The sequence below is a fragment of the Pseudomonas mediterranea CFBP 5447 genome, assembly GCF_000774145.1.
GTDB lineage: Bacteria > Pseudomonadota > Gammaproteobacteria > Pseudomonadales > Pseudomonadaceae > Aquipseudomonas > Aquipseudomonas mediterranea.
In genome coordinates this window covers 114,957-172,627 of the sequence record NZ_KN322983.1, presented here as the reverse complement: position 1 = coordinate 172,627, position 57,671 = coordinate 114,957, and the positions used below count along the sequence as shown (strand labels likewise).

At 62.7% G+C, this 57,671-nt stretch carries 49 protein-coding genes, 1 tRNA gene and 1 riboswitch (2 of these 51 cut by a window edge); of the genes, 36 read left to right on the top strand and 14 right to left on the bottom strand.

Going from position 1 to position 57,671, the window contains the following annotated elements:
- From N005_RS06300 to N005_RS06285, 4 genes are all read right to left on the bottom strand, one after another.
- Positions 1 to 441, bottom strand: partial view of a hypothetical protein gene (locus N005_RS06300; protein WP_047700410.1) — the start only. It extends 525 nt beyond the left edge of the window; the window shows 441 of its 966 coding nt (coding positions 1–441); it begins with the start codon at positions 439 to 441; the stop codon falls past the left edge of the window.
- Between the two features lie 33 nt (positions 442 to 474).
- Positions 475 to 1,287 carry an aldo/keto reductase gene (locus N005_RS06295; protein ID WP_047700409.1) on the bottom strand — a complete coding sequence of 271 codons (813 nt, stop codon included), beginning with the start codon at positions 1,285 to 1,287 and terminating at the stop codon, positions 475 to 477.
- A complete protein-coding gene (locus N005_RS06290) occupies positions 1,284 to 2,459 on the bottom strand; it encodes an NAD(P)/FAD-dependent oxidoreductase (RefSeq protein ID WP_047700408.1) in 1,176 nt (391 codons plus the stop codon). Before N005_RS06290 ends, N005_RS06295 begins: the two co-directional genes overlap by 4 nt.
- 122 nt (positions 2,460 to 2,581) lie before the next feature.
- A complete protein-coding gene (locus tag N005_RS06285; protein WP_047700407.1) occupies positions 2,582 to 2,914 on the bottom strand; it encodes a DMT family transporter in 333 nt (110 codons plus the stop codon).
- Positions 2,915 to 3,017: 103 nt separating this feature from the next.
- Here N005_RS06285 and N005_RS06280 point away from each other — a divergent pair, with 103 nt between their 5' ends.
- Both N005_RS06280 and waaA read left to right on the top strand, forming a co-directional pair.
- A complete protein-coding gene (locus N005_RS06280; RefSeq protein WP_047700405.1) occupies positions 3,018 to 3,908 on the top strand; it encodes a LysR family transcriptional regulator in 891 nt (296 codons plus the stop codon).
- Between the two features lie 22 nt (positions 3,909 to 3,930).
- Complete coding sequence (gene waaA, locus N005_RS06275) at positions 3,931 to 5,205, top strand: lipid IV(A) 3-deoxy-D-manno-octulosonic acid transferase (RefSeq protein ID WP_047700403.1); 1,275 nt, start codon at positions 3,931 to 3,933, stop codon at positions 5,203 to 5,205.
- Between the two features lie 146 nt (positions 5,206 to 5,351).
- Here waaA and N005_RS06270 read toward each other — a convergent pair whose 3' ends face one another.
- A complete protein-coding gene (locus N005_RS06270) occupies positions 5,352 to 6,791 on the bottom strand; it encodes a TolC family outer membrane protein (RefSeq protein WP_047700402.1) in 1,440 nt (479 codons plus the stop codon).
- Positions 6,792 to 6,946: 155 nt separating this feature from the next.
- Positions 6,947 to 7,052, top strand: a riboswitch (TPP riboswitch).
- A 161-nt stretch (positions 7,053 to 7,213) separates the two neighbouring features.
- On the opposite strand from N005_RS06270, the gene thiC reads away from it, so the two are divergent.
- Together thiC and cytX are read left to right on the top strand one after the other, a co-directional pair.
- Positions 7,214 to 9,103 (top strand): phosphomethylpyrimidine synthase ThiC, encoded by a 1,890-nt coding sequence (gene thiC, locus N005_RS06265; protein ID WP_047700401.1) that lies wholly within the window; start codon positions 7,214 to 7,216, stop codon positions 9,101 to 9,103.
- A 169-nt stretch (positions 9,104 to 9,272) separates the two neighbouring features.
- Complete coding sequence (gene cytX / locus N005_RS06260) at positions 9,273 to 10,565, top strand: putative hydroxymethylpyrimidine transporter CytX (protein ID WP_047700399.1); 1,293 nt, start codon at positions 9,273 to 9,275, stop codon at positions 10,563 to 10,565.
- On the opposite strand, the gene N005_RS06255 is transcribed toward cytX, so the two are convergent.
- Entirely contained in the window at positions 10,534 to 11,280 is a 747-nt protein-coding gene (locus N005_RS06255; RefSeq protein ID WP_047700397.1) for a DUF3298 domain-containing protein, read from the bottom strand. The two genes, cytX and N005_RS06255, sit on opposite strands and share 32 nt — an antisense overlap.
- A 213-nt stretch (positions 11,281 to 11,493) precedes the next feature.
- Here N005_RS06255 and N005_RS06250 point away from each other — a divergent pair, with 213 nt between their 5' ends.
- The 9 genes from N005_RS06250 (at position 11,494) to N005_RS06210 (ending at position 21,849) form a co-directional block, all read left to right on the top strand.
- Positions 11,494 to 12,111: an NUDIX domain-containing protein gene (locus N005_RS06250; protein ID WP_047700395.1), complete on the top strand. Its 618-nt coding sequence runs from the start codon at positions 11,494 to 11,496 to the stop codon at positions 12,109 to 12,111.
- Positions 12,102 to 12,554 (top strand): DUF1249 domain-containing protein, encoded by a 453-nt coding sequence (locus tag N005_RS06245; protein WP_024781420.1) that lies wholly within the window; start codon positions 12,102 to 12,104, stop codon positions 12,552 to 12,554. The genes N005_RS06250 and N005_RS06245 overlap by 10 nt, the downstream gene beginning before the upstream one ends.
- A 112-nt stretch (positions 12,555 to 12,666) precedes the next feature.
- Positions 12,667 to 13,482, top strand: a complete 816-nt coding sequence (cpdA, locus tag N005_RS06240; RefSeq protein WP_047700392.1) for a 3',5'-cyclic-AMP phosphodiesterase — start codon at positions 12,667 to 12,669, stop codon at positions 13,480 to 13,482.
- Positions 13,483 to 14,282: 800 nt separating this feature from the next.
- Positions 14,283 to 14,639, top strand: a complete 357-nt coding sequence (locus tag N005_RS06235; protein WP_047700389.1) for a DUF6124 family protein — start codon at positions 14,283 to 14,285, stop codon at positions 14,637 to 14,639.
- Positions 14,640 to 15,068: 429 nt separating this feature from the next.
- Positions 15,069 to 15,677, top strand: coding sequence for a YqiA/YcfP family alpha/beta fold hydrolase (locus tag N005_RS06230; RefSeq protein WP_047700387.1), 609 nt, complete (start codon positions 15,069 to 15,071; stop codon positions 15,675 to 15,677).
- A 42-nt stretch (positions 15,678 to 15,719) separates the two neighbouring features.
- Complete coding sequence (parE, locus tag N005_RS06225) at positions 15,720 to 17,624, top strand: DNA topoisomerase IV subunit B (RefSeq protein ID WP_047700385.1); 1,905 nt, start codon at positions 15,720 to 15,722, stop codon at positions 17,622 to 17,624.
- Complete coding sequence (locus N005_RS06220; protein WP_047700384.1) at positions 17,624 to 18,610, top strand: esterase-like activity of phytase family protein; 987 nt, start codon at positions 17,624 to 17,626, stop codon at positions 18,608 to 18,610. The genes parE and N005_RS06220 overlap by 1 nt, the downstream gene beginning before the upstream one ends.
- A gap of 84 nt (positions 18,611 to 18,694) precedes the next feature.
- The gene (gene parC, locus N005_RS06215; RefSeq protein WP_047700382.1) at positions 18,695 to 20,959 is read left to right on the top strand and encodes a DNA topoisomerase IV subunit A; all 2,265 of its coding nucleotides are present in this window, start codon (positions 18,695 to 18,697) and stop codon (positions 20,957 to 20,959) included.
- A 179-nt stretch (positions 20,960 to 21,138) separates the two neighbouring features.
- The gene (locus N005_RS06210) at positions 21,139 to 21,849 is read left to right on the top strand and encodes a PqiC family protein (RefSeq protein ID WP_047700381.1); all 711 of its coding nucleotides are present in this window, start codon (positions 21,139 to 21,141) and stop codon (positions 21,847 to 21,849) included.
- 227 nt (positions 21,850 to 22,076) lie between these two features.
- Here the strand turns inward: N005_RS06210 and N005_RS06205 are convergent, their stop codons facing one another.
- Positions 22,077 to 23,591: an AhpA/YtjB family protein gene (locus N005_RS06205; protein ID WP_047700380.1), complete on the bottom strand. Its 1,515-nt coding sequence runs from the start codon at positions 23,589 to 23,591 to the stop codon at positions 22,077 to 22,079.
- Between the two features lie 133 nt (positions 23,592 to 23,724).
- Between N005_RS06205 and serB the strand changes: the two genes are divergently transcribed.
- Complete coding sequence (serB, locus tag N005_RS06200) at positions 23,725 to 24,939, top strand: phosphoserine phosphatase SerB (RefSeq protein ID WP_041022088.1); 1,215 nt, start codon at positions 23,725 to 23,727, stop codon at positions 24,937 to 24,939.
- Between the two features lie 210 nt (positions 24,940 to 25,149).
- Here the strand turns inward: serB and N005_RS06195 are convergent, their stop codons facing one another.
- The 4 genes from N005_RS06195 to N005_RS06180 form a co-directional block, all read right to left on the bottom strand.
- On the bottom strand, positions 25,150 to 26,910 hold the full coding sequence (locus tag N005_RS06195) for a hypothetical protein (RefSeq protein ID WP_047700379.1): 1,761 nt from the start codon (positions 26,908 to 26,910) through the stop codon (positions 25,150 to 25,152).
- A gap of 330 nt (positions 26,911 to 27,240) precedes the next feature.
- On the bottom strand, positions 27,241 to 28,101 hold the full coding sequence (asd, locus tag N005_RS06190; RefSeq protein ID WP_047700377.1) for an archaetidylserine decarboxylase: 861 nt from the start codon (positions 28,099 to 28,101) through the stop codon (positions 27,241 to 27,243).
- A gap of 19 nt (positions 28,102 to 28,120) precedes the next feature.
- On the bottom strand, positions 28,121 to 28,936 hold the full coding sequence (gene rhdA / locus N005_RS06185; RefSeq protein ID WP_047700375.1) for a thiosulfate sulfurtransferase: 816 nt from the start codon (positions 28,934 to 28,936) through the stop codon (positions 28,121 to 28,123).
- A gap of 42 nt (positions 28,937 to 28,978) precedes the next feature.
- Positions 28,979 to 30,517 (bottom strand): HDOD domain-containing protein, encoded by a 1,539-nt coding sequence (locus N005_RS06180; protein ID WP_047700373.1) that lies wholly within the window; start codon positions 30,515 to 30,517, stop codon positions 28,979 to 28,981.
- A gap of 154 nt (positions 30,518 to 30,671) precedes the next feature.
- Between N005_RS06180 and motA the strand changes: the two genes are divergently transcribed.
- On the top strand, positions 30,672 to 31,523 hold the full coding sequence (gene motA / locus N005_RS06175) for a flagellar motor stator protein MotA (RefSeq protein WP_024780812.1): 852 nt from the start codon (positions 30,672 to 30,674) through the stop codon (positions 31,521 to 31,523).
- A 3-nt stretch (positions 31,524 to 31,526) separates the two neighbouring features.
- Positions 31,527 to 32,567, top strand: a complete 1,041-nt coding sequence (gene motB, locus N005_RS06170; RefSeq protein WP_047700369.1) for a flagellar motor protein MotB — start codon at positions 31,527 to 31,529, stop codon at positions 32,565 to 32,567.
- 192 nt (positions 32,568 to 32,759) lie between these two features.
- On the opposite strand, the gene rsgA is transcribed toward motB, so the two are convergent.
- Positions 32,760 to 33,791 carry a small ribosomal subunit biogenesis GTPase RsgA gene (gene rsgA / locus N005_RS06165; protein WP_047700367.1) on the bottom strand — a complete coding sequence of 344 codons (1,032 nt, stop codon included), beginning with the start codon at positions 33,789 to 33,791 and terminating at the stop codon, positions 32,760 to 32,762.
- Between the two features lie 107 nt (positions 33,792 to 33,898).
- On the opposite strand from rsgA, the gene orn reads away from it, so the two are divergent.
- Positions 33,899 to 34,441: an oligoribonuclease gene (orn, locus tag N005_RS06160; RefSeq protein WP_047700365.1), complete on the top strand. Its 543-nt coding sequence runs from the start codon at positions 33,899 to 33,901 to the stop codon at positions 34,439 to 34,441.
- A gap of 211 nt (positions 34,442 to 34,652) precedes the next feature.
- The gene (locus N005_RS06155) at positions 34,653 to 35,267 is read left to right on the top strand and encodes a trimeric intracellular cation channel family protein (RefSeq protein WP_174245327.1); all 615 of its coding nucleotides are present in this window, start codon (positions 34,653 to 34,655) and stop codon (positions 35,265 to 35,267) included.
- Here the strand turns inward: N005_RS06155 and queG are convergent.
- On the bottom strand, positions 35,249 to 36,328 hold the full coding sequence (gene queG, locus N005_RS06150; protein ID WP_047700362.1) for a tRNA epoxyqueuosine(34) reductase QueG: 1,080 nt from the start codon (positions 36,326 to 36,328) through the stop codon (positions 35,249 to 35,251). The genes N005_RS06155 and queG overlap by 19 nt on opposite strands.
- 63 nt (positions 36,329 to 36,391) lie before the next feature.
- On the opposite strand from queG, the gene N005_RS06145 reads away from it, so the two are divergent.
- The 12 genes from N005_RS06145 to N005_RS06090 all read left to right on the top strand — a co-directional run bounded on the left by N005_RS06145 (position 36,392) and on the right by N005_RS06090 (position 51,538).
- A complete protein-coding gene (locus N005_RS06145) occupies positions 36,392 to 37,891 on the top strand; it encodes a bifunctional ADP-dependent NAD(P)H-hydrate dehydratase/NAD(P)H-hydrate epimerase (RefSeq protein ID WP_047700360.1) in 1,500 nt (499 codons plus the stop codon).
- On the top strand, positions 37,879 to 38,346 hold the full coding sequence (gene tsaE, locus N005_RS06140; protein ID WP_047700359.1) for a tRNA (adenosine(37)-N6)-threonylcarbamoyltransferase complex ATPase subunit type 1 TsaE: 468 nt from the start codon (positions 37,879 to 37,881) through the stop codon (positions 38,344 to 38,346). The genes N005_RS06145 and tsaE overlap by 13 nt, the downstream gene beginning before the upstream one ends.
- A 3-nt stretch (positions 38,347 to 38,349) precedes the next feature.
- Positions 38,350 to 39,780: an N-acetylmuramoyl-L-alanine amidase gene (locus tag N005_RS06135; RefSeq protein ID WP_047700357.1), complete on the top strand. Its 1,431-nt coding sequence runs from the start codon at positions 38,350 to 38,352 to the stop codon at positions 39,778 to 39,780.
- The gene (mutL, locus tag N005_RS06130) at positions 39,777 to 41,690 is read left to right on the top strand and encodes a DNA mismatch repair endonuclease MutL (protein WP_047700355.1); all 1,914 of its coding nucleotides are present in this window, start codon (positions 39,777 to 39,779) and stop codon (positions 41,688 to 41,690) included. The genes N005_RS06135 and mutL overlap by 4 nt, the downstream gene beginning before the upstream one ends.
- The gene (miaA, locus tag N005_RS06125; RefSeq protein WP_047700353.1) at positions 41,690 to 42,661 is read left to right on the top strand and encodes a tRNA (adenosine(37)-N6)-dimethylallyltransferase MiaA; all 972 of its coding nucleotides are present in this window, start codon (positions 41,690 to 41,692) and stop codon (positions 42,659 to 42,661) included. Before mutL ends, miaA begins: the two co-directional genes overlap by 1 nt.
- Before the next feature lie 91 nt (positions 42,662 to 42,752).
- Positions 42,753 to 43,013 (top strand): RNA chaperone Hfq, encoded by a 261-nt coding sequence (gene hfq, locus N005_RS06120; RefSeq protein ID WP_003186419.1) that lies wholly within the window; start codon positions 42,753 to 42,755, stop codon positions 43,011 to 43,013.
- Between the two features lie 12 nt (positions 43,014 to 43,025).
- Positions 43,026 to 44,327 (top strand): ribosome rescue GTPase HflX, encoded by a 1,302-nt coding sequence (gene hflX, locus N005_RS06115; RefSeq protein ID WP_047700351.1) that lies wholly within the window; start codon positions 43,026 to 43,028, stop codon positions 44,325 to 44,327.
- A gap of 85 nt (positions 44,328 to 44,412) precedes the next feature.
- Entirely contained in the window at positions 44,413 to 45,582 is a 1,170-nt protein-coding gene (gene hflK, locus N005_RS06110; protein WP_047700349.1) for an FtsH protease activity modulator HflK, read from the top strand.
- Positions 45,582 to 46,451, top strand: a complete 870-nt coding sequence (gene hflC, locus N005_RS06105) for a protease modulator HflC (protein WP_047700347.1) — start codon at positions 45,582 to 45,584, stop codon at positions 46,449 to 46,451. The genes hflK and hflC overlap by 1 nt, the downstream gene beginning before the upstream one ends.
- A 469-nt stretch (positions 46,452 to 46,920) precedes the next feature.
- A complete protein-coding gene (locus N005_RS06100; RefSeq protein WP_047700345.1) occupies positions 46,921 to 48,108 on the top strand; it encodes an ATP phosphoribosyltransferase regulatory subunit in 1,188 nt (395 codons plus the stop codon).
- Between the two features lie 54 nt (positions 48,109 to 48,162).
- Positions 48,163 to 49,455, top strand: coding sequence for an adenylosuccinate synthase (locus N005_RS06095; RefSeq protein ID WP_047700344.1), 1,293 nt, complete (start codon positions 48,163 to 48,165; stop codon positions 49,453 to 49,455).
- A gap of 148 nt (positions 49,456 to 49,603) precedes the next feature.
- Complete coding sequence (locus tag N005_RS06090) at positions 49,604 to 51,538, top strand: methyl-accepting chemotaxis protein (RefSeq protein WP_047701012.1); 1,935 nt, start codon at positions 49,604 to 49,606, stop codon at positions 51,536 to 51,538.
- 145 nt (positions 51,539 to 51,683) lie between these two features.
- Here N005_RS06090 and N005_RS06085 read toward each other — a convergent pair.
- Positions 51,684 to 51,770 (bottom strand) — tRNA-Leu (locus N005_RS06085).
- A gap of 227 nt (positions 51,771 to 51,997) precedes the next feature.
- On the opposite strand from N005_RS06085, the gene rnr reads away from it, so the two are divergent.
- The 6 genes from rnr to rplI all read left to right on the top strand — a co-directional run.
- A complete protein-coding gene (rnr, locus tag N005_RS06080) occupies positions 51,998 to 54,616 on the top strand; it encodes a ribonuclease R (protein WP_047700342.1) in 2,619 nt (872 codons plus the stop codon).
- Entirely contained in the window at positions 54,613 to 55,371 is a 759-nt protein-coding gene (gene rlmB / locus N005_RS06075; RefSeq protein ID WP_047700339.1) for a 23S rRNA (guanosine(2251)-2'-O)-methyltransferase RlmB, read from the top strand. The genes rnr and rlmB overlap by 4 nt, the downstream gene beginning before the upstream one ends.
- Positions 55,372 to 55,667: 296 nt before the next feature.
- Entirely contained in the window at positions 55,668 to 56,096 is a 429-nt protein-coding gene (gene rpsF / locus N005_RS06070; protein ID WP_003186395.1) for a 30S ribosomal protein S6, read from the top strand.
- A 28-nt stretch (positions 56,097 to 56,124) separates the two neighbouring features.
- Complete coding sequence (gene rpsR, locus N005_RS06065; protein ID WP_002551829.1) at positions 56,125 to 56,355, top strand: 30S ribosomal protein S18; 231 nt, start codon at positions 56,125 to 56,127, stop codon at positions 56,353 to 56,355.
- 36 nt (positions 56,356 to 56,391) lie between these two features.
- On the top strand, positions 56,392 to 57,285 hold the full coding sequence (locus N005_RS06060; protein WP_047700337.1) for a YybS family protein: 894 nt from the start codon (positions 56,392 to 56,394) through the stop codon (positions 57,283 to 57,285).
- An 18-nt stretch (positions 57,286 to 57,303) separates the two neighbouring features.
- Positions 57,304 to 57,671, top strand: partial view of a 50S ribosomal protein L9 gene (gene rplI, locus N005_RS06055; RefSeq protein WP_003186385.1) — the 5' portion only. Its footprint extends 79 nt past the window's final position; only the first 368 of its 447 coding nucleotides appear in the window; the start codon lies at positions 57,304 to 57,306; the stop codon falls past the right edge of the window.

Below are 57,671 nucleotides of genomic sequence, written 5' to 3'. Positions count from 1 at the left end.
CAAGGCTGTGGCATAAGGCGCTGGCAGCCAGGTGTCGTTGAAGCGTCCGCCGAGCCAGCCTTCAGGGGTTTCCAGCAGGCATTCTTCGGCAATTTCACTGATGGCGGTGAGTAACGGCAGGTTCAGTTCGTGGGCCGGGACATAACCGGAGATCAGCTTGAGCACCACGTCGCCGCGATCCTGCCGACGCTGGCGCACCAACACCCAATAGTCGCGGTTCTGCCACTGCAGGGTCAGGCGCACCGAGACCCCCAGGTTCGCCAGCTCCAGGGAAAAACGTTCGGCATCGGCCACCGTTACGGGGCGGCGGCGTTGCAAGGTCTGGGCGAAGTTCAGCGGCATCCCGACGCTCTGGTAAGTCAGGCCTTCGGGTGTCGCTTCGACGAACAGCGGCAGGGTCTTGAAGTTGCTCGGGTTCTTCCTGATGAGCGTGCGCGGCATATCGGCTCCTGCTAAAAACCGCGTGAAGCGGCGTCAGTTTTTACGTAGGACCTTGGCTACGGTCGCGACGTTATGGGCGAGGTGCAGCGGATTGATGGTGCCGACAATAGCACTGGCGATCCCTGGGTGCTCAAACAACAGTTCGAAGCTGGCCTGGACCGGATCGACCCCGGGACTCAGGCAGGCGTGTCCGCTGGCGAGGGCTTTTTTCACCAGGATGGCTTTGCCGTGCTCGGTAGCGTAGTCAATGACAGCGGTTTCGCTTCGTTCGTTCAGATTGTAGGTCACCATGGCGCAGTCGCCCTGTTCGAGGGCCTTCAGGCCACCCTCGACGGTCTTGCCGGAGAAGCCGAAGCCACCGATCTTGCCCTCGCGCTTGAGCGCCGCCAGGGTCGGGTAGACCTCGCTGTCGTTGAGAATCGCCAGGTCATTGCCGTCGGAATGCACCAGGACCAGGTCGATGTAGTCGGTCTCCAGGCGCTTGAGGCTGCGCTCCACCGAGAGGCGGGTATGGGCGGCACTGAAGTCGTGGCGCGACTGCCCGTTGCTGAATTCTTCGCCGACCTTGCTGACAATCACCCAGTCCCGGCGTTGACCGCGCAACAGCGGGCCGAGGCGTTCCTCGCTACGGCCATAGGCCGGCGCGGTGTCGATGAGGTTGATACCCAGGTCACGGGCCAGCTTGAGCAGCATGCGCGCTTCGTCGTCATCGGGAATGCGGAAACCGTTGGGGTACTTGACCCCCTGGTCGCGCCCGAGTTTGACGGTACCCAGGCCCAAGGGCGAAACCATCGGGCCGTGGCTGCCCAGGGGGCGATAGAAATCGTGCAGGGTCGGTTGGCTCATGGCAGCAGTTGCTCCCAGGCCGGTACGCCCATGGGCGGTTTCGGCAGATCCGGCAGCGGCGCCGCATGACTGGGAGTGATACCGCCCTGTTGCAGTGCGGTGATCACGCGGTCGGAAAAGTCCGGGGCCAGGGCCAGCTTGGTCGGCCAGCCCACCAGCAGCCGGTCCTGCTCGGCGAGGAAAGCGTTGTCCGGACGGGTCAGGCCCGATTGCAGGGGTTCGGCGCGATCGACCCGCAGGGTGGCCCATTGTGCGGTGGTGAGATCGACCCAAGGCAGCAACTGCCCGAGTTCCTTTTGCGCGGCAGCGATCTGCGCGGCAGGTTCGCGGGCCACGCCCTCGGCTTCGGCGATGTCGCCGCCCAGGTACCAGACCCATTGGCCATCGGCGGCCGGGTGAGTGGTGACGGTGATGCGCGGCTTCGGCCCGCCTCCGAGGCAATGGGCATACAGCGGCTTGAGGCTCGGTCCCTTGACCAGCACCATGTGCAGCGGTCGGCGCTGCATGGCCGGCTGGTCCAGGCCCAGGTTTGCGAGCAGGTCGGCGGTACCGGCCCCGGCACTGAGGACAATGCGCTGGGCGCGGATCTCGCGACCGTCAACCTTAAGCCCCACCAGTTCGCCGGCTTCGCGCAGCGGCTCGATGTGCTGGCCGGCGAGCAGGCTGTCGCCGGCCAGTTCCGCCAGGCGTGCGATCAGGCTGGGGACATCCACCACCAGTTCGGCCAGGCGATAGACCTTGCCTTTGAAACGTTTGTCCTGCAGGGCAGGTGGCAGTTGCTCGCCCTTGACCTGATCGACCCGTCCGCGCACGGCCTTGCTGGCGAAAAAACTGGTGAGATTGCCGGCCAGGGTGCCGGGAGACCACAGGTAATGGGCCTCGGACAGCAGGCGTACACCGGACAGGTCCAGCTCACCGTTGGCAGCGAGCGCTTCGCGCCAGCGGCGCGGCATGTCGGCGATGGCTTCCGAGGCGCCGGTCAGGGCGCCATGCAGCGCGTATTTGGCGCCGCCATGGATGATGCCCTGGGATTTTACGCTCTGCCCACCGCCGAGGCTGGCACTTTCCACCAGCACGGTCGAATAACCCTGGCGACGCAGGCGCGCATTCAGCCAGAGGCCGGCGACTCCGGCGCCGACAATCAGAACGTCGGTGGAAATAACGGATGGCATGCAGCGACCTCGGAGGAAATGAAGCTGCAAGTTTCAAGCTTCAAGCTTCAAGTTACAAGCGAGAGGCTGTCCCTGTCCCTGTCCCTGTCCCTGTCCCTGTCCCTGGCTTGCAGCTTGCAGCTTCAGTGCCCGGCAGTCTTGGAGAACAGCTGGATCACCACCACCCCCAGCACAATCAGCGCCATCCCCAGCATCGCCGGTATGTCCAGCTTCTGCCCGTAGATGAACAGCGCCGCGACGCTGACCATGACGATGCCCATTCCGGCCCAGACCGCGTACGCCACGCCCACCGGAACGCTGCGCACCACCAGGGTCAACATCCAGAAAGCGATGCCGTAGCCTGCGATCACCAATATCAGGGGCAGGGGTGTGCTCAGGCCTTTCACCGCTTTCATCGAAACGGTGGCGATCACTTCGGCACAGATGGCGATAGCGAGGTAGTAGTAGGCATTCATGGATGAGACCTCTTTGGCTGTTGCGTCTTTCGATGTCGCCATTCTAGTGCGCGGCTAGATGCGGTAAAGTCATTACCTATCTGTTAAAGAGATAGGTTGGGTCATGGACGTTGAGTGGAATCTTGAGCAATTGCGGCTGTTCGTGGGGGTCGCCGAAAAGCGTTCGTTTTCCGCCGTGGCCCGGGATCAGCGCAAGGCCCAATCAGCCGTCAGCAGCGCGATTGCGTTGCTGGAAGCCGACTTGGGCGTGAGCCTGTTCGAGCGCAGCAGCGGCCGCCAACCGCAGCTCACCGATGCTGGCGAGGCACTGCTGGAGGAAGCGCGGGAGGTGTTGCGCCAGTGTGAACGCCTCAATGGCCGGGCCCTGGCCTTGATGCGCGGCCAGGAAGCGTCGCTGCGCCTGGCTCAGGACGAGGCGATGCCCTATCAACCGGTCATTGACAGCCTGGTGGCGTTGGCCGAGCAGTTCCCTACCCTTGAGGTGCAACTGGCCAGTGCCGCCCAGGGCGATGTGGCGCGCAAACTGGTGGAGCGTCGCGCCGACCTGGGCTTGTTGTTCTACCACGACCAGATCCCCGAAGCGCTGGAGCGCCGAGTGTTGGGCAGCGTCGAGATGGTCACGGTGTGTAGCAAGGGGCATCCGCTGGCCAGCCACGACTACGTGTCCTGCCGGGAAATGGCCCGGCACCGGCAGTTGTTGATGGCGACCCAGTCCAGCGTCTACCCCGGCAGCGAGCAGGCCAGCCCGCAGGTCTGGCGCGCCGACAGTTTCTATGTCCTGGCCGAATGGCTGAGAAGTGGCCTGGGCTGGGCCTGGCTGCCGCGGCACGTGGTGCAGTATCCGGCGTACCTGGGCGACATGGTCGAACTCAACAGTGAATGGACCCCTCCGGCGCTGGTGGTGGAGCTGGTCTGGCGTCGCGACGAACCCCTGGGCCCGGCTGCGCGCTGGCTGGCGGAACGTTTTGCCGTGCAATTGCAGGCGATCGGCTGAAAAACCGATAAACTCCGCCGCCATGAACAGAACTCTCTATAGCGCATTGTTTTACCTGGGGCTGCCATTGGTAGCGATTCGGCTGTGGTTGCGGGCGCGCAAGGCGCCGGCGTATGCCCGGCGCATCGGCGAGCGGTTTTCCTGGGGCTTGCCGGTCATGGTCCAGGGCGGCATCTGGGTCCACGCGGTGTCGGTGGGCGAAAGCATCGCCGCCGCGCCGATGATTCGCGCCCTGTTGCAACGGTATCCACAGTTGCCGATCACGGTGACCTGCATGACGCCCACGGGTTCGGAGCGGATCCAGGCGTTATTCGCCAATGAGCCGCGCATCCAGCATTGTTACTTGCCTTACGACTTGCCCTGCGCCGCCAGGCGTTTTCTCGATCGGGTGCGACCGACCCTGGCGGTGATCATGGAAACCGAGCTGTGGCCCAACCACATCCATCAATGCGCCAGGCGCGGTATCCCCGTGGCCCTGGCGAATGCGCGTTTGTCGGAGCGTTCGGCCCGGGGCTATGCGCGTTTCCCCAAACTCACCCGGCCGATGCTGGCCGAGATGAGCCTGTTTGCCGTCCAGACCGAAGCCGAGGCCGAACGTTTCCGCCAGTTGGGCGCCCGGGCGGACACCGTCGAGGTGACCGGCTCGATCAAGTTCGACCTGACCATCGACCCACAACTGCTCGAAAGTGCCAGCGCCCTGCGCAGCCAATGGCAGGCGACGGATCGCCCGGTCTGGATTGCTGCGAGCACCCATGAAGGCGAAGATGAGGTGGTGCTGGCCGCGCACCGTCGGCTACTCGACAGTTACCCCGATGCGTTGCTGATCCTGGTGCCACGTCATCCCGAGCGTTTCGACACCGTGCACCAGCTGTGTGAAAGCGAAGGCTTTGCCACGGTCCGGCGTTCCAGTGCACAGCCAGTGACTGCACCCGCCTCGGTACTGCTGGGCGACACCATGGGCGAACTACTGTTTCTCTATGCGTTGGCCGACAGTGCGTTCGTGGGCGGCAGTCTGGTGCCCAACGGCGGCCACAATCTGCTGGAGCCGGCGGCGTTGTCGAAACCGGTGCTCAGCGGGCCACACCTGTTCAACTTCCTCGAAATCGCCGCGCAACTGCGCAGTGCCGGGGCGTTGCAGGAAGTCGAAGATGCCGAAAGCCTGGCCTGGGCGATACAGCGGCTGTTCGAACTACCCCGGGACGCACAGCGCATGGCCGAGGCGGGGTTGAAGGTGATGCGCACCAATCAGGGCGCGTTGCAGCGGTTGCTGACGGGGTTGGGGCGGTTGATCGGCTGAGCTCTACATCTGTGGCGGACGCTGTTGTGGCGAGAGAGCTTGCTCCCGCTGGAGCGCGAAGCGGTCCCCGTGTTGGTGGGCGCTTCGCACCCAAGCGGGAGCAAGCTCCCTCGCCACAACCGCTCTTTTGCCTTGAGGGCGGTGGATTACTGCGCGGGCCTTGAGCGCAACTGCTGCGACGCCGCCTGCGCCAGGTCCGGCGGCAGGAAGTCCTTGTCCGGGTTGTAATCGGGCTTGAGGTAGCGTGACAGGTCCTGCAGGTCGGCGGGGCTGAGGGTGCCGGCGGCCTGCTTGAGGCGCAGGTTGTCGAGGATGTAGTCGTAGCGGGCGTTATTGTAGTTGCGCACCGAGGTGTACAGCTGCCGTTGGGCATCCAGCACATCGACGATGTTGCGAGTCCCCACCTGATAACCGATCTCCGTGGCCTCCACCGCGCTCTGGTTGGAGATGATCGACTGGCGCCGGGCCTGGACCTGTTCCACGTCGGTGTTCACCGCGCGGTGCAGGTTGCGGGTGTTTTCCACCACCTGCCGGCGCAGGCCTTCACGTTGCTGTTCGGTCTGGGTGAGTTGCGAGTAGGACTCGCGCACCTGGGAGCTGGTCAGCCCGCCGCTGTAGATCGGGATACTCAATTGCAGGCCGATGGTGCGCTGCTCGGCGTCGCCACCGTAACGCTGGCCGGTCGGGCTCGGGTTGGTAAAGCCGAGGCCGTCGTTGTCGCCTTTCTTGTACTGGGCTATCGCGTCGAGCGTGGGCGCATGACCGGCCTTGCGTTGGCGCAGGGTGTCTTCGGCGGCGTCGACAGCGTAGTTGCTCGCCAGCAGGTTGAGGTTCTGCCTGGCTGCGGTGTCGACCCAGGCCTTGGCATCATTGGGCACCGGCGGCAGGATCGGCAGCGTGTGGACGATGCCCTGGATCGAGTTGTACTGGCGGTTGGTCAGGGTGACCAGTGCTTCAAACGCGTCCTCGACCTGGCGCTGGGCGAGGATCCGGTTGGCCCGGGCCGTGTCGTAGCTGGCCTGGGATTGCAGCACGTCGGTCTTGTCCGACAGGCCCACGTCGAAGCGTTCATTGGACTGGTCGAGCTGACGCTTGAAAGCCGCTTCCTCGGCCTTGGTCGAGGCCAGGTTGTCCTGGCTGCGCAGCACGTTGAAATAGCTCTCGGCACTTTGCAGGATCATGTTCTGCTCGGTGGCCGACAGTTGCAGTGACGCTTGTTCGTTGACCGATTTTGCCGCTTGCAACTGGAACCAGCGGTCGGCGCGGAACAGGGGCTGGGACAACGTGGCCTGGTAAACCGTAGCACTGCGGGTAGCGGTCATCGCCGGCTGGTCGAGCTCGGTACGGGTGTTGTTCAGGTCGGCACCGGCCGACAGGTTAGGCAACAACCCGGCGCGGGCCTGGGGTACCACTTCTTTCTGGGCACCGTACTGGGCGCGGGCGGCAGCCAGGTCGGCGTTGTTGTCCACCGCTTCCTGGTACACGCTCACCAGATCGGTCCGGGTGGATAAGGGCGCTTCGGCAGCCCAGGCCATTCCATTGGACGCACAAGACACGGCAAGGGCCAGTGAGAGTTTGCGCAGCATGAGGCGATCCCTATTTCACGGATGAGTAGCGCACAAGAGGCGCGGCGTAGCGAGTGTAGTTGCGCACGGGCATGGCAACAATCCTGTATATGCGCCATTCATCACGCCTTTTGCTGCGGTGATGGCGTTCTTTCGTGGTTGTGTCTAGACTGGCCGGGTTCTTGTCGGGGTGCCTTGCTATGAGGCTGAGATCGAATAATTTCGGATCCCGTTGAACCTGATCAGGTTAACGCCTGCGTAGGGAACAAGATTTCTCGTCACCCGGCGAGTCCTCTTGTGCTTCGTCCGGGATGTTGTTCGACCCTCGAACACACTCGTATATCAAGCACAGCGTCCGCACTGCCCGTGCAGGACTGCGTCCATTCGTACAGGTTCGCTCCGACAAAAATCCACTGCCTGGATGTGTGTCTGGAGAACCCGTGATGACGACAAAATCAAAAAACGCGATCAACCTCAGTGATTCGGCCCAGGTCGATCAGCAATCGGTTCAGCCTTTTACCCGCTCGCAAAAAATCTATGTCCAGGGCAGCCGCCCGGATATCCGCGTGCCGATGCGCGAAATCAGCCTCGACGTGACGCCGACCGACTTCGGCGGCGAGATCAACGCGCCGGTGACGGTGTATGACACCTCGGGCCCGTACACCGACCCGAACGTGGTCATCGACGTGCGCAAAGGCCTGGCCGACGTGCGTTCGCCGTGGATCGAGGCCCGTGGCGACACCGAGCGCCTGGCGGGCCTGAGTTCCAACTTCGGCCAGGAGCGCCTGGCCGACCCGGAGCTGACCAAGCTGCGCTTCGCCCACGTGAACAATCCACGCCGCGCCAAGCCCGGTGCCAACGTCAGCCAGATGCACTACGCGCGCAAAGGCATCATCACCGCCGAGATGGAATACGTCGCCATCCGCGAAAACATGAAGCTGGAAGTGGCCCGCGCCGCCGGCCTGCTGGACCAGCAACACGCCGGCCACAGCTTCGGCGCCAGTGTGCCGAAGATCATCACGCCGGAATTCGTCCGTGACGAGATCGCCCGTGGCCGCGCGATCATCCCGGCCAACATCAACCACACCGAACTGGAACCGATGATCATCGGCCGTAACTTCCTGGTGAAGATCAACGGCAACATCGGCAACAGTGCGCTGGGTTCGTCCATCGAAGAAGAAGTGGCAAAGCTGACCTGGGGCATTCGCTGGGGTTCGGACACGGTGATGGACCTGTCCACCGGCAAGCACATCCACGAAACCCGTGAGTGGATCATCCGCAACTCGCCGGTGCCCATCGGCACCGTGCCGATCTACCAGGCCCTGGAAAAAGTCGGCGGCGTGGCCGAAGACCTCACCTGGGAGTTGTTCCGCGATACGCTGATCGAACAGGCCGAGCAGGGTGTCGACTACTTCACCATCCACGCCGGCGTGCTGTTGCGCTATGTGCCGATGACCGCCAAGCGCGTCACCGGCATCGTCAGCCGTGGCGGTTCGATCATGGCCAAGTGGTGCCTGGCGCACCACAAGGAAAACTTCCTCTACACCCACTTCGAAGACATCTGCGAAATCATGAAGGCCTACGACGTCAGCTTCTCGCTGGGCGATGGTCTGCGTCCGGGCTCGATTGCCGATGCCAACGACGAAGCGCAGTTCGGTGAGCTGGAAACCCTTGGCGAGCTGACCAAGATCGCCTGGAAGCACGACGTGCAATGCATGATCGAAGGCCCGGGCCATGTGCCAATGCAGTTGATCAAGGAGAACATGGACAAGCAGCTGGAATGCTGCGACGAGGCGCCGTTCTACACCCTCGGCCCGCTGACCACCGACATCGCACCGGGCTACGACCACATCACCTCCGGCATCGGCGCGGCGATGATCGGCTGGTTCGGCTGCGCCATGCTCTGCTACGTGACCCCGAAAGAACACCTGGGGTTGCCGAACAAGGATGACGTGAAGACCGGGATCATCACCTACAAGATCGCCGCCCACGCGGCCGACCTTGCCAAAGGCCACCCGGGCGCGCAGATCCGCGACAACGCCCTGAGCAAGGCGCGCTTCGAGTTCCGCTGGGAAGACCAGTTCAACCTCGGCCTGGACCCGGACACCGCTCGCTCGTACCACGACGAAACCCTGCCGAAGGACTCGGCCAAGGTCGCGCATTTCTGCTCGATGTGCGGGCCGAAGTTCTGCTCGATGAAGATCACCCAGGAAGTTCGCGAGTATGCGGCCAACCAGCGCATCGAAGCGGTGGATGTGGACGTCGCCCAGGGGATGGCGGAGCAGGCTGAGCGGTTCAAGCAGGAAGGTAGTCAGCTTTACAAGAAAGTGTGATCCGAGCTGATGGTGGCGGTGTCTTCACCGCCGCCATCGCGAGCAGGCTCGCTCCCACAGTGGATCGCGGTGTGCACAAATCCTGTGTCCCCCCGCCGACCCCTTGTGGGAGCGAGCCTGCTCGCGATAGCGGTCGCTAAAACAATAGATATCCTCTGAGATAACCCCCTTGAACATCCAACCCAGCACCTACTCCCCCGACATCGCCGTCCCCACGGACAAGCGCGTCTTCGGCGCCTGCGATCTCTTCTCCCTGTGGTTCTCCCTCGGTATCGGCCTGATGGTCTTGCAGGTCGGTGCCTTGCTGGCGCCGGGCCTTGGCCTGAGCGGTTCGTTGCTGGCTATTTTTCTCGGCACGCTGGTGGGCGTCCTGCTGCTGGCGGCCGTCGGCGTGATCGGCAGTGACACCGGCCTGTCGGCCATGGCTGCCCTCAAGCTCAGCCTGGGCAGCAAAGGCGCGAGCGTGCCGGCGGTATTGAACCTGCTGCAGCTGATCGGCTGGGGCTCGTTCGAAATCATCGTCATGCGCGACGCCGCCAGCCTGCTGGGCGCCCGGGCCTTCAGCGAAGGCAGCCTCGGGGCGAGCCCGCTGCTGTGGACCTTGTTCTTCGGTGCCCTGGCCACCTTGCTCGCGGTGAGCGGGCCGTTGACCTTCGTGCGCAAAGTGCTGCGCAAGTGGGGCATCTGGTTGCTGCTGGCGGCGTGCACCTGGCTGACCTGGAACCTGTTCGCCAAGGCCGACCTGGCGGCGCTGTGGGCCCTGGCCGGCGACGGCTCGATGCCCTTGGCCGTGGGCTTCGATATTGCGATTGCCATGCCGTTGTCCTGGCTGCCGCTGATCGCCGATTACTCGCGCTTCGGCAAACGCGCCGCGAATGTCTTCGGCGGCACGGCGCTGGGTTTCTTCATCGGTAACTTCTGGCTGATGAGCCTGGGCGTGGCCTACACCCTGGCGTTCGCGCCGAGTGGTGAAGTCAACGCGCTGTTGCTGGCCCTGGCGGGTGCGGGACTGGGCATTCCATTGCTGCTGATTCTGTTGGACGAGTCGGAAAACGCGTTTGCCGATATCCATTCGGCGGCGGTGTCCAGCGGCATGTTGTCGGGGTTTAAGGTTGAGCACCTGGCGTTGGCGATTGGCGTCATCTGCACCCTGATCGCCTGCTTCGCGCCGTTGGCGCAGTACCAGAACTTCCTGTTGCTGATCGGCTCGGTGTTCGCGCCGCTGTTCGGCGTGGTGCTGGTGGACCACTTCATCCTGCGCAAACGCAGCAGCCAGGTGGTGTCAGCCGCGTTGCGCTGGCCGGCGCTGTTGGCCTGGCTGGGTGGGGTGAGCACTTATCACGTGCTGGCCAATTTCTACCCGGATGTTGGCGCAACCCTGCCGTCGCTGGTCCTGGCAGGGCTGCTGCAACTGTTGCTGGGCCGGGCTTTCAGCTACGGCCGGGAAACAGCTCGGGTTTGAGAATACCGTTGAGGCGCGGGTAAGCGATCTTCAGTTCGATGTGGCCCAGGGCGTAAGGCGCAATGGTGCTGGTTTCGTACTTGAGGATCACCCCGCCGTAGGTCAGCGCCACGTTCTGGGTTTTCTGGAAGTGCCATTGTTTCAGGAACTCCGGCTCCTGATCCAGCTTGGTGCTGATCAGCCAGCTGTTATGCGCCACCTGGGCCGCTTTCCAGAAGGCTTCTTCCTGGCCCGGCAACAGCATGTCCGACAGTGTCAGCACCTTGTGCTGCTGGCGCGAATAGTTGATGAACCCGCGCCCCGGCGTGCCATGGGCGCCGCCGGTGTCCAGGTAGCTGGACAACTCGATGATCACCAGGCCGTCATGTTGCTCACGTACCTTGGCCTGCAAATAGCTGCTGGTGCGCGACGGGGCACTGCGCAAAAACTGCTCGCGATAGGCTGCCAGCGTGGGCGCCACAGGGGCGTCGGGGGTGGTGCGGGTCATTTGCAGCAGGCGTTTTTCGACGATGCCGTCCAGGGCCGGTTCGGCAGGAAAGTGCACGGTGTCGATGTTCACCAGCGGGCAGTCGGCGCTGGCGCAGCCCGGTTGCAGTTGCTCCGAGGCATCGCGGGTGGTTTCCAGTGGCGTGCGGTAGTTGGGTTGGAACAGGCTTTGGCAAGCACCCAGTGTCAGGGCAATGGCGGCCAGCGAAGCAATTCTGAAAAGCGACATGGGCGTCCTTCATGAAACAGGGAAAGGCAAAAAGTTACCCGCTTCGACTGTCAGCAGGGCAATCAGTTCGCCACTAAGCTCATTAGAATTCTTTCACCTTCAGCCGTCCATCCCGATGAGAGGAAAGGGGCTGCATCAAAGGGTACCGGCGCGTTAGGATGGCGCGAAGCCGAGGTAGGAACCTCGCATCGATTGCTCCAGATGAGGACTGCCATGACTGATTTCGCCAACGCCACACCGACCACCGTGGACATCGTCAAACGCGACAGCTGCTACCAGGGTTTCTACAAACTCGATCGCGTCCAACTGCGCCATGAGTTGTTCGCCGGCGGTATGAGCCGTGTCATCAGTCGTGAATTGTTCGTGCGCCATGATGCAGTGTGCGTGTTGCCCTACGACCCGCAGCGCGATGAGGTGGTGCTGATCGAACAGTTTCGGGTCGGCGCCATGGGCAAGAGCCCCAATCCTTGGCTGGTGGAGCTGGTGGCGGGCCTGATCGACAAGGACGAACAACCGGAAGAAGTTGCTCATCGTGAAGCGCAGGAGGAAGCTGGGCTGGACTTCGCTGCGCTTTGGCCGATGACCAAGTATTTTCCATCGCCGGGCGGCAGCGACGAGTTTGTCCATCTTTACCTGGGGCGTTGCGACAGCGCGGGGGCCGGCGGCCTGCACGGGCTTGTAGAGGAAGCCGAAGACATTCGCGTGAAGGCCTGGGCTTTCGAGGATGCCTTGCAGGCGGTGCGCGACGGGCGTATCTGCAACGCGGCCAGCATCATTGCCTTGCAATGGCTGGCCTTGAATCGCGATGAAGTGAGGGGGCTATGGTCTTAAGCAAGCTGCGCGATCGCTATCGCGTCGATCTGGTCGGGCTGCAAGCCGCCTGCGAGGCCAACTACGCCCGCCTGATGCGCTTGTTGCCGGACATGCGCAACGACCCGGCGCCGCGCCGCATCGCCGTGACCCACGGCGACCAGATGCTCGGGGTGTTGGCGCTCGAAGTGCTGCAGACCTGTCCGTACACCACCACCTTGCAAGTGCGTCAGGAACACAGCCTGCCCTGGCTGCCGGTGCCGCAACTGGAAGTTCAGGTCTATCACGATGCGCGCATGGCCGAAGTGGTGAGCGCCGAGCATGCAAGACGCTTTCGTGGCATCTATCCTTACCCCAATGCCTCGATGCACCAGCCGGACGAAAAGGCCCAGTTGAATCTGTTCCTGGGTGAATGGCTGAGTCATTGCCTGGCGCTGGGTCACGAGTTCGAAGTGGTTCGCTAGTACGGTGCGCTGTCTGTGAACCGGTTCCGGTTCGCGGGTTTCCCCTTTCGATCATCCCCCAGCATAATTGCGACTTCATCCAATGGCGTGATCGCGCCTGGGAGCGAGCGATTTGCCGAGCGTATCCACCCTGACCACCGCCGACCCGGTGTTGCTGGTCCAACTGTCCGACAGCCACCTGTTCGCCGAGGCCGACGCCTCGTTGCTGGGCATGAACACCCGCGACAGCCTGCGGGCGGTCATTGACCTGGTCCTGAAGCAGCAGCCGAACATCGACCTGATGCTTGCCACCGGGGATCTGTCCCAGGACGGGACGTTGCAATCCTATGAAGCGTTCCGGCAGATGAGTGCGCGGATCGACGCGCCGGCGCGTTGGATTCCGGGTAACCATGATGAGCCCCAGGTGATGCTCCAGGCAGCGGTCCAGAGCACGTTGCTCGATCCGGTGGTGGATATCGGTAATTGGCGCATCACGCTGCTGGATTCTGCGGTGCCGGGTTCGGTGCCGGGGTTCCTGGCGGAGGAGCAGTTGATCCTGTTGGCCAATGCCTTGAGCGAGGCGCCGGAGCGGCATCATCTGGTGTGTCTGCATCATCATCCGGTGTCGATCGGGTGTGAGTGGATGGCGCCCATCGGGTTGCGTAATCCGGATGCTTTGTTTGCGGTGCTGGATCGGTTTCCGCAGGTGCGTGCGGTGCTTTGGGGGCATGTGCATCAGGAGGTCGATCAGGTGCGTGAGGGGGTGCGTTTGTTGGCTTCGCCTTCGACTTGTATTCAGTTTGAGCCTGGGGCTGTGGATTTTGCGGTGGGGGAGCAGATGCCGGGGTATCGGTGGTTGCGGCTTCTGCCGGATGGGCGGGTGGAGACGGGGGTTGAGCGGGTGGTTGGGTTTGAGTTTGTGGTTGATTATGGGGCTGAGGGGTATTGAGCTGTTGACTGGGTACATATCCATTGTTGCGGTAACGGCCACTTACGGTTCCGCCCTTACGGCGGGTTACTTTTGGCAAACGCCCCAAAAGTAACCAAAAAGGCTTGGCCCCACCACTCGGCACCTCGCCTAGGCGAGGTGTGCCCTCACTCCGGCATTGCTCCGTGGGCCCGCCGCGAAGGGCCATCCATGGCCCAGCGCGGCTAACCCGGCATCCATGCCGGGTTGCCCACTACGCAATACCTGCGTTCGGCCGTCGTGGTTAACGGGGCCCAAAGATCAAAAGCAAAAGCAAAAGCAACGGCGAGGCGAGGCGGCCTTGTGGCCGGCCTGTTCTTGCGGCTGACCTTGGTCCCCTGTGGGAGCGGGCTTGCCCGCGAAGGCGTCCTGAAGGCCGACCTGTCTCTTGGGCCATACCTCGTCCCACTGTGGGAGCGAGCCTGCTCGCGATAGCGGCTTTACTGCCGACCTAAATCTGTGGGAATGGTCGGACGTCCAGGCAGATTTTTCCGACGATCTCTGGCGGTTGCCGGGTGGGAAGGGGACTCGCTAACCTTTTCCGGTCGCTGCGATTCAGCGACCGGGCCTGGAAACCCGATAAGTGAGGATGCAACAGCGCGCCACATGAGATACTGCATCGCTTTTTTGCGTGTGCAGTTCTGCTTCATGGCGGCTGTGCGCGGGAGACTTTCGAGTCTGCCGGGTTTGCTCCGCACTCCGGTTTTCCAGCCCGCGCATAGCTGCCACCCTCTCGCCTGGAAACGGGAAATGGCGGTTCCACTACATAAGGGAGCCTCACCATGTTCAAAGTTACCCCCAATCCCCCAAAAACCGATCCCACCGCACCCCACACCGGCCTCGACACCAAAAAACTCGACGAAGCCGCCGAACGCGCCCTCAACTTCTACCTCGCCCCAGAACCCCAGACCAAAAAGAAACCATCCCCCGGTCAGCTATTCAGCGTCGTCGAAGACCTCGATAGCGAAACCCTCCTGGCCAACCTCAGCGAAACCCTGGCCTCGGCCAATGCGATGCTCAGCGACCTCGCCTTCAACCTCGAAGGCTCCAACCGGCATATAGCCTTCGGCGTCCAACAGATGGTCGAACTCAGTGAGCTGCTGGCAAACCGAGCCCTTGACGTCGTCGATCCCCGATAGGCCAGACAACCTTTGCTTTTGCTTTTGCTTTTGATCTTGAACGCCCCATTAACCACGCTGGCTGAACGCAGGCATTGCGTAGTGGGTAACCCGGCATGGATGCCGGGTTAGCCGCGCTGGGCCATGGATGGCCCTTCGCGGCGGGCCCACGGAGCAATGCCGGAGTGAGGGCACACCGAGCGTAGGCGAGGTGCCGAGTGGTGGGGCACAGACCTTTTGGTTACTTTTGGGGCGTTTGCCAAAAGTAACCCGCTGTAAGAGCGGAACCATAAGAGGCCGTTACCGCAGCAATGGATATGTACCCAGTAAGGCCGCCATCGCGAGCAGGCTCGCTCCCACAAAAGCTGAGATAAATCCCTCGCCAAGGAAAGCATGCCCCCCAATCTCCCTGTAAACTCCGGCCTTTGCCCCCAAACCCAGGGAGTTGGCATGTCAGCCTCGATCCTCTACATCCACGGCTTCAACAGCGCCCCAGCCTCAACCAAGGCCCGCCAGCTCATCGACGTGATGACCCGCCTGGGCCTGGGCGATCAGCTGCAAGTGCCAGCCCTGCACCACCACCCCCGCGAAGCCATGGCCCAACTCGAACAGGCAATTGCACAACTGGGGCGGCCGCTGCTGGTCGGCAGCTCGCTCGGCGGCTACTATGCGACTCACTTGGCCGAGCGCCACGGCCTCAAGGCGCTGTTGATCAACCCTGCGGTCAGCCCCCATCGGATGTTCGACGGCTACCTGGGCACGCAAAAGAATCTGTACACCGATGAAACCTGGGAATTGACCCACGACCACGTCACGGCCCTGGCCGCGTTGGAAGTGCCGGCGCCGCAGGATCCGCAGCGGTATCAGGTATGGTTGCAAACCGGTGACGAAACGCTGGATTATCGCCACGCCCAGCAGTACTACCGTGCTTGTGCCTTGCGCATCCAGGCCGGCGGCGACCACAGTTTCCAGGGGTTTGCCCAACAGTTGCCGGCGCTGTTGAGTTTTGCCGGCATTGGCGCCGATTTGTACCAGGCGATCGACTTCACCTCGCTGTGAGCCATCGCCCCTTTTTCATTCGAACACTGACGACGAGACCCCATGGCCACTCCCAGCGCTAGCTCTTATAACGCAGACGCCATCGAAGTCCTCTCGGGCCTCGACCCGGTGCGCAAGCGCCCCGGCATGTACACCGACACCAGTCGGCCGAACCACCTCGCCCAGGAAGTCATCGACAACAGTGTCGACGAAGCCTTGGCCGGGCACGCCAAATCGGTGCAGGTCATCCTGCATGCGGACCATTCGCTGGAGGTCAGCGATGACGGCCGTGGCATGCCGGTGGACATTCACCCCGAAGAGGGCGTGTCGGGCGTCGAGCTGATCCTCACCAAGCTCCACGCGGGCGGCAAGTTTTCCAACAAGAACTACCAGTTCTCCGGCGGTCTGCACGGGGTGGGTATTTCCGTGGTCAACGCCTTGTCGACCCAGGTCCGGGTGCGGGTCAAGCGTGACGGCAACGAATACCAGATGACGTTCGCCGACGGCTACAAGGCCACCGAGCTGGAAGTGGTCGGCAGCGTCGGCAAGCGCAACACCGGCACCAGCGTGTATTTCGCGCCGGATCCGAAGTATTTCGATTCGCCGAAGTTCTCCGTCAGCCGCCTCAAGCATGTGCTCAAGGCGAAGGCCGTGTTGTGCCCGGGGCTGTTGGTCAGTTTCGAGGACAAGGCCACTGGCGAGAAAGTCGAGTGGCATTACGAAGATGGTCTGCGCTCCTATCTGGTAGACGCGGTCAGTGGCTTTGAACGGCTGCCCGACGAACCGTTCTGCGGGAGCCTGGCGGGTAACAAGGAGGCGGTGGACTGGGCGCTGCTGTGGTTGCCCGAGGGGGGCGAGAGCGTCCAGGAAAGCTACGTCAACCTGATTCCCACGGCCCAGGGCGGTACCCACGTCAACGGGTTGCGCCAAGGCCTGCTCGATGCGATGCGTGAGTTCTGCGAATTCCGCAACCTGCTGCCCCGTGGGGTGAAGCTGGCGCCGGAGGACGTGTGGGAGCGCATTGCCTTCGTGCTGTCGATGAAGATGCAGGAACCGCAGTTCTCCGGGCAGACCAAGGAGCGCTTGTCGTCCCGTGAAGCGGCGGCGTTCGTGTCCGGTGTGGTCAAGGATGCGTTCAGCCTGTGGCTCAATGCCAACCCCGAAACCGGCCTGGCCCTGGCGGAATTGGCGATCAGCAACGCCGGCCGTCGTCTCAAGGCCAGCAAGAAGGTCGAGCGCAAGCGCATCACCCAGGGGCCGGCGTTGCCGGGCAAGCTCGCCGATTGCGCGGGGCAGGACCCTATGCGTTCCGAGCTGTTCCTGGTGGAAGGTGATTCTGCCGGTGGCTCGGCCAAGCAGGCTCGAGACAAGGAATTCCAGGCGATCCTGCCGTTGCGGGGCAAGATCCTCAACACTTGGGAAGTGGACGGCAGCGAAGTACTGGCCAGCCAGGAAGTGCACAATATCGCTGTGGCCATCGGGGTCGATCCGGGCGCCGAGGACATGAGCCAGTTGCGTTACGGCAAGATCTGCATCCTCGCCGACGCCGACTCCGACGGCCTGCACATCGCAACCTTGCTCTGCGCCTTGTTCGTCCAGCATTTCCGTCCGTTGGTGGACGCCGGTCATGTCTATGTCGCCATGCCGCCGCTGTACCGTATCGACCTGGGCAAGGACATTTACTACGCCCTGGACGAAGCCGAGCGTGACGGCATCCTCGACCGCCTGGTGGCCGAGAAGAAGCGCGGCAAGCCGCAGGTCACCCGATTCAAGGGCCTGGGCGAGATGAACCCGCCGCAGTTGCGCGAAACCACCATGGACCCGAACACCCGTCGCTTGGTGCAACTGACCCTGGACGATTTCGCCGCGACCTCGGAAATCATGGACATGCTGCTGGCGAAGAAACGTGCCGGTGATCGCAAGTCCTGGCTCGAATCCAAGGGTGACCTGGCCGAGGTGTTGGCCTGATGCGCAACGGTTTCGCCCTGGCGTTGTTGCTGTGGGCGGGGGCGATCTTCGCGGGACCTGCACCGGAATTGAAGTTGCTGTCCGAGCACGCTGTCCATGGCATGCGCGGCGGCAATCTGTCCGGGCTGGCCCTTTGCGGCGATGAGATGTGGACGGTGTCGGATCGCGACGATGACCGCATTTATCACCTGAACGTCTCCGATGACGAGGTCTGGCTTGCGCAATCGTTGATCATCGACGTGCCGCCGGCGCCGGACAGCGGTTTGCCCTGGGGGCTGCGATCGCGTACCTGGGCGGCGTCGTTCCTGCGCGGTGGCGAGCTGGATTTCGAAGGCATCAGTTGCGACAGCGCCGGCAATCGCTATGTGGTCAGCGAATCCCAAGCGGCGGTGTTGCAGGTGCCGCCGCTGGGCGAAGTCTCCTGGTTGAAGATTGCACCGACGATGATCCGCGAGGCCCGTGCCAGCGGCATGTTGCTGCATTTCAATGCGCTGTTCGAAGGCTTGGCGGTGAACCCGGCCGGCGACCGCTTGTGGTTGGCGGCGGAGCGGGAGCGACGTGGCTTGCTGTTGATCAAGCGTCAGCAAACCGTATGGGACTGTGATGGTCATTGCGTGCTGTTGAGCGAAGCGGGGCAGGAAATGCAGCCGGCGCAGTTTCCCGATGCCAAGGCCGTGTCCCGGGACTTTGCTGACCTGTCACTGTTCGACGGCAAGCTGTTCACCTTGGAACGCAACGCCTATCAAATCTGCCGACGCGACCTCCAGACCGCTGAAGTCGAACGCTGCTGGTCATTCGCCGCCGAGGCCTTGCAGGACAATCGTCGCTATTCCCAGGCCTACGGGCTGGCCGAGGCCCTGGTGGTGGACGCCAAGGGCGCCTGGGTTGGCCTGGACAACAATGACGGGCCGCGGGCCGACGGCGAAGAGCGGCCGATCATCTGGCGCTTCGCTGCACCCGATGGTGGCTGGAGCGCCTCGCCATGAGCCGGCCGTCCCTGAACCTATTTGAATCTACCCAGCGCGACGGCAGCATGCCGTTGCGCCAGACAACGAACTGATGAGGCCCGCATGAGCGACATTCTTGCAGACAGCTTGGACGGCGTAGAGCGCCGATCGCTGGCTGACTTCACCGAAAATGCCTACCTCAATTACTCCATGTACGTGATCATGGACCGCGCCTTGCCGCACATCGGCGACGGCTTGAAGCCGGTTCAGCGGCGGATCGTCTATGCCATGAGTGAATTGGGGCTGGACGCCGATTCCAAGCACAAGAAGTCGGCACGGACCGTCGGTGACGTGCTCGGCAAGTTCCACCCCCACGGCGATTCGGCCTGCTACGAAGCCATGGTGTTGATGGCCCAGCCATTCAGCTACCGCTACACCTTGGTGGATGGCCAGGGTAACTGGGGGGCGCCGGACGATCCCAAGTCGTTCGCGGCCATGCGTTACACCGAGGCGCGGCTGTCGCGTTATTCCGAGGTGCTGCTCAGCGAGCTGGGCCAGGGCACGGCGGACTGGGGGCCGAACTTCGACGGCACTCTCGACGAGCCTCTGGTGTTGCCGGCACGTTTGCCGAATATCCTGCTCAATGGCACTACCGGCATCGCCGTGGGCATGGCCACTGATGTACCGCCCCACAACCTGCGGGAAGTGGCCACGGCGTGCGTGCGCCTGCTGGACGAGCCGAAAGCCACGGTAGAGCAGCTCTGCGAGCACATCCAGGGCCCGGACTATCCGACCGAAGCGGAAATCATCACCCCGCGCGCCGACCTGCTGAAAATTTATGAAAGCGGCCGCGGTTCGGTGCGCATGCGCGCCGTGTATCACGTCGAAGACGGCGACATCATCGTCACCGCGCTGCCACATCAGGTTTCCGGGGCCAAGGTCCTGGAGCAGATTGCCGCGATGATGCAGGCAAAGCCGTCGAAAGCGCCGCAAGTGGCCGACTTGCGCGATGAGTCGGACCACGAGAACCCGTGCCGCATTGTGATCATTCCGGTCAACAGCCGGGTCGACCACGACGCCTTGATGCAACACCTGTTTGCCAGCACCGATCTGGAGTCCAGCTACCGGGTCAACATCAACATCATCGGCCTGGACGGCAAGCCGCAGTTGAAGAACCTGCGGGCACTGTTGGTGGAATGGCTGGAGTTTCGCGTCAAAACGGTGCGTCGACGCCTGCAGTTCCGTCTGGACAAGGTCGAGCGCCGCCTGCACCTGTTGGACGGTTTGCTGATTGCCTACCTCAACCTGGACGAAGTGATCCACATCATCCGTACCGAGGATCACCCCAAGGCCAAGTTGATCGAGCGCTTTGCCCTGAGCGAAATCCAGGCCGACTACATCCTCGACACCCGCCTGCGGCAATTGGCGCGGCTGGAAGAGATGAAGTTGCGGGCTGAACAGGATGAGTTGCTCAAGGAGCAGGCCAAGCTGCTGGCCTTGCTGGGTAGCGAGGCCAAGCTCAAGAAACTGGTACGCACCGAGCTGCTCAAGGACGCCGAAACCTATGGCGACGACCGTCGTTCGCCGATTGTCGAGCGCGCCGAAGCCAAGGCCCTGAGTGAGCACGATCTGCTGCCGAACGAGAAAGTGACCGTCGTGCTGTCGGAAAAAGGCTGGGTGCGCTCTGCGAAGGGGCACGACATCGACGCGGCGGGGCTTTCCTACAAGGCCGGGGACGGTTTCAAGGCCCTGGCGCCTGGGCGCTCGAACCAGTTTGCGGTGTTTATCGACTCCACCGGACGCAGTTATTCGGTGGCAGCCCATACCCTGCCATCGGCTCGCGGCCAGGGCGAACCGCTGACCGGTCGTCTGACACCACCACCGGGTGCAACTTTTGAGTGCGTGCTGATGCCTGATGATGACGGGCTATACGTTATTGCGTCGGACGCCGGCTACGGGTTCGTCGTCAAGGGTGAGGACCTGCAAGCCAAGAACAAGGCGGGCAAGGCGTTGTTGAGCCTGCCGAATAACGCCAAGGTCATCGCCCCGCGCCCGGTCGTCGACCGGGATAACAATTGGCTGGCTTCGGTGACGACCGAAGGTAGGCTGTTGGTCTTCAAAATCAGTGACCTGCCACAATTAGGTAAAGGTAAAGGGAATAAGATCATCGGGATTTCCGGCGAACGGGTGGCCAGCCGTGAGGAATATGTCACGGATATTGCAGTGCTGCCGGAGGGGGCCACGCTTGTGCTGCAGGCTGGAAAGCGTACGCTCTCACTCAAAGCAGACGATCTTGAGCATTACAAAGGTGAACGTGGTCGGCGGGGCAACAAGCTTCCAAGAGGTTTCCAACGGGTCGATGCGCTGCTCGTCGAAAACCTGAATTAAGCGTGCTAGACGGCTCGGTCTGCGATTAAAAGCCGCAGATCGATGCTTTCGCGCTGGAGTCGGAACGCATATTCACGGATGATAGGCCCTTTCAAGCGCCGGCGTGGCTGAGCGTTCTTCATAATGACCGAGTATTTTTTCACTGTGGTAAGCCTTGTGGCCGCCACCTGGATGGAACGATGACTGCTCTGCGCCTTCCTATTCTATGGCTCGCCGGCCTGCTTGGCCTGGCGGGTTGCAGCGTCCATCAGCCGGTGTCGCTGTATCAACTCGACAGTGGCAACCCGACCCAGCCTGCGCAAAGCACGGGCATGGCTGTATTGCTGGGGCCGGTGTCGATCGCCGACTACCTGCAACGCGAAACCCTGTTGCAACGTCAACCCGACGGTAGCCTGCGGGCTGCCACTGACGGCCGTTGGGCCGGCAGCCTCTCCTCTGACATCGACCAGTTGCTGCTGCGCCAGGTGGCCGGCCATCTGGACAGCCAGCGCGTGGTATTGGCACCGGCCACCCAGGGGTTTACCCCGGATGTCCAGGTGTTGCTGTCGATCACTCGCCTGGACTCGGGCGAAGCGCAGCCGGCAGTACTCGATGCCCAATGGCGGTTGATCGACCGTCGCGGCAAGGTGCGGGAGAACCGCATCGTTCATCTGCAGGAACAACATACCGGCGGTACCGCTGCGCAGGTCCAGGCCCAGGGTGTTCTCCTGCAACGTCTGGCCGAGCAGTTGTCCGTGGCGCTCAAGCCATTGGCCAACCAGCCTCCGCTGGTCGAGGCTGCACCGCGCAAGGCTGCTCCTTCCCAGGCCAAGCCTGCTGAACCGGAGAAGTCGCCAAAGATCCCGATGGCCTTGCCGATTCGTACCGACATGGAAGTGTTCAGGTTCTGATCGCTGGATTGGATGCAAGACAAAGCCCGCGTTGATGCGGGCTTTGTTGTTTCTGGGGGATGGATCTTCGGCGGCTGTGCTGGCCTCATCGCGAGCAGGGCTCGCTCCCACAGGTCCTGCGCCGTCCTTGTGGGAGCGAGCCTGCTCGCGATGGGGCCGGTGAGGGCCACAAAAAAGCCCGCAGACAATCACTCGTCTGCGGGCTTCGTCATTCCAGCGATCGGGACTCAGGCCTGGCGCTCATGCATGCGCGCCAGCTGCCGCTCCAGCATCGAAGGGTACGGCTCCATCAAGCGCTCCACACAGCACGCGCCTTCGGGGCTGGCGATGGGGCGGATGCGCGTGCGCTGGCGGATCAGGGCGTCGTCGTTGATCTTGCGCTCCACCAGCAGCAGGTTGCGGCTGTGTTGCGACAGCGCCAGGGCGTCCTGGGCGGTTTCGGTCAGCAACAGGTCGATCTGGCTCAGGCCGAACAGGCCGTCGCCGAGGGTCAGGCCCAGTTGCAGTTGCAGGGTGATGCCGCTGTCGGCGACTTCGATCTGCAATTGATGACCCAGGGCCCGCAGCAATTCACCGCAGCAAATGGCATTGGTCAGGTAATCGTCGCCGCTGTCGTCGGTATGGAACAGCATCAGGGTGCTGCCGTCGTTCAGGGTGTGCAATTCACCCTGGTAGAGCGAGGCGGCCTGGTCGAGGCAATCGCGGTAGCGTTCGAGCAGTTCCTTCAGGCGGGCCTGGGGCAGGCGACGCAGTTGGTCCTGGGCGCCCAGTTGCACGGCCAGCACGGCGCTGTGCTGTGGCTGGTTCGAGACAGCGGGCCTGGCGAGTGGTTGCGGTTGCCCGGCAATCGACTCGTCCCGCAGGTCGGCGAAGGCGTCGTCGTCTTCTTCGTCTTCGACCGCCCGTACCACATGGCGCGGCGCGGGCCTGGAGGTCGGCATCGGCTGGCTTTCGTCGAAGCCGGGATCGCGCAGGTTGCGCACTTCGAATTCCGCTTCGGCCTCATCGTCAACGTAGTCGATGTCATCGGGCTCCGGCAGGGGGGCAGGTTCCGGCGCGAAACTGGCGTGCAGTTGCCGCGCCAGATCGCCGATTTCGTCCTGGCGCTGGGTGGCCGGGGTGTGTTCGTCGATGTCACGCAGCCAGACGCGCAGTTGCAGCAGCGGCGTGGAGAGATGCCGCCCCAGGCGCAGGCTCAACGCCAGCGCCAATGCCAGCAGTATTGCGCTGAGGATGCCCATGCTTTGCAGGCTGATGGTCATCGGTTGCTGGAACTGGTCCATGTCCAGGCTGATGCGCAGTTGTCCGGCGGTCACGTCCTGGAAGGTGATCTTGCTCTGGTACATGCCGCCGGACTCGCCCAACAGGCCTGGCTTGGGACGCTGGCCGGCCTCGGCGAGGATGCGGTTGTCCACGCTGTAGATGGCAGCGTGGGCCACCAGCTTGTTCTTGGTCAGGTTGTTGAGCAGCACGTTGAGGCTGAGGATGTCGTTGGACACCAGCAGCTCGGTGGCGGACGTGGCGGTCTGGGTGGTCAGGCTCTCCCCCAGGGCATCCGCCTGCTCGTGCATCGCCTGCTTGAACTGCAGGCCCATCACGCAGGCATAGATGACCAGGGCCAGGGCGACCAGGATCACGTTATGGCTGGCAATGCGCAATGCAATCGGCACGCGACGATGGCGCAGTGCACGGAAGATCAGCAGGAAGAAGTTGTCGGTCTTGACTGGCGTGGGCCGGTTCACTGAGCTCGGCTCTTTGTCCGTGAAATTGACGCGCAGTATAGCGACAGCCCCATGACCGGCAAAGCACTGGCGGTGCCCGATGGTCACTGAAAGTGGGTAGAATGCGGTTTTTTTCCACCTGCGGGGGTGCGCCTTGCGCGAAATCGTCCTGATAAACATCACTGGCAGCGACCGTCCGGGTCTGACTGCGGCCATTACCGGCGTTCTGGCCCAGGGTGGTGTGAACATTCTCGACATCGGTCAGGCGGTGATCCACGACACGCTATCGTTTGGCATCCTGGTTGAAATTCCGGATGCCGAACAGAGCAAATCGGTGCTCAAGGACATCCTGTTCACCGCTTACAAGCTCGACCAACAGGTACGCTTCACGCCGGTGTCCGAGGCGGACTACCAGCACTGGGTGGCCGGCCAGGGCAAGAAACGGCACATCGTTACCCTGTTGACCCGTAAGGTCACCGCCGAACAGTTGCAGCGCGTCAGTTCGATCACCGCCCAATATGGCTTGAATATCGACCACATCGATCGCTTGTCCGGGCGCATGCCGCTGGACACCCCGGCGGACAAGGGCAAGGGCTGCATCGAATTTTCCGTGCGTGGCGAGCCGGCCGATCCCCAGGCGTTGCGTGCCGAGTTCCTGAGCGTGGCCCAGGAACTGAACGTCGACATCGCATTCCAGGAAGACTCGCTGTTCCGGCGTAACCGTCGCCTGGCGGTGTTCGACATGGATTCGACCTTGATCGAAGCCGAAGTCATCGATGAGCTGGCAAAGGCTGCCGGCGTGGGCGACAAGGTGTCGGCCATCACCGAGCGGGCCATGGCCGGAGAATTGGATTTCCGCGCCAGCTTCAAGGAACGCCTGGCGCTGTTACAAGGCCTGGATGTCAGCGTGCTGGATGCCATCGGTGCCTCCCTGCGTCTGACGGAAGGTGCCGAGACCTTGTTCGCCGAACTCAAGCGCCTGGGCTACAAGACGGCGATCCTGTCCGGTGGCTTCACCTACTTCGCCAAGCAGTTGCAGGCCAAGCTCGGCATCGACTACGTGTTCGCCAACGAGCTGGAAGTGGTGGATGGCAAGGTGACCGGCGTGGCCGTCGAACCTATCGTCGATGCCCAGCGCAAAGCGGACCTGCTGCGGGAACTGGCCGAGAAAGAAGGCCTGCGCCTTGAGCAGACCATCGCCGTGGGCGACGGTGCCAATGACTTGCCGATGCTGGCGATAGCGGGCCTGGGCGTGGCGTTCCGGGCCAAGCCGCTGGTCAAGCAATCGGCCAGGCAAGCGATTTCGACCCTGGGGCTGGATGGGGTGTTGTACCTGCTGGGCTTCAGGGATCGCGACGGGCAGCTCTGAACCCAGGTATACCCTCTGGCGAGGAAACCATGCTGTGGTGAGGGCATTTACTGTGGCAGGGGAGCCTGTTGTGGTGAGGGAGCTTGCTCCCGCTGGGCTGCGTAGCAGCCCTTTTGCAATCATTCCGATACATCGAGGTGTCAGATTTCAGGGCCGCTGCGCGCCCCAGCGGGAGCAAGCTCCCTCGCCACAGGGTTGTTCGGTCGCCTGTTAAAGCGACTTCCACAACGAATCGAAATCCCCTTCCTGGTCATCGCCGCCCCCGGCGGGACCGGCATCTTCCTGGTGATAGGCAAACTGGTTGAAGCTATGGGTGCTGGTCACCCGTCGGTCGAGGCCGGCCCGGAGTTCCTGGCCGTTGGTGTTGATCAGGACCTGTTGTCCCTCCTGGAACGGCAGGCGCGGGGCGATCATGGTCGGGGGCAGTTCGATGGCGCTGATCTCCGGCAGCAACAGCCCCCGCAGGTAATGACTGGGTTCGTTCTTCTCCCGAACCAATTGCACGCCGCAAGGCTGGGCATAGGGCGCGACCAGTTCGATGCCCATCTGCATGGCGCCGCCGCGCACCTGGCGGATCCAGCGCACCACCGCGACGCTCCAGGCTTGATCATTGGTGTCCCGAATGCCGATCATTTCCCCGGCCTGCAGCTGTTCCGGTACTTCTTTCGGCCAGCCGAGGCAGTACCCCCCGGGGCTGTGGTTGACGATCGGCAGCTGGTAGGTGGGGAAGTGGTGCTGGTTGTCCGACCCGCTACCCTCTTCATCGGCCGGGTTGACCGGGTACTCGATCTCTTCGTAAGGCAGCATGTCGCTGTCCCCCGTGGGGGCGGCGTCGAAGGCTTTCTTCCAGGTGTCGCTGGTCTTGCTGGGCGAGGCTTCGAAGCGGGCCTTGCGGGTAACGGGGGTCTTCAGGATTTCGCTGAAGGAGCGTTCGCCGCCAAGGTAATAGTGCAACGCGCTCATGCCCACGCATATGGTCAGCGTGCCATTGCCCTCGGTGCGCTGGAAGCTGCGTTCGACGGCTTCACCCCAGGCGGCCTGCAGGTGCTGCAAGGTATCGGTATTCATGCCGCCAGGTACCGGCAGGGTATGTTCGGCAGGCCGCTCCAGATGGAGGGCGATCGCGCGCACCAGCGGCTCAAGGTCGACGCCCAGCAGGCCCGGCTGTTGCTCGGTCCTGAACTTGGAGCGGTAGCGCGGCCCGATATCCAGCTGCGGCGCGACGGCGAACAGGCTGGCAGCCGTACTGGCCGGGTCCAGCTTGATCCGTTGGCTCCAGGCTTCCAGCACTTCGGCCAATCGTGCGATCTGGCCCTGGCGCAGCTGATTGCTGCGTGATGCGCCCAACAACAGGGCTACGACGTAGGTTTGCTCGGCACTCAGCTGCTGGACCTGGCTGACCAGGTCGTCGCTGACACTCTGGTGTTGCAACCGGTGCTGGCAGGCGATCCGGTATAGCTGGTGCAGATCGAGCCATAGCCCTTCAGGCACCGGGCTGTACAACTCGGTGGCGCGCAGCAGCGGGCCGTTGAGGGCATGCATCGCCCTTTGCAGTGCGGTACTCAGCAGGCGGGCCCGGTCCTTGGTGAACTTCGGTACGATGCGCGCCACGATCTGTTTGTAGCCCATCGCCAGGTGACTTTGCAGGGCCTGGCACAGGTTGACGATCTTGCGCGAGCGCTCATCGAGCACGATGGCCTGTTGCAGGAAATGCCGCTCCAGGTGCTTGCAGACGTAGTACACCTCGGGCCGCAGCAATTCGAGCAGTTGCAGGCGGTTTTCGCTGGGGGTGAGCAGCAGGTTGAGTTCGCCGATGGCCTGGTACAGCAGGCGAGCCGTTTCGCCGATGTTGGCCTTGGGCAGGTTGGCGATCCAGCGCTTGAGGTCGCGCGGCGTGGCATCGCAGAACGTCAGGCGTGACTGGGTCGGGGTCGAGACACGCAATAACTGGAGAGGGCTGGTCTCATTCATGCCGTGGACGGCTCCGGCTGGAAATGAAGGGGATGCCTTCAACTCTAGCAGGTGTTGCCGAAAGCAGCGTCCCATCTGTTCCGAGGGCAACCGTGAGAGCGAGCCTGCTCGCGATAGTGGTGGATCAGTTGTTATGTAGGTGACTGACCTGACGCTATCGCGAGCAGGGCTCGCTCCCACAAGGGATCAGGGCTGAACAGAAGTCCAATGAACGCCACGAGGCGACTGTGGGAGCGAGCCTGCTCGCGATGGCGGCGGATCAGTCGGTATGGAGGTGACTGACCTGACGCTATCGCGAGCAAGCTCGCTCCCACAGGGGGGGCAGTGGCATTAGGCTTTGGGCAGCGCCAAGCCTTGGCCCATCCGCACTGGTGAGCCGGCCACCAGATCCTCGGCCCATTTCACCTGGTCTGGTCCGAACAGCACGATGGCGGTCGAGCCCAGTTTGAAACGGCCCAGCTCGGCGCCTTTTTCCAGGTGGATCGGCGCGCGGGCGGCTTCGTCGTAGCGGAAGGTCTTCAGTTCGCGCCTGGGTGGCGTGACCAGCCCGGCCCAGACGGTTTCGATGGAGGCCACGATCATCGCGCCCACCAGCACCACGGCCATCGGTCCGCGCTCGGTGTCGAAGATGCACGCCACGCGTTCGTTGCGGGCGAACAGCTCCGGAACGTTTTCGGCGGTGGTCTGGTTGACCGAGAAGATGCGGCCCGGAATGTAGACCATCTCCCGCAAAGTGCCGGCCAGCGGCATGTGCACGCGGTGATAATCCTTGGGCGACAGGTAGATGGTGGCGAAGTCGCCGCCCATGAACGGCGCGGCGTTGGCCGAGTCGCCACCCAGCAGTTCCAGCACGCTGAAGCTGTGGCCCTTGGCCTGGAAGACCCGGCCATGCTCGATCGGGCCGAGTTGGCTGACGGCGCCGTCGGCAGGGCTGAGGATCGCGCCCGGTGTTTCATCCAGCGGCCGCGCGCCTTCTTTCAAGGCGCGGGTGAAGAACGCGTTGAAGTGCTCGTAGGCGGTGAGGTCTTCCACCAGGGCCTGGGACATGTCCACTTGATAACGCTTGGCGAACCACTGGGTGAACGCGTTCTTGAACCAGCGCACGCGGCATTCGGCAATGCAGCCGGCCAGGCGTGACAGCAGGTGGTGGGGCAGCAGGTACTGAGTGATGATGAACAAACGGTTTTTCATTAAATGTCCTTAGGAACCTTCAAAGCTCGATCGGGGTGTCGGGGTGGTTGCCCCATTCGCCCCAGGAACCGGCGTAGCCCTTGACCCGTGGGTAACCGAGCGCCTTGGCCACCAGATAGGTGAAACCGGAACGGTGGTGAGTCTGGCAGTGGGTGATGACCTCTTTGTCCGGCGTGATGCCCAGTTGTTCGAGGATCTGTGGCATGTCCTGGCGGATGCGCAGGCTGCGCGCCTTGTCCATGCCCGCGGTCCATTCGAAATTGACTGCGCCGGGGATGTGACCGCCCCTGGCCGCCACGACTTTCTCGCCGGAATATTCCAGCGGGCCGCGCGCGTCCCAGATCGCCAGGTCGGCGGCACCGAGACGGCTTTGCAGGTATTCGCGGGTGGCGGTGGGGGCGTCGCGCAGCGTCAGTTGCACCGGGGCGCCGACGGAGGCCGGTACATCGGTGCTGACCGGCAGGCTGTCGTCCAGCCACGCCAGCAGGCCGCCGTCGAGGTAGTGGTACTTCGAGTGGCCGATCACGTCCAGCAGCCAGATGAAGCGTCCGGCCCAGCCGCCACCTTCGTCGTCATAGACCACGTAGACCGCATCCGGGTTGTGCCCGAGCTCGCCGAACAGTGCCTCGAGATCGGCTTTGGCCGGTAGCAGCCCCGGAGCTGGCGGCTGGCCCAATTGGGTGCGCTTGGGATCGACGAAGCGTGCGCCGGGAATGTGACCGGTGCTGTAGCGCGCGGCGCTGGTCAGGTCCACCAGAATCAGTTCGCGGGCATCGAGACGCGGGAGCAGATCGCTTGGCTCGATCACCAGCGGCAAGCCAGAGAAGTCAGGCATGTCAGGTCTCCAGGGGCGCAAAAGGAAGGGATTGTAGCAAGTTCAGCGACCACGGTTGGTAAAGGTGTGCAGGGCCCGCTCGATACACTGCACGGTCCTGCCGAAGGCTTGCACCGTCACATCCGTGAAGGGGCCGCCGCCCTGGTCCACGGCCACCAGCATGATCACCCGGCCATTGCAGGTCAGGGAGCGCAACAGCATATGCTCACCCTTGAACAGGGCGCGCAGGCCCGGTGGCAGCAGGGCCGAGAACTGCGCATTGTTCTCCGGGTTCAGACGGACCTGGGCCTGCTGCGCCAGCAACCGTTGCAATACCTTGCTCTGGTCGATGGAGAAACTCATGGCCGCCGCCTCGGGGGACAGGCCGGCGGTTTGGTGCACGCGCACGCTGGTCTGGTTGCGGTCGGCCATCAGGATCATCACCCGGCGCATGCCGCACGCCACCAGCGCATCCCGTGCCGAGGTGGTCAGGTGCATGGCGTTGCTGAACGGGCTCGGCTCCACCAGTAACGCCGCGCATCGTTTGCGCCACAGGGCCAGGTCCGCGGCGCTGGGTTGGGCGGCGGAAGGCCCAGCGGCCTGGACGCGACGGCTGCCGGGAGGCCAGAGCAGTGCCACGGCCGGATGCCAGAGGTCCGGCATGGCGTGGTGGCGGGCGCTGTTGGCGGCCTGCTGGTGCAACTGTTGCTGAAGCTCATCCATGGGCATCTGCAGGTACAGGCTGGTGAGGTATTGCCAGCGGATGTTGTGGGGACAGTCCCACGCCTGATGCGCCGAAAGTGCCAGGCCATTCGCCAGTAGCACGGTATTGGCCGGCTGGTTGAGCCAGCGTCGCAGGGTCGGGTCATCGTCCAGGCGATTTTGCTGGCGCAACGGATGCTCGCTGTCACGGGCGATGCGCAACACCTTCACCAGTTCACGACGCTCGTTGAGCAGCAGGCGATAGCCTTGCGCCACCCAGATCGGCAAGCGCCAGGCTTCCACCACCGCGAGACAGATCTCCAGCAGGCCGACACCGAACAGTTCGCGCTCTACCTTGCTGGCCGACTGGCCTCTATGCATCACCCGCATCTCCCATTCCCCCAGCAACCGCGGGTGCGTCAGGGCCAGGGGCCAGAGCGGCGACAGGAACAGCAAGCTGCCCCAGTGGATGTCCTGCCACAGCCGTGCCAGGCGGCCGGCAAAGAAGCCATTGGCCTGTTGCGTGGCGTGCTGGCTGATCAACTGCAACTGGCGCAGAGTGACGGGTATCTCCTGCTCCGGCAGCGACGGCAGGCGGGCGAGCAGCTCCTCGGTACGCTTGAGGCCGAGGCGGTTGATGGCCACTTCGAGGTTTTCCGCCGGCTCAGTGAGGCTGCCGTGGGTATGATGGTTGGCTTCGCGGATGACGCTCAGGGCCAGGGCAGGACTGTCCTGCATGAGCTCAGCGATGTCACGCAACGAGCGGCGGCTATCGGCGACGGCCTTGCAGACCTGGTCATGACTGGCCTGGGGCACCGGCAAATGCACGCCCTCGAGCAGTTTTACCCAGCCTTCGAGGGTGGTCGGTCGTGGGGTTGGAACCTTCGTTTCGTTAGCCATGGCTGGACGTGATCATCGCATGCTGCAACGTGGCAAATTGGCTTTTCGCCAGAACTGGCTATAGTCTGGCGCAGTTTTGCCGATAAGTAGAAGAAGAGATTTTCCAGCTTCCGAATATGACCTTGAACCCGACTTAAATAAGTACTTTCAATCTATGGCTAAAATTATCGGCATCATTGTCGTGTTCGCGAGCGTGCTCGGCGGATACGTGCTCTCCCATGGCAAGATTGCCGCCCTGATCCAACCCTTCGAGGTCATGATCATCGGTGGTGCGGCCCTTGGCGCATTCCTGCAGGCCAACCCCGGCTATATGACGATGCACGTGCTCAAGAAATCCTTGGGCATGTTCAGTTCGCGCTTCAGCCACACCTTCTATCTCGAAGTGCTGGGGCTGATCTACGAGATCCTCAACAAAAGCCGCCGCGAAGGCATGATGGCGATCGAGGGCGATATCGAAGACGCCGCCGCCAGCCCGATTTTCGCCAAGTACCCGGCAGTGCTCAAGGACGCCCGCATGACGGCGTTCATCTGTGATTACCTGCGCATCATGTCGTCCGGCAACATGGCCCCCCATGAGCTCGAAGGCCTGTTCGACATGGAGCTGTACAGCCTCAAGGAAGACCTCGAGCATCCGTCCCACGCCGTGACCGGCATCGCCGACGCCATGCCCGGCTTCGGTATCGTCGCGGCGGTACTGGGTATCGTGGTGACCATGGCCTCCCTGGGCGATGGCGACCAGAAGTCCATCGGCCTGCACGTGGGTGCGGCGCTGGTCGGTACCTTCTTCGGTATCCTGGCTGCCTATGGTTTCTTCGGCCCCCTGGCCCATTCCCTGGCCCATGATGCCAAGGAAGAACTCAACACCTACGAGGCCATCAAGGCCTCCCTGGTGGCTTCGGCCTCGGGCATGCCGCCTTCGCTGGCCGTGGAGTTCGGCCGCAAGGTCCTGTACCCGGCGCACCGTCCAAGCTTCGCCGAGCTGGAACAAGCGGTTCGCGGTCGCTAAGCCATGGAGAACAACCAGCCGATCATCATCAAGCGTGTCAAGCGCATAGCCGCTGGACACCACGGGGGCGCCTGGAAAATCGCCTTCGCGTACTTCGCGACGGCGATGATGGCGTTCTTCCTGGTGCTGTGGCTGCTGTCCACCGCGACCCCGGAACAGAAGATCGCCATTGCCGGTTACTTCAAGGACCCGGTCGGCTTCTCCGAAAGCGGCACGCCCTACATCATCGACCTGGGCGGCTCGCCGACCCTCGCGCCGGAAAATACCCTCAACCCCGAGGTCAAGTCCCAGCCGCAGCCCGACAAGGTGACGGTGGATTCCGAGCAGGTCGAGGGCATGGCCGAGCAGGTTGAGCGCGAACGTCTGGAGTTGTTGCTGCAGGAGTTGCAGAACAAGGTCGACGAGAACCCGCAACTGCAGAAATTCAAGGACCAGATCCTGTTCGAGATCACGCCGAACGGCTTGCGCATCCAAATCACGGATGCCGAGAACCGGCCGATGTTCGATTCCGGCAGCGCACGCCTGAAGCCCTATTTCGAGGACATCCTGCTGGCCATGGCCGACACCATCAAGGCGGTGCCGAACAAGATCAGTATCAGCGGCCACACCGACGCCAAGCCGTACATCGGCAAGGGCGACTTCGGTAACTGGGAACTCTCCGCCAACCGCGCCAACGCGGCACGTCGTGCCCTGGTGGCAGGCAGTTATCCGGATGAGCAGGTGGCGCGGGTGGTCGGGTATGCCTCGTCGGCGTTGTTCGATCGCAAGGATCCGTTCAACCCGGTCAACCGGCGTATCGATATCGTGGTGTTGACCAAGAAAGCCCAGAAGGCTATCGAAGGTTCGCAGACGGACGATCCGGCACCCGACCCGGCCCAGGGCGAGGGTGCCCCGGGCGAAGCACCGGCGACGCCGCCGGGGGCTGCGGCCGATCCGAACGCCTTGCCGACCGATCAGCAGCCGGTGCCGGCCCATGAGTTGCGCGAGCGTCTGAACCTGTTCGACGATGCCGCGCCGAAGCCACCGGGAACGCCTGCGCAGTGATTGGGCGCGTGGGAGCAAAGCTTGCTCGCGATAGCGACAGACCAGTCAACATTGTTGCTGACTGATTTACCGCCATCGCGAGCAAGCTGTGCTCCCACAGTTTGTGGCTTAACTGACTGGCATTAGGGCAAGCCTTGCTCCCACGGGCGGGAGCAGGCTCCCTCGCCACAACTGTCTCAGCTCACCTTCAGATCAATAACTGCTTTCCGGCAAGCTGGCGATGATCGAGCGATAGCTGTTCATCCGTTGCTGCTGCACGCGACCGTCTTCCAGTGCCTTGAGCAGGGCGCAGCCGGGTTCGCGGTCGTGCTTGCAGTCACGGAAGCGGCAGGTGCCGATCAGGTCGTTGAACTCGATGAACCCGGCCTCCACATCGGCCCGGCTGACATGGCCCAGGCCGAACTCGCGGATGCCTGGCGAGTCGATCAGCTCACCGCCGCCAGGGAAGTGGAACAGCCGCGCGGTAGTGGTGGTGTGGGTGCCCTGGCCGGACAGTTCGGACAATGGCCCGACCCGGGTCTCGACCTCCGGCAGCAAGCTGTTGACCAGCGAAGACTTGCCGACGCCGGACTGGCCGACGAACACGCTGATGCGCCCGTCCAGTTGCCGTTGCAATTGTTCCATGCCATTGCCGTGGTGGGCCGAGACTTCCAGCACCGGGTAACCCAGTTGCCGATAGACCGCCAGCAAGGCGTTCAACGCCGGGGCATTCTGTTCATCGATCAGGTCGAACTTGTTGAGCAGCAACAACGGACGGATGCCGGCGTGTTCGGCCGCCACCAGATAGCGGTCGATCAGGTTGGCATGGGGCTCGGGCAGCGGGGCGAAGACGATGACGATCATGTCGACGTTGGCCGCCACCGGCTTGAGCTGGCCCCGGCTGTCCGGACGACACAGCTCGGTGTGGCGCGGCAGTTGTGCCACGATCACGCCAATGCCCTGGTTGCCGGCACGCCAGACCACCTGGTCGCCGGTGACCAGTGCTGGCAGGTTCGCCCGCAGGTGGCAACGGAATACCTGGCCGGCCAACTCGCCTTCACGGGCCTCGACCTCGACCTGTACACCGAAGTGGGCGATCACCAGGCCGGTCTGTTCGGGGCCGAGGTCGCCGCCTTCCAGGGCTTGCACCGCACTGGACTCGCGTTTGGCGGCGCGGGCTGCGCGCTCGGCCTGGATCTTTTCGATGCGCCAGTTCTGACGACGATTGAGTTGGCGTTTGGCCATGGGTGTTCCGTATGAAAATGCAGCGATTAGGTAAAACGGCGGCGAGTTTAGCACGCCCGCACGCTTGCCTAGGCTAAACTGCGCAGCTACTCCGAGGAGCCCATCCTATGCAAAACCCGCAGAACCTGATCTGGATCGACCTGGAAATGACCGGTCTGAACCCCGACACCGACGTCATCATCGAAATGGCCACCATCGTGACCGACAGTGATCTCAACACCCTGGCCGAAGGCCCGGTGATCGCGATCCATCATAGCGACGAGGTACTGGCCGGCATGGACGAATGGAACACCCGCCAGCACGGCGGCTCGGGCCTGACCCAGCGGGTACGCGAGAGCAAGATCAGCATGGCCGAGGCCGAGGCCCAGACCATCGCCTTCCTCGAGCAGTGGGTGCCGAAGGGCAAATCACCGATCTGCGGCAACAGCATCTGCCAGGACCGGCGCTTCCTTTATACCCACATGAAGTCCCTGGAAAGCTATTTCCACTACCGCAACCTGGACGTCTCCACCCTCAAGGAACTGGCCGCCCGCTGGGCGCCGCAAGTGCGTGACAGCTTCCAGAAGGGCGGCAGCCACCTGGCACTGGACGACATTCGCGAGTCCATTGCCGAGCTGCAGCATTACCGCAAGCATTTCATCAAGTTCTGATTGTGCTGTGGCGAAGGGAACCGTGGGGGCAAGGCTTGCCCGCGATGAACGATGACACGGTCCTGCAATGAACGGTGTTGACTGCATCGCGAGCAAGCTTTGCTCCCACAGATCCCCTCGCCACCCGTCTGTGTTTGGCAGGGTCAACGGCTGCCCTCTTTTGGTGCTGGCCCGAACTGGCTAGACTGCGCGCCTTCCTGCAAGGACCGCCATCATGTTGCTCATGCTCTATCTGATCGCCATCACCGCTGAAGCCATGACCGGCGCCCTGTCTGCCGGGCGGCGGGGCATGGACTGGTTCGGCGTGGTGCTGATCGCCTGTGTCACGGCGCTGGGTGGCGGCTCGGTGCGCGACGTGTTGCTCGGGCATTACCCGCTCACTTGGGTCAAGCACCCGGAATACCTGGTGTTGACCACGGCGGCGGCCATGCTGACGGTGTTCCTGGCGCGCTGGATGCGTCATCTGCGCTCGATGTTCCTGGTGCTCGACGCCGTCGGCCTAGTGGCCTTCACGCTGATCGGCTGCATGACGGCCCTGGAAATGGGCCATGGCATGTTGGTGGCGTCGGTCAGTGGCGTCATTACCGGCGTGTTCGGCGGGATCCTGCGCGACATCTTCTGTAACGATATTCCGCTGATCTTCCGGCGCGAGCTGTATGCCAGCGTCTCGTTTGCCGCCGCATGGTGTTATCTGCTGTGCGTCTACCTGGCCTTGCCCAATGAACAGGCCGTGCTCATCACCTTGTTCGGCGGCTTCCTGCTGCGGCTCCTGGCGATCCGCTTCCACTGGGAAATGCCGAAGTTCGTCTACAACGACGAGGTCTGACGCTGCGCGTGCTGGCGCAGCGCCCATTCCACATGCTCACGCACCAGCTCCGAGGGATGATCGCGGCGTGCCTCCAGTGCCTGAAGCACTGGAATCGTTGACGGTGCATTGCCCAGGCCGACCGCCAGGTTGCGCAGCCAGCGCTCATAACCGGCACGGCGCAACGGCGAGCCTTCGCTGCTCTTGAGAAAGGTGTCCTCGTCCCACAGGAACAGCTCGGCCAGTCCGGCATTGTCCAGGTTGTGGCGTGGCTTGAAATCGTTTTCTCCGGACGGCCGGGCGAAACGGTTCCACGGACAAACGATCTGACAATCATCACAACCGAACACCCGGTTGCCGATCAAGGGGCGCAGTTCTTCAGGGATGGCGCTTTTCAGCTCGATGGTCAGGTAGGAGATGCAGCGGCGGGCGTCCAGTACGTAGGGACCGATGAAGGCATTGGTCGGACAAATGTCCAGGCACGCCGTGCATTTCCCACAGTGTTCGCTGGCCTGGGGCGGGTCCACCGGCAATGGCAGGTCGACAAACAGCTCGCTCAGGAAGAAGTAGCTGCCGGCCTTGCGGTTCAGTACCAGGGTGTTCTTGCCGATCCAGCCGAGGCCGGCCTGTTCGGCGATGGCTTTTTCCAGGACCGGTGCGCTGTCGACGAAGGCGCGGTAGCCGAAGGGGCCGATGACCGCCTGGATTTTTTCTGCCAGTTGTTGCACGCGTTTACGGATCAATTTGTGGTAATCGCGGCCCAACGCATAACGCGAGACGTAGGCTTTTTCCGGTTGGCCGAGCATCTGCGCCATATGCGTGTCGCCCGGCAGGTAGTCCATGCGCAGGGACACCACCCGCAGCGTGCCCGGCACCAGTTCGTCGGGGTGCGAGCGCTTGCTGCCATGGGCGCCCATGTAGTCCATTTCACCGTGGTAGCCCGCATCGAGCCAGCGCTGCAGGTGTTGCTCATGCTCGCCAAGGTCCAGTCCGCTGATGCCGACTTGCTGGAAACCCAGCTCGCGGCCCCAGTCCTTGATGGATTGGGCGAGGGCGGGGAGATCGGTGGGAATGGCAGGCATGAGGCGAGAGAAACCGGAGCTGAGATGCGTATAATTCTGCCAGACATCGGAGCCTGAAGACGCATGCCGCACACTAAAGATGATTTTCCCGACGCACTGTACAGTGCCGCGCAGGTCCGGGCCCTTGATGCACAGCTGATTGCGGCAGGCACCACCGGCTTCGAATTGATGCAACGAGCGGCTCGCACCACCTGGCGGGCCATCGTCCGACGCTGGCCTGATGCCAGTGAACTGACCGTGCTCGCCGGCCATGGCAACAACGCCGGTGACGGTTACCTGGTGGCCACCCTGGCCCGGCGTGCCGGTTGGTCGGTGCGGGTCCTGACGGTGGGCGAGCCCCGCCGTCTGCTCGGTGACGCCGCCAACGCCCATGCCGAGGCCGTCGCGGTGGGTGTACCGGTAGAACCGTGGTCGGATGAGTCGGAATTGCGCGGTGTGCTGCTGGATGCATTGCTCGGTACCGGTTTGAGCGGCGAGGTGCGTGAGCCTTATGTCCGGGCCATCGATACGATCAACGTCAGTGGCCTCCCGGTCGCCGCGGTGGATATCCCCTCGGGGCTGTGTGCCGATACCGGTCGGGTGCTCGGCACAGCGGTGAGCGCCGATCTGACCGTGACCTTCATTGGTTTGAAGCTGGGCCTGTTCACCGGCGATGCCGCGGACCGGGTCGGTGAACTGGTCTTCAACGACCTCCACGCCGATCCTGACATCGTTGAAGCAGCGCCGGTCAGTGCCCGATTGCTCTCACCCCATAATCTGCCGCGTCTGACGCCTCGCGCGCCTACTTCCCACAAAGGCTCGTTCGGGCATGTCCTGTTGATCGGTGGCGACCGAGGGTTTGGCGGCGCTATCCAGATGAGCGCCGAAAGCGCCCTGCGTTGCGGCGCGGGCATGGTTTCCATGGCAACCCGCAGCGAACATGTCGGCGCTGCGCTGACCCGTTTGCCGGAGGTCATGGTGCAAGGCACTCATTCGGCGAACCAACTGATGGGTTTGCTCAAGCAGGCCGGTGTGCTGGTGGTCGGGCCCGGACTGGGCCAGGCTGCGTGGGGGCGCAGCCTGTTGTCTGCGGCGGCCAATGCGCCGTTGCCACAGGTGTGGGACGCCGATGCACTGAATCTGCTGAGTGTCGGTGCGGTCAGCCTGCCGGAAGGCTGCGTGATCACCCCGCATCCGGGCGAAGCTGCGCGACTCCTGGATATCTCCACCGCCCAGGTGCAGGCCGATCGCCCGGCTGCCGCCCAGGCGTTGAGCAAAAAATACACAGCCACGGTGATTCTCAAGGGCGCCGGCAGTCTGATTGCCAGCCCGGACGGTCGCCTGGCCGTTTGCAGCCAGGGTCATCCTGCCATGGCTACCGCTGGTCTGGGGGATGTGCTGGCCGGGGTGGTCGGCGCCTTGCTCGCCCAAGGGCTGGCGGGCTTCGAGGCGGCGTGCCTGGCGGTGTGGCTGCACGCCAACGCCGGTGCGCAAGCCGGTCGGTCGGGCCGGGGGCTGGCGGCGACCGATCTGATTCCGGCCATTCGTCAGTTGTTGGAGGAGCAATCACCTTGTCTGAAGTAACCCTGTACATGGCTGACGAACAGGCCATGACGGCATTCGGTGCCCGTATCGCGCGTATTACGGCGGGCCACGGCCTGGTTTTCCTCGTCGGCGATCTCGGCGCGGGCAAGACCACCTTGTCCCGGGGCATCATTCGCGGTCTCGGGCACGTCGGCGCGGTAAAAAGCCCCACGTTCACATTGGTGGAACCCTACGAGATCGGCGATATCCGTGCGTTCCATTTTGACCTGTACCGATTGGTAGACCCCGAGGAACTGGAGTTCCTCGGCATTCGCGATTATTTCGAAGATGACGCCTTGTGCCTGATCGAATGGCCCGACAAGGGTGCAGGCTTTTTGCCAAAGCCTGACCTGACCATTACCATTGGCGCGCAGAACGGCGGGCGTTCGCTGAAACTGACGCCGCAAGGCTCGCGAGGCGAGTCGTGGTGTGCCGCGTTGGCACTGGAAAACTAATTGATGATGGGGTTTGGTATGCGCTTTCGCGCGGTGGTTGCTGTCGTAGGACTGTTGCTTACGGCACTGGCCGTCGATGCTGTGGCTGAGACAAAGGTCAACAGCGTTCGCCTCTGGCGGGCGCCGGACAATACTCGGCTGGTGTTCGACCTGACAGGGCCGGTGCAGCACAGCGTATTCACCCTGACGGCCCCGGATCGCCTGGTGATCGACATCAATGGTGCGTCCCTTGGCGCGCCGCTGAACGTGGCCACCGCCAACACACCGATTACCGCGATGCGTTCGGCCCAGCGTACGCCGACCGACCTGCGGGTGGTCATCGACCTGAAAAAAGCCGTGACCCCGAAAAGCTTCACCCTCGCCCCGAACGCCCAATACGGCAACCGGCTGGTGGTGGACCTGTTCGACAACCCGGCCGACGCCGCGCCGCCTCCACCGGCGCCGACCAATGTCGCCACGGTGCCGGCAGTGCCGGTCACGCCGACCGAGCCCGCGATCAAGCTGCCACCGGCCCCGGCCGGCAAGCGCGACATCATCGTGGTGATCGACGCCGGTCACGGCGGCGAAGACCCGGGCGCCTCCGGCTCGCGGGGCCAGCGTGAAAAAGACGTGGTGCTGTCCATCGCCCGCGAACTGCAACGCCAGGTCAACGGCATGAAAGGCTTCCGTGCCGAACTGACCCGTACCGGCGATTACTTCATTCCGTTGCGTGGCCGTACCGAAATCGCCCGCAAGAAAGGCGCCGACCTGTTCGTTTCCATCCACGCCGACGCGGCCCCTTCGGCGGCGGCTTTCGGCGCCTCGGTGTTTGCCCTGTCCGACCGTGGTGCGACTTCCGAGACCGCCCGTTGGCTGGCCGACAGCGAGAACCGTTCCGACCTGATCGGCGGTGCCGGCAATGTCAGCCTCGACGACAAGGACCGCATGCTGGCCGGCGTGTTGCTCGATCTGTCGATGACCGCCTCGCTGACCTCCAGCCTGAACGTCGGCCAGAAAGTCTTGAGCAACATTGGCCGTGTCACGCCACTGCACAAGCAACGCGTCGAACAGGCCGGGTTCATGGTGCTCAAGTCCCCGGACATCCCATCGATCCTGGTGGAGACCGGCTTCATCTCCAACTCCAACGAAGCCTCCAAGCTGTCGTCGGCCAGCCATCAGCAGGCGCTGGCCCGCTCCATCAGCAGCGGCGTGCGCCAGTTCTTCCAGCAGAACCCACCGCCTGGCACCTACATTGCCTGGCTGCGCGATTCCGGCAAGATTGCCCAGGGGCCGCGCGACCATCGGGTCAGCGCCGGTGAAACCCTGGCGATGATCGCCGTGCGCTACCAGGTGTCGCCCGCGACCTTGCGCAGCGTCAACAACCTCAAGAGTGACGAGCTGAAGATCGGTCAGACCCTGACCATTCCCGGCAACGAAGTGGCGTCCAAACAATGAGCGATGAAGTGATCGGCAGCAACGCGCGCATCGAACTGCTCAGCCCCCGGCTGGCGAACCAGATCGCCGCCGGTGAGGTGGTGGAGCGCCCGGCGTCGGTCATCAAGGAACTGTTGGAGAACAGCCTCGATTCCGGGGCCAAGCGTATCGACGTGGATGTCGAGCAGGGTGGCGTCAAGCTGCTGCGGGTGCGCGATGACGGTGGCGGCATTTCTTCCGACGACCTGCCGCTGGCCCTGGCGCGTCACGCCACCAGCAAGATCCGCGACCTGGAAGACCTCGAGCGGGTCATGAGCCTGGGGTTTCGTGGCGAAGCGCTGGCCTCCATCAGCTCGGTGTCGCGCCTGACGCTGACCTCGCGTACCCGGGATGCCGAGCAGGCCTGGCAGGTCGAGACCGAAGGCCGGGACATGGCGTCCCGCGTCCAGCCCGCGGCCCATCCGGTGGGCACCTCGGTGGAAGTGCGCGACCTGTTTTTCAACACCCCAGCCCGCCGCAAGTTCCTCAAGGCCGAAAAGACCGAATTCGATCATCTGCAGGAAGTCATCAAGCGCCTGGCCCTGGCGCGTTTTGACGTAGCGTTCCACCTGCGCCATAACGGCAAGACCATCCTCAGCCTGCACGAGGCCCGTGACGATGCGGCCCGTGCCCGCCGGGTAGGCGCGGTGTGCGGCGCAGGCTTCCTGGAGCAGGCATTGCCCATCGAGGTGGAGCGCAACGGCCTGCACCTGTGGGGTTGGGTCGGCTTGCCGACGTTTTCCCGCAGCCAGGCGGACTTGCAATATTTCTATGTGAATGGCCGGGCGGTGCGCGACAAACTGGTGGCCCATGCGGTGCGCCAGGCCTACCGCGACGTGCTGTTCAACGGCCGGCATCCGACCTTCGTGCTGTTTTTCGAAGTCGACCCGTCGGTGGTGGACGTCAACGTGCACCCGACCAAGCACGAAGTGCGCTTCCGCGATGGGCGCATGGTGCACGATTTCCTCTATGGCACCTTGCACCGCGCCCTGGGCGACGTGCGTCCGGAAGACCAGCTCGCGGCGCCCGCTGCGGTGGCGGGCATGGTTCGTCCAACGGGGCTGGAGGCCGGCGAGTTCGGGCCCCAGGGTGAGATGAGCCTGGCGGCCAATGCCTTGCTCGAACAGCCACAGGCCCAGCCGATCTACAGCAGTGCAGGCAGCGGATCCGGCAGCGGCTATCAGTACCAGTACACGCCGCGCCCGCAATCGAACGTGCCGGCGGCCGAGGCCCAGGCGGCCTATCGTGAGTTCTTCAAGCCTTTGCCGGAAACCGGGGTGGCGGCATTGCCCGACGGCCAGGGCGATATCCCGCCGCTGGGCTACGCCCTGGCACAGCTCAAGGGCATCTATATCCTTTCGGAAAATGCCCAGGGCCTGGTCCTGGTGGACATGCACGCGGCCCACGAGCGGATCATGTACGAGCGGCTGAAGATCGCCATGGCCAGCGAAGGCCTGAGCGGCCAGCCGTTGCTGGTGCCTGAGTCCCTCGCGGTCAGCCAGCGTGAAGCCGATTGCGCCGAAGAGCATGTGGGCTGGTTCCAGCGCCTGGGCTTCGAGCTGCAGCGCCTGGGCCCGGAAACCCTGGCGATCCGGCAGATCCCGGCGTTGCTCAAGCAGGCCGAGGCCAATCGACTGGTCAGTGACGTGCTGGCGGACCTGATGGAATACGGCACCAGCGACCGCATCCAGGCGCACCTGAACGAATTGCTCGGCACCATGGCCTGCCACGGCGCGATCCGCGCCAACCGGCGCCTGGCCCTGCCGGAAATGAACGGCTTGTTGCGGGACATGGAAAACACCGAGCGTAGTGGCCAATGCAACCATGGTCGGCCGACCTGGACCCAACTGGGCCTGGACGACCTGGACAAACTGTTCCTGCGTGGTCGTTGATGAGCCAACTGCCCCCCGCGATTTTCCTGATGGGTCCGACCGCCGCCGGCAAGACCGACCTGGCCATCGAGCTGACCAAGGTCCTGCCCTGCGAGCTGATCAGCGTCGATTCGGCACTGGTCTACCGGGGCATGGACATCGGCACGGCCAAACCTTCAAAAGCGCTGCTGGCGGAATTTCCCCATCGGCTGATCGACATCCTGGACCCGGCCGAAGCCTACTCGGCCGCAGATTTCCGCCGCGATGCCCTCCAGGCCATGGCCGACATCACCGCACGGGGCAAGATACCGCTGCTGGTAGGCGGGACGATGCTGTATTACAAGGCCTTGATCGATGGGCTGGCCGACATGCCGGCGGCCGATCCCGACGTGCGCGCGCAAATCGAAGAAGAGGCCGCGCGCCTGGGCTGGCAAGCCCTGCACGAGCAATTGGCGGTCATCGACCCGGAGTCGGCGGCGCGTATTCACCCCAACGATCCGCAGCGCCTGAGCCGGGCCCTCGAGGTTTATCGGGTCAGCGGCCAGAGCATGACGGCCCTGCGCCAGCGACAATCTGCGCAAAGTACTGAAGCAGCCGCTTCGGGACTGCAACAATTACCCTATACTGTCGCGAATCTGGCCATCGCCCCGGCGAACCGGCAAGTGCTTCACCGTCGAATTGAACAAAGATTCACATTAATGTTGGAACAGGGATTCATAGACGAGGTCGTAGCCCTGCGTGAGCGAAGTGACCTGCATGCCGGGTTGCCGTCTATACGTGCGGTGGGTTATCGACAAGTCTGGGATTACCTGGACGGCAAGCTGACGTCAGCCGAGATGCGGGAGCGTGGGATCATAGCCACGCGCCAGTTGGCGAAGCGCCAGTTCACCTGGTTGCGCAGCTGGACTGACCTGCATTGGCTCGACAGCCTTGATTGCGACAATCTGCCACGCGCCTTGAAATACCTGGGGACCGTCTCCATATTGAGCTGAGTCCTTGCAATTGCCGTCTATCCTTGGGGGTGTGACGGCCAGAGCCATCTGATTCCGATTTTTATTATTGATCCTTAAAGGAGTGCGGCACATGTCAAAAGGGCATTCGCTACAAGACCCTTACTTGAACACTTTACGTAAAGAGAAAGTCGGGGTGTCCATCTATCTGGTCAACGGGATCAAACTGCAAGGCACGATCGAGTCTTTCGACCAGTTCGTCATCCTTCTGAAAAACACCGTCAGCCAGATGGTCTACAAACACGCTATCTCGACAGTCGTGCCGGTTCGTCCAATTCGTCTGCCAAGCGCAACCGAATCCGAAGGCGGTGACGCTGAACCGGGTAACGCCTGATAGGAGTCTCCTTTGTTCTTTGAGCGCCACGGTGGTGGTGAGCGGGCCATTCTCGTTCACCTGGATGGACAGGACCCTGAGGCGCGCGAAGACCCGCAGGAGTTTCAGGAGTTGGCACTTTCGGCCGGCGCCGAGACCGTCGCGTTTTTCAACGTGCCGCGTCATCGGCCAACCGCCAAATTCCTGATCGGCAGCGGCAAGGTCGAGGAACTGCGCGACCTGGTCAAGACCGAAGAAGCCGATCTGGTGATCTTCAATCATATCCTCACGCCCAGTCAGGAACGTAACCTCGAACGCGTATTCGAGTGTCGCGTGATCGACCGTACGGGCCTGATTCTCGATATCTTCGCCCAGCGCGCCCGTACCCATGAAGGCAAGCTCCAGGTCGAACTGGCCCAGCTCGAGCACATGAGCACGCGGCTGGTGCGTGGCTGGACCCACCTTGAGCGGCAGAAGGGTGGTATCGGCCTGCGCGGTCCGGGTGAAACCCAGTTGGAAACCGACCGGCGCCTCTTGCGGATCCGCCTGCGCCAGATCAAGGGACGCCTGGAAAAGGTCCGCAGCCAGCGCGAGCAATCGCGGCGCGGCCGCAAGCGCGCGGACATCCCGACGGTTTCCCTGGTGGGCTACACCAACGCCGGCAAATCGACGCTATTCAATAACGTGACCCAGTCGGACGTCTATGCCGCCGACCAGTTGTTCGCCACGCTCGACCCGACCCTGCGCCGGCTCGACCTGGACGACCTCGGGCCGATCGTGCTGGCCGACACCGTGGGTTTCATCCGCCACCTGCCGCATAAACTGGTCGAGGCTTTCCGGGCTACGCTCGAAGAGTCGAGCAACTCCGACCTGTTGCTGCATGTGATCGATGCCGCCGAGCCGGACCGGATGCTGCAGATCGAGCAGGTCATGGTGGTGCTCGGCGAGATCGGAGCTCAGGACTTGCCGATCCTGGAGGTATACAACAAACTCGATTTGCTCGAAGGCGTGGAGCCGCAGATCCAGCGCGATGCCGATGGCAAGCCGCAGCGGGTCTGGTTGTCGGCCCGGGACGGTACCGGTCTCGAACTGCTCGAGCAGGCCGTGGCGGAGTTGTTGGGCAGCGACCTGTTCGTCGGTACCTTGAAGTTGCCGCAACGGTTCGCCCGCCTGCGTGCCCAGTTCTTCGAGCTGGGGGCGGTGCAGAAAGAGGAGCATGACGAAGAAGGCACTTGCCTGCTGGCGGTTCGCCTGCCACGGTCGGAGCTGAATCGGCTGGTCAGTCGTGAAGGGCTGAAGCCGACGGAATTCATCGAGCAACACACTTTGCAATAAAAGCCTGAGAAAGCTGTGTCAGGCATTCTGTAGCATTGGCCGACGCGCCGTGGGTGCGTCTTTGCTTTATCAGATGGAGAGCGCTATGGCTTGGAATGAGCCGGGTGGCAACTCGAATAACCAGGATCCCTGGGGCGGCAAGCGTCGCAACAACGGCGACCGCAAGGGGCCACCGGATCTCGACGAGGCCTTCCGCAAGCTGCAGGAAAGCCTGAACGGTTTGTTCGGTGGTGGTAAGAAACGCGGTGACGACGGCAGTGATCGTCCAGGCAAGGGCGGCGGTATCGGCCTGCTCGGCATCGGCCTGGTCGTGCTCGCGGCTATCTGGCTGTACAGCGCGGTGTATGTCGTGGACGAGCAGGAGCAGGCCGTGGTGCTGCGCTTCGGCAAGTACTACGAAACCGTCGGCCCGGGCCTGAACATCTATTTCCCGCCGATCGACCAGAAGTACATGGAGAACGTCACGCGTGAGCGTGCCTACACCAAGCAGGGCCAGATGCTCACGGAGGACGAAAACATCGTCGAAGTGCCGCTGACCGTGCAGTACAAGATCACCAACCTGCAGGACTTCGTACTGAACGTCGACCAGCCGGAAGTCAGCCTGCAGCATGCCACCGAGAGTGCGTTGCGCCATGTGGTGGGTTCCACCGCCATGGACCAGGTGCTGACCGAGGGCCGTGAGCTGATGGCCAGCGAAATCAAGGAGCGCCTGCAGCGGTTCCTCGATACCTATCGCACCGGTATCACCGTCACCCAGGTCAACGTGCAGAGCGCCGCGGCGCCGCGTGAAGTCCAGGAAGCCTTCGACGACGTGATCCGTGCCCGTGAAGACGAGCAGCGTTCGCGCAACCAGGCCGAGACCTATGCCAACGGCGTCGTGCCGGAAGCCCGTGGTCAGGCCCAGCGCATCATCGAGGATGCCAACGGTTACCGTGACGAAGTGGTCTCCCGTGCCAAGGGTGAGGCCGATCGCTTCACCAAGCTGGTGGCCGAGTACCGCAAGGCTCCTGAGGTGACCCGTGAGCGCCTGTACCTGGACACCATGCAGGAAGTCTTCAGCAACACCAGCAAGGTCCTCGTGACCGGCAACAAGAATGGCCAGAGCAACCTGCTGTACCTGCCGTTGGACAAGATGGTCGAAAGCGGTCGCAACACCAGCACGCCAGCGGCCAGCACGGCAGCCTCCAGCAATGAAGCGAATGCTCGCGCTGCGGTGGAGCAGCAACAGCAAGCACGTACCAGGGAGAGTCGCTGATGAGCAATAAATCGCTGATCGCCCTTATTGTTGGCGTCGTCGTGGCGATCGCTGCCTGGAACTGCTTCTACATCGTGTCCCAGACCGAGCGGGCAGTGTTGCTGCAGTTCGGTCGCGTGGTCGAGACGGATGTCCAGCCAGGGCTGCATGTGAAGGTGCCGTACGTCAACAAGGTGCGTAAGTTCGACGCTCGCCTGATGACGCTGGATGCACCGACGCAGCGTTTCCTGACACTGGAAAAGAAAGCGGTGATGGTCGATGCCTACGCCAAGTGGCGCGTGAAGGATGCCGAGCGTTTCTACACGGCCACTTCGGGTCTCAAGCAGATCGCTGACGAACGCCTGTCCCGCCGCCTGGAATCCGGTTTGCGCGACCAGTTCGGCAAGCGCACCCTGCATGAAGTGGTGTCCGGTGAGCGTGATGCGCTCATGGCCGACATTACCCGTTCTCTGAATACCATGGCGGAAAAGGAACTGGGTATCGAAGTGGTCGATGTCCGGGTCAAGGCCATCGATCTACCGAAGGAAGTGAACCGCAGCGTGTTCGAGCGGATGAGCACCGAGCGTGAGCGTGAAGCCCGGGAGCACCGCGCGAAGGGTAACGAGCTGGCCGAAGGCATCCGTGCCGACGCCGACCGTCAACGTCGCGTATTGCTGGCCGAAGCCTATCGTGAGTCGGAAGAGGTTCGTGGTGATGGCGATGCCCAGGCCGCGGCGATCTATGCCAAGGCCTACGGCCAGGATCAGGAGTTCTACGCGTTCTACCGTAGCCTGCATGCCTACCGTGAAAGCTTCGCGCACAAATCCGACGTGTTGGTGCTGGACCCGAGCAGCGAGTTTTTCCGCTACCTGGAAAAGGCCAAGCCTTGATGTCACGTTGACCTGAGACACTCCGCCCGGCGGCTAAAACGTCTGGCGGGGTGATCCTTTGGGAAAACGGGTGTATGATGCGGCAGCCGGGAAATTCCCGGCTTTTTTGCGTCTGCACGTTCGATTGCGGTTTTGGTTGCAGGCGTCGGGTTGAACGACTCGACAGGTTTTTCGAGGAAAGTGCCGGGCGAGGCGGTAGTGCGGTTCATTCCAAGAGTTGGTTAAAGTCCTGTGGCGAGGGAGCTTGCTCCCGCTTGAGTGCGAAGCGCTCACAAAAGGGCCGCTTCGCAGCCTAGCGGGAGCAAGCTCCCTCGCCACGGGATTCAATCGACCTTGACTGAACGGCATGACGCCATTCGTCACGTCGCTCTTGCGCGCTGTTTACGCATAATCGCAAGGCGCAGGCATTTTCTGCTTCACTCAAGGCTTGCCCGAAGGCTGGCCGCCCGGACCATAGGGGAATGGCGTAATGGCAACGGTAGACCGCTGGCTGCTGCCAGATGGCATCGAAGAAGTACTGCCACCGGAAGCTGCGCGTATCGAAGTAGCGCGTCGGCAGGTGTTGGATCTGTTCCAGAGCTGGGGTTACGAGTTCGTCGTTACCCCGCATATCGAGTACCTGGAATCCCTGCTGACCGGCGCGGGCCAGGACCTGGATCTGCGCACCTTCAAGGTCGTCGATCCGCAGTCGGGCCGGCAGATGGGTTTTCGAGCCGACATCACGCCCCAGGTAGCGCGTATCGACGCCCATACGCTGCGCCGTGAAGGGCCCAGTCGCCTGTGCTACGCCGGCAGTGTGTTGCATGCCCAGCCGCGCGCCCTGTCGTCTTCGCGCAGCCCGATCCAGCTGGGTGCCGAATTGTATGGCGATGCCAGCCCGAGCAGCGACGTGGAAGTCATCAGCCTGATGTTGGCCATGTTGCAACTGGCCGACGTGCCGGATGTCCACATGGACCTGGGTCACGTCGGTATCTATCGCGGCCTGGCCCGTGCGGCCGGTCTGTCCGGTGAAGTGGAGCAACGGCTGTTCGACGCCTTGCAGCGCAAGGCCATCGATGAGGTCATCAGCCTGACCGAAGGTTTGCCGGCCGATCTGTCCGACATGCTGCGGGCGCTGGTAGACCTGTGCGGCGGCCGTGAAGTGCTGGCGGCGGCACGTGAGCGCCTGGCCCATGCACCGGCGCCTGTACTGGCGGCGCTGGACGACCTGCTGGCGATCGCCGAGCGTCTGTCGGTGCGTTTCCCCGAGCTGCCGTTGTATTTCGACCTGGGCGAGTTGCGTGGTTACCACTACCACACCGGCGTGGTGTTCGCCGTGTTCGTGCCGGGCGTGGGCCAGTCCATCGCCCAGGGCGGTCGTTACGACGACATCGGCGCCGACTTCGGTCGCGCCCGTCCGGCGACCGGTTTCTCTACCGATCTGAAAACCCTGGTGACCCTGGGGCGTGCTGAAGTCGAGCTACCGTCCGGCGGTATCTGGATGCCTGACAGTACGGATGCGGCACTCTGGCAGGCTGTCTGCCAGTTGCGCAGTGAGGGTCAGCGTGTCGTCCAGGCGTTGCCTGGGCAGCCTTTGGCCGCCGCCCGTGAAGCGGACTGCGACCGGCAATTGATTCAGCAGAACGGGCTTTGGCAAGTATTGCCGCTGGCTTCTTGAGTTTTCCCGCCGGCCGCGGCCGGCACCAAGTTTGCGCGAATGAGGACAAGTGTTATGGGTAAGAATGTCGTAGTCCTGGGCACCCAGTGGGGTGATGAGGGCAAAGGCAAGATCGTTGATCTGCTGACCGAACATGCTGCCGCCGTAGTGCGCTACCAGGGTGGCCACAACGCCGGTCACACGTTGGTGATCGACGGTGAAAAAACCGTTCTGCACCTGATTCCGTCGGGCGTGCTGCGCGAAGGCGTGCAGTGCCTGATCGGTAACGGTGTCGTGGTTGCCCCCGACGCCCTGCTGCGGGAAATCGTCAAGCTGGAAGAGAAGGGTGTACCGGTGCGCGAGCGCCTGCGTATCAGCCCGTCCTGCCCGCTGATCCTGTCCTATCACGTTGCGCTGGACCAGGCCCGTGAAAAGGCCCGTGGCGAGATGAAGATCGGCACCACCGGTCGCGGCATCGGCCCGGCCTACGAAGACAAGGTGGCCCGTCGTGGCCTGCGCATCGGTGATCTGTTCCACCGCGAGCGTTTCGCCGCCAAGCTGGGCGAGTTGCTGGACTACCACAACTTCGTCCTGGTCAATTACTACAAAGAACCGGCCATCGACTTCCAGAAGACCCTGGACGAGTGCATGGAATACGCCGAGCTGCTCAAGCCGATGATGCTCGACGTCACCGCTGAGCTGCACGAGCTGCGTCGCGCGGGCAAGGACATCATGTTCGAAGGCGCCCAGGGTTCGCTGCTGGACATCGACCACGGCACCTACCCGTACGTCACCAGCTCCAACACCACCGCCGGCGGTATCGCCACCGGTTCGGGCTTCGGTCCGATGTACGTGGACTACATCCTGGGTATCACCAAGGCCTACACCACTCGCGTGGGCTCGGGTCCGTTCCCGACCGAGCTGTTCGACGACGTCGGTGCCTTCCTGGCCAAGCGCGGCCACGAGTTCGGTGCCACCACCGGTCGTGCCCGTCGTTGCGGTTGGTTCGATGCCGTCATCCTGCGTCGCGCCATCGACGTCAACAGCATCTCGGGCCTGTGCCTGACCAAGCTGGACGTGCTGGACGGCCTGGAAACCATCAACATCTGCGTGGGCTACAAGAATCAGGACGGCGCGGTCATCGACGCACCGACCGACGCTGACAGCTACATCGGCCTGGAGCCGGTGTACGAGCAGATGCCAGGTTGGACCGAATCGACCGTGGGTGCCAAGACCCTGGAAGAGCTGCCTGCGGCGGCCCGCAACTACATCAAGCGCCTCGAAGAGCTGGTCGGTGCGCCGATCGACATTATTTCGACGGGGCCGGACCGCAACGAAACCATCGTCCTGCGCCACCCGTTCGGCTGATAAGTCGCTGATGTAAAAGACAAAGGACCCTCATATGGGTCCTTTGTCGTTTCTGCCTGCCGACGGCACAACACTTGCTATGCAACTCCATTACTGGCACATCTTGACGAGTGCCATCAATTTAATGGCGTTCGTAGAGGGATTTCCCGTGTCGGCCGTTCTCTCACTGTTACAAAGCCGTTTGCTACGGCCTGTGTTCGTTACCCTTGGTATCGCCCTTTTGGTGCAGGTGCTGGTGGCGGTTGCCCTGACCCGCAGCACGGTCACGGCGCTCGAAACCGACCTGGGCACGCGCCTGGGTGCTGACAGCCAGAAACTCTCCGGCGAGCTGGAGCAGGCTGGGCGGGAGGTCACCTCGAGCCTGGACAGTTTGTCCGCCAATACCCGCCAGCGATTGAACGCGGGTCTTTCCACGCGCCTGAAAGATGAGCAGTCGCAGCTGCGGACGACGCTGGAAAAGGCACTCAAGGACTCCGCCAATGATATGGCGCAGCTCCTGGCTTCCGTCGCTCCCCGCGCCATGTGGGACAGCGACATACCGACGCTCTCCGAATTTGCCCGCCGGGCTCAGCGCAACCCCAACGTCTTGTTCGTCATCTACGACGATGCCAACGGTGAGCACTTGACCCGTTACCTGAACCGGGATAACGCGATCAACAAGGCGTTGCTGGAGAAAGGCAAGGGCGAGCGGGCGCTGGACAAGGTGCTGGACGCTGCGAAGACCGATCCATCGGTGTACTACCTGGAGGCGTCGATCAATCCCAATGGGGTGGAAATCGGCAAGGTATTGATGGGGGTCTCCACTGCTTCGGTGGAATCCGATCTGAAGGCGCTGGATCAGCGTTTTTCGGCATTGATTGCCAGCAGCGATCAACTGGTCGGTGACAGCCTCAAGGGCGCCGCCGCCGACAGTGCCGCTGCCATGCGCGGCCGCCTGCAATCGGCACAGGCCACTGCTACGCAGATGCAGACCAATACCTCCGGCACGGTGCAGGAAGCGGCAAGTACCTTGCGCTGGCGCATCGGTCTCGGCCTGGCACTGGTGGGCTTCGGCGTACTGCTGCTGTTGGCCGTGGTGCTGGGGCGTCGGGTGGTCAATCGCTTGAAGCTGCTGATTGCGGCTATGAATGATCTGGCGGCCGGGGAGGGTGACCTGACCAAGCGTGTACAGATCAACAGCAAGGATGAAATCGGCGACATGGCCTCGGCGGTCAATCGCTTCGTGGATAAGTTGCAACCCATCGTGCGCGAGGCGGGTGATGTCGCCCAGCGCACTGGTGTGGAAATCGGCGCAATGACCTTGCGCAACTCCGGCGCCGATGCGGCGGCCGGTATGCAGCGTGATGAGGTGGCGGAGAGTTTGCGTGCGCTGTCGCAGATGGCCGACGAAGCACAGTCGGAAAGCCAGGCGATGCAGGCGGCCCTGCAGCAGGTGGTCGAGATTCGCCAGGCCACTGATGAAAACACCCGTACTTCGGCCAAGGTCAGTGGGCTGATCGAGGCGCTGGCCGGGCAGGTGGACACCGGGGCGAAGGTGATCGAGCGACTGGCGCAGCAGAGCGAGCAGATCGAAGTGGTGCTGACGGTCATTCACGGCATCGCCGAGCAGACCAATCTGCTGGCCCTGAACGCGGCCATCGAAGCGGCGCGGGCCGGGGAAACCGGGCGTGGCTTTGCCGTGGTGGCGGATGAGGTACGGGCGCTGGCGAGCAAGACCCAGAGTTCCACCGGTGACATCCAGGCCCATATCGTGGCGTTGCAGCAGGGGGCCCGAGAGGCGGTGGCCGCGATCGGCCAGGCCGGGCGGCAGGCCAGCGAGGGGTTGTTGGTGTTGCGTGACAGTGCCCGCCTGCAACAGTCGGTACAGGCTTCCGTGGAGCAGGTGCACGCGGCGATTGGCCTGGCGACTCAGGCAGCGGCTCATCAGGCCCAAGGCGCGCAGGCGGTGCGTGGGCGGGTCGAGACCATTCACGTTCAAGCCGAGAAAGCGGCTCAAGCTGTGGTCGAGACGACGGCGAGTGGCAAGGTGCTGGACAATCTGGCGGCGCAGTTGAAGGCGAGCCTGGGGCAGTTCAGGGCATGACAGCGTGTGGGAGCGAGCCTGCTCGCGATGGCGGCCCGACGGCCGCCTCAGCCCCTGCGGTCTCAGCAATTCCCCAGCCAAAAACGCAAAAACCCGCTTTCGCGGGTTTCTGTGAGGTTCAAGATCATATCTTGAAGCTTGAAATTGGTGCCCAGAAGAAGACTCGAACTTCCACGACCTTGCGGTCACCAGCACCTGAAGCTGGCGTGTCTACCAATTTCACCATCTGGGCAGTATCGACAACGTGTGTACGTCGTCGATGGCGCGCACTATACGGAGCGTGTTTTTAACTGTAAACCCCTCTTGGTAAAAAAACCTGGAAATTTCACGAGCGGTGCCTTCCCCTGCTTGATGACAAGGCTAAAAGACCTTTAGAAAGGGCTTCGGATGCCTGAAATTTCCCGTTTCATTACGCCTATGCCAAACTAACCCGCATATAGACAAGGTGAAAACTCTCTAATGGCCGATTGGCAGTCCCTCGATCCCGAGGCCGCTCGTGAAGCGGAAAAATATGAAAACCCTATTCCCAGCCGCGAACTGATCCTGGCGCATCTCGCCGACCGGGGTTCGCCTGCCAGCCGTGAAGAGCTGGTCGAAGAGTTCGGGCTGACGACCGAAGATCAACTCGAAGCCCTGCGCCGCCGTTTGCGAGCCATGGAGCGCGATGCTCAATTGATCTACACCCGGCGTGGAACCTATGCGCCGGTGGACAAGCTCGATCTGATCCTGGGCCGTATCGCCGGTCACCGCGATGGCTTCGGGTTCCTGATTCCCGATGACGGTAGTGACGACCTGTTCATGAGCCCGGCGCAGATGCGCCTGGTGTTCGACGGTGACCGGGCGCTGGCCCGGGTGTCCGGCCTGGACCGTCGCGGTCGTCGTGAAGGCGTGATCGTCGAAGTGGTGTCCCGTGCCCACGAAAGCATTGTCGGCCGTTACTTTGAAGAGGGCGGCATCGGCTTTGTCGTCGCGGACAATCCGAAGATCCAGCAGGAAGTGCTGGTCACCCCGGGCCGCAACGCCAACGCCAAGGTCGGTCAGTTCGTCGAGGTGAAGATCACCCACTGGCCAACCCCACGCTTTCAGCCGCAAGGCGATGTGGTGGAAGTGGTCGGCAACTACATGGCACCGGGCATGGAAATCGACGTTGCCCTGCGTACCTATGACATTCCCCACGTCTGGCCTGAAGCGGTCCTGAAAGAAGCCGCCAGGCTCAAGCCGGAAGTCGAGGAAAAGGACAAGGAAAAGCGCGTCGACCTGCGTCACTTGCCGTTCGTCACCATCGACGGTGAGGATGCGCGGGACTTCGACGACGCGGTCTACTGCGAAGCCCGGCCGGGCAAGCTGCGCCTGTTCTCCGGTGGCTGGAAGTTGTACGTCGCGATTGCCGACGTGTCCAGCTACGTGAAGCTCGGTTCGGCACTGGATGCCGAAGCCCAGGTGCGCGGCAACTCGGTGTACTTCCCCGAGCGCGTCGTACCGATGTTGCCCGAGCAGCTGTCTAACGGCCTGTGCTCGCTCAATCCCCATGTCGACCGCCTGGCCATGGTCTGCGAGATGACCATCTCCAAGACCGGCGAGATGACCGACTATTGCTTCTACGAAGCGGTGATCCACTCCCACGCCCGCCTGACCTACAACAAGGTCAGTGCAATGCTGGAAACGCCGAAGCTCGCCGAATCGCGCAAGCTGCGCGGGGAATACAAAGAGGTGCTGCCGGACCTCAAGCAACTCTATGCGTTGTACAAGGTGTTGCTGGGCGCGCGTCACGTGCGCGGTGCAATCGATTTCGAAACCCAGGAAACCCGGATCATCTTCGGTTCCGAGCGCAAGATCGCCGAGATCCGGCCGACCGTGCGCAACGATGCGCATAAATTGATCGAGGAATGCATGTTGGCGGCCAACGTGGCCACCGCTGAGTTCCTGAAGAAGCATGAGATCCCGGCGTTGTATCGGGTCCACGACGGTCCGCCGCCGGAGCGCCTGGAAAAGCTGCGCGCCTTCCTCGGTGAACTCGGCCTGTCCCTGCACAAGGGCAAGGAAGGTCCGTCGCCGAAGGATTACCAGGCGTTGCTGGCCAATATCAAGGATCGCCCGGATTTCCATCTGATCCAGACCGTCATGCTGCGCTCCTTGAGCCAGGCGGTGTACAGCGCCGATAACCAGGGCCACTTCGGCCTGAATTACGAGGCCTATACCCACTTCACCTCGCCGATCCGGCGCTACCCCGACCTGCTCACGCACCGGGCTATCCGCAGCGTGATCCACTCGAAGATGAACACCCCGCACGTCAGGCGTGCTGGTGCGATGACCATTCCGAAGGCGCGCATCTATCCGTACGACGAGGCCGCCCTGGAGCAGTTGGGCGAGCAGTGCTCGATGAGCGAGCGTCGTGCCGACGAAGCGACCCGCGACGTGGTGAACTGGCTCAAGTGCGAATACATGAAGGATCGCGTGGGCGAGTCGTTCCCGGGCGTGATCACCGCTGTGACCGGTTTCGGCCTGTTTGTCGAGCTGACCGATATCTACGTCGAGGGCTTGGTGCATGTCACCGCGCTGCCGGGTGACTACTACCATTTCGACCCTGTGCACCACCGCCTGGCGGGCGAGCGCACCGGGCGTAGCTTCCGTCTTGGCGATACCGTCGAAGTGCGGGTAATGCGCGTCGATCTCGACGAGCGCAAGATCGACTTCGAGATGGCGGAAAAAACCATCGACGCACCGATCGGACGCAAGAAGCGCGGCACCGAGGCATCTGCGCCTGCGGCCAAGACCGCTGCCGAGCCGGTCTCGACCAAATCCGGCCGTCGCGGTCCGGCCAAGGAGAAAGCCAGCGAAGCCTATCGTCCGAGCGACGCCGCGGCGAAAAACGCCGAAGTGCGCAAGAGTCGTGAAATGAAGCAGGCGCTGCTGGCCGAAGCCAAGAAAGGTGGTAAGGCCGCGTCGGGAGGAAAGACCGGGCGGTCGGCTCCCGAAAGCGCAAGCAGCAAACCGAGCAAGCACCGTAAAGGCCCGCCGAAAGCGGGCTCGGCCCCGGCCAAAAGTGGCGGAGCCCGTAAACCCAAGGCCAAGTCATGAGTCAGTTGGAAAAAATCTACGGCGTGCATGCTGTAGAAGCCCTGTTGCGTCATCACCCCAAGCGGGTCAAGCAGATCTGGCTGGCGGAAAGCCGCAGCGAGCCACGGGTCCAGACCCTGGTCGAGCTGGCCAACGAAAATCGCGTGGCGGTCGGCCAGGCCGAACGGCGCGAGATGGACGCCTGGGTCGAAGGCGTGCACCAGGGTGTCGTGGCCGAGGTCAGCCCGAGCCAGGTCTGGGGCGAGGCGATGCTCGAGGAACTGCTCGATCGTACCGAAGGCGCGCCTTTGCTGCTGGTGCTGGACGGCGTGACCGATCCTCACAACCTCGGCGCCTGCCTGCGTTCGGCGGATGCGGCCGGGGCATTGGCGGTGATCGTTCCCAAGGACAAGTCGGCAACCTTGACGCCGGCCGTACGCAAAGTCGCCTGTGGCGCCGCGGAAGTGATTCCGCTTGTGGCCGTGACCAATCTGGCGCGCACCCTGGAAAAACTCCAGCAACGCGGCTTATGGGTGGTCGGCACGGCGGGCGAGGCCGAACAGGACCTGTATCAACAGGACCTCACCGGCCCGACGATCCTGATCATGGGCGCCGAAGGCAAGGGCATGCGTCGACTGACCCGCGAACATTGCGACTACCTGGTCAAGCTGCCGATGGTCGGCAGCGTCAGCAGTCTCAACGTCTCGGTCGCGACCGGTGTGTGCCTGTTCGAGGCGCTGCGCCAGCGTAGCGTCAAGGCTGCCGCGAAAAAGTAACGCCGTTGCAGGTCCCTGTGGGAGCGAGCCTGCTCGCGATAGCGGTGTATCAGTCGGCATTTATGCTGGATGACCCACCGCTATCGCGAGCAGGCTCGCTCCCACATTGTTTTGTGTTGTAGCGGTTGTTCAAATAATCACCAATTGCCTTGCACCTGCCTCGACCCTTCTCTACAATTGCGCCCCTTGCTGTGATGGCAGGCACTTATGTGTCTAGCGTCCACAAGTCCATAAGTGTCATTCACTCCTTGTCTGACCGTTTTTAAGCGGCAGGCTACAACCCGTAAGGAGCATTCATGCGTCATTACGAAATCATCTTTTTGGTCCACCCGGATCAAAGCGAGCAAGTCGGCGGCATGGTTGAGCGTTACACCAAGCTGATCGAAGAAGACGGCGGCAAAATCCACCGCCTGGAAGACTGGGGCCGTCGTCAACTGGCCTACGCAATCAACAATGTTCACAAGGCTCACTACGTGATGCTGAACGTTGAGTGCACCGGCAAGGCCCTGGCCGAGCTGGAAGACAACTTCCGCTACAACGATGCAGTGATCCGTAACCTGGTCATCCGTCGCGAAGAAGCCGTTACCGGCCAATCCGAGATGCTCAAGGCTGAAGAAAACCGCAGTGAGCGCCGTGAGCGTCGCGACCGTCCTGAGCACTCTGACAGCGCCGATGGCGATGACAGCGATAGCGACAGCGACAACAGCGATAACGCTGACGAGTAATCCACGGACCTTTTAAGGAGCCAATCACATGGCACGTTTCTTCCGTCGTCGTAAATTCTGCCGCTTCACCGCTGAAGACGTGAAAGAGATCGATTACAAAGATCTCAACACCCTGAAAGCCTACGTATCCGAGACCGGCAAAATCGTTCCAAGCCGCATCACCGGTACCAAAGCTCGTTATCAGCGTCAGCTGGCCACCGCTATCAAGCGCGCCCGCTTCCTGGCCCTGCTGGCCTACACCGACAGCCACGGCCGCTGAGACCGGGCAGTCGACAAGTAGCAAAGGATTGAATGCATGCGCGCCATAGCTGAGTTCATCATGCGCGGCCGTATGCAGGCCACTCTGGTAGTGGCTGGATGTGCGGCATTGCCGTTGTTGTATTGGTTGGGTGCTGCCGCCGGGAGTCTCGTACTCCTGCGGCGCGGATTGAGGGACGCTTCGAGTGTTCTTGCTCTGGGACTGCTGCCGGCCTTGCTCTGGTGGTTGTACGCCGCGGACCCGCGGGCACTGATGGTGCTTGTGGGGTCTTCGGCGCTGGCGTTGGTGTTGCGCGCCAGCGAATCCTGGAACCGCGTGCTGCTGGTCAGCATAGCGATAGGGGTGGTGTTTTCAGTGGTGCTCGGGGTGGCTTTCGCGCCCCAGATCGAGATGCTGTCGCAGGCTTTGGTAAAAATCCTGCCCGAGGCCCTCGGTGAGCTCTACCGGCAGATGTCGGCAGAGGAGCAGGCGCGTTTCGCGTCCCTGATCGCACCGGTCCTGACCGGCCTGATTGCGGCCTTGTTGCAAATCGTCAGTGTGCTGAGCCTGATTGTCGGGCGCTACTGGCAGGCGTTGTTGTACAACCCGGGTGGTTTTGGTCGCGAATTTCGCGCCATCCGGTTCCCGCTTGGGCTGGCGATGTTGCTGCTGGCGGGCATGCTTCTGGGGCCGAACTTCGGTCCGCAGATGGCCATGCTCACGCCGTTGTGCAGCGTACCGCTGGTCTTCGCCGCCCTGGCCCTGATTCACGGGCTGGTGGCGCAAAAGCGACTGGCCAGGTTCTGGCTGGTGGGGTTGTACGTCACGTTGTTGCTGTTCATGCAGCTGATCTATCCGTTGCTGGTGGTCCTGGCCATCGTCGACAGCCTGATTGATTTTCGCGGTCGTATGGCGCCGAAAGACGCCGACAGCGCGAACGGTGAAGGTTAAAAGTTAGAGGATTTTCACATGCAACTGATCCTTCTGGAAAAAATCGCCAACCTGGGCAACCTGGGCGACAAAGTAAACGTTAAGGCCGGTTACGGCCGTAACTACCTGCTGCCTTTCGGCAAGGCTACCGCTGCGACCGCTGCCAACCTGGCTGCGTTCGAAGAGCGTCGCGCCGAGCTGGAAAAAGCCGCCGCAGACCGTAAGGCATCGGCTGAAAGCCGTGCTGCCCAACTGGCCGAGCTGGAAGTGACCATCACTGCCACCGCTGGCGACGAAGGCAAGCTGTTCGGTTCGATCGGTACCCACGACATCGCTGACGCACTGACCGCCTCCGGCGTTGAAGTTGCGAAGAGCGAAGTTCGTCTGCCGAACGGCACCATCCGCAA

Excerpts from the sequence above, each read along its gene's own strand:
- orn (WP_047700365.1), top strand. The coding sequence starts at position 33,899 with ATGCAAAACCCGCAGAACCTGATCTGGATCGACCTGGAAATGACCGGT.
- N005_RS06255 (WP_047700397.1), bottom strand. The coding sequence starts at position 11,280 with ATGTCGCTTTTCAGAATTGCTTCGCTGGCCGCCATTGCCCTGACACTG.
- hflC (WP_047700347.1), top strand. The coding sequence starts at position 45,582 with ATGAGCAATAAATCGCTGATCGCCCTTATTGTTGGCGTCGTCGTGGCG.
- N005_RS06290 (WP_047700408.1), bottom strand. The coding sequence starts at position 2,459 with ATGCCATCCGTTATTTCCACCGACGTTCTGATTGTCGGCGCCGGAGTC.
- hflK (WP_047700349.1), top strand. The coding sequence starts at position 44,413 with ATGGCTTGGAATGAGCCGGGTGGCAACTCGAATAACCAGGATCCCTGG.
- N005_RS06095 (WP_047700344.1), top strand. The coding sequence starts at position 48,163 with ATGGGTAAGAATGTCGTAGTCCTGGGCACCCAGTGGGGTGATGAGGGC.
- N005_RS06235 (WP_047700389.1), top strand. The coding sequence starts at position 14,283 with ATGTTCAAAGTTACCCCCAATCCCCCAAAAACCGATCCCACCGCACCC.
- N005_RS06210 (WP_047700381.1), top strand. The coding sequence starts at position 21,139 with ATGACTGCTCTGCGCCTTCCTATTCTATGGCTCGCCGGCCTGCTTGGC.
- motB (WP_047700369.1), top strand. The coding sequence starts at position 31,527 with ATGGAGAACAACCAGCCGATCATCATCAAGCGTGTCAAGCGCATAGCC.
- queG (WP_047700362.1), bottom strand. The coding sequence starts at position 36,328 with ATGCCTGCCATTCCCACCGATCTCCCCGCCCTCGCCCAATCCATCAAG.
- parE (WP_047700385.1), top strand. The coding sequence starts at position 15,720 with ATGGCCACTCCCAGCGCTAGCTCTTATAACGCAGACGCCATCGAAGTC.
- N005_RS06280 (WP_047700405.1), top strand. The coding sequence starts at position 3,018 with ATGGACGTTGAGTGGAATCTTGAGCAATTGCGGCTGTTCGTGGGGGTC.
- N005_RS06100 (WP_047700345.1), top strand. The coding sequence starts at position 46,921 with ATGGCAACGGTAGACCGCTGGCTGCTGCCAGATGGCATCGAAGAAGTA.
- N005_RS06285 (WP_047700407.1), bottom strand. The coding sequence starts at position 2,914 with ATGAATGCCTACTACTACCTCGCTATCGCCATCTGTGCCGAAGTGATC.
- N005_RS06250 (WP_047700395.1), top strand. The coding sequence starts at position 11,494 with ATGACTGATTTCGCCAACGCCACACCGACCACCGTGGACATCGTCAAA.
- N005_RS06135 (WP_047700357.1), top strand. The coding sequence starts at position 38,350 with ATGATGGGGTTTGGTATGCGCTTTCGCGCGGTGGTTGCTGTCGTAGGA.
- mutL (WP_047700355.1), top strand. The coding sequence starts at position 39,777 with ATGAGCGATGAAGTGATCGGCAGCAACGCGCGCATCGAACTGCTCAGC.
- parC (WP_047700382.1), top strand. The coding sequence starts at position 18,695 with ATGAGCGACATTCTTGCAGACAGCTTGGACGGCGTAGAGCGCCGATCG.
- N005_RS06270 (WP_047700402.1), bottom strand. The coding sequence starts at position 6,791 with ATGCTGCGCAAACTCTCACTGGCCCTTGCCGTGTCTTGTGCGTCCAAT.
- N005_RS06180 (WP_047700373.1), bottom strand. The coding sequence starts at position 30,517 with ATGGCTAACGAAACGAAGGTTCCAACCCCACGACCGACCACCCTCGAA.
- miaA (WP_047700353.1), top strand. The coding sequence starts at position 41,690 with ATGAGCCAACTGCCCCCCGCGATTTTCCTGATGGGTCCGACCGCCGCC.
- thiC (WP_047700401.1), top strand. The coding sequence starts at position 7,214 with ATGACGACAAAATCAAAAAACGCGATCAACCTCAGTGATTCGGCCCAG.
- waaA (WP_047700403.1), top strand. The coding sequence starts at position 3,931 with ATGAACAGAACTCTCTATAGCGCATTGTTTTACCTGGGGCTGCCATTG.
- asd (WP_047700377.1), bottom strand. The coding sequence starts at position 28,101 with ATGAAAAACCGTTTGTTCATCATCACTCAGTACCTGCTGCCCCACCAC.
- rnr (WP_047700342.1), top strand. The coding sequence starts at position 51,998 with ATGGCCGATTGGCAGTCCCTCGATCCCGAGGCCGCTCGTGAAGCGGAA.
- rlmB (WP_047700339.1), top strand. The coding sequence starts at position 54,613 with ATGAGTCAGTTGGAAAAAATCTACGGCGTGCATGCTGTAGAAGCCCTG.
- N005_RS06195 (WP_047700379.1), bottom strand. The coding sequence starts at position 26,910 with ATGAATGAGACCAGCCCTCTCCAGTTATTGCGTGTCTCGACCCCGACC.
- N005_RS06060 (WP_047700337.1), top strand. The coding sequence starts at position 56,392 with ATGCGCGCCATAGCTGAGTTCATCATGCGCGGCCGTATGCAGGCCACT.
- motA (WP_024780812.1), top strand. The coding sequence starts at position 30,672 with ATGGCTAAAATTATCGGCATCATTGTCGTGTTCGCGAGCGTGCTCGGC.
- rpsR (WP_002551829.1), top strand. The coding sequence starts at position 56,125 with ATGGCACGTTTCTTCCGTCGTCGTAAATTCTGCCGCTTCACCGCTGAA.
- rhdA (WP_047700375.1), bottom strand. The coding sequence starts at position 28,936 with ATGCCTGACTTCTCTGGCTTGCCGCTGGTGATCGAGCCAAGCGATCTG.
- N005_RS06245 (WP_024781420.1), top strand. The coding sequence starts at position 12,102 with ATGGTCTTAAGCAAGCTGCGCGATCGCTATCGCGTCGATCTGGTCGGG.
- rsgA (WP_047700367.1), bottom strand. The coding sequence starts at position 33,791 with ATGGCCAAACGCCAACTCAATCGTCGTCAGAACTGGCGCATCGAAAAG.
- N005_RS06230 (WP_047700387.1), top strand. The coding sequence starts at position 15,069 with ATGTCAGCCTCGATCCTCTACATCCACGGCTTCAACAGCGCCCCAGCC.
- hfq (WP_003186419.1), top strand. The coding sequence starts at position 42,753 with ATGTCAAAAGGGCATTCGCTACAAGACCCTTACTTGAACACTTTACGT.
- N005_RS06145 (WP_047700360.1), top strand. The coding sequence starts at position 36,392 with ATGCCGCACACTAAAGATGATTTTCCCGACGCACTGTACAGTGCCGCG.
- rpsF (WP_003186395.1), top strand. The coding sequence starts at position 55,668 with ATGCGTCATTACGAAATCATCTTTTTGGTCCACCCGGATCAAAGCGAG.
- N005_RS06220 (WP_047700384.1), top strand. The coding sequence starts at position 17,624 with ATGCGCAACGGTTTCGCCCTGGCGTTGTTGCTGTGGGCGGGGGCGATC.
- N005_RS06295 (WP_047700409.1), bottom strand. The coding sequence starts at position 1,287 with ATGAGCCAACCGACCCTGCACGATTTCTATCGCCCCCTGGGCAGCCAC.